Raw genomic sequence first — 53,382 nt, 5'->3', positions numbered from 1 at the left:
TCGCCGTGGGCGCGCTGATCAATCTCGCGGGCTGGCCCGCGTGGCTCGGCCCCTACGCCTCCGCGACCGTGTCGGCCGGCGCGAGCCAGATCGCGATCATCGACGCGCTGACGCAAGGCGCGCCTGCCATCATCGCCATCGTCACGGCGCTCGTCATCAACGCCCGCCTGGCCCTCTACTCTGCCTCGCTCGCTCCCGTGTTCGCGGCCTTTCCCACCCGCTGGAAGCTGCTGTTGGCCTACCTCATGACGGACCAGTCCGCGGCGGTCTCCGTGATCACGGCGGACAAGTGGCCCGACCCGGTGCGCCGGCGCTGGTTCATCTTCGGGGTCTCGGGCCCCTTCACCGGCGTGTGGATACTCGGCACCGCCGCGGGCGCGATCCTGGGGCCGGTGATCCCGTCCGAGTGGCAGATCGGCTTCATCGTGCCCCTGATGTTTATCGCCGTGCTCGTTCCCGCGCTGCGCACCCTGCCCGCCGTCGCGGCGACCGGCATCTCGGTCGCGGTCGTGCTGCTCCTCAAGGACCTGCCGTACGGGCTGAACGTCCTCGCGGGAGCCTTGGCAGGCATCGGCCTCGCCTCCTTCATCCCGGACAGGGCCGATGCCGGGGCCGGCACAGCTCCCGGCTCTCCCGAGGAGGTGGCCGAGTGATCACCGCCTTCGTCGTCTTCACCATCGCCGCGATTGGCACCTATGCGATCCGCCTGTCCGGCGTGTTCCTGCTGGGCGGCGACCGCGAGCTACCGCCACGCGTGCGCAAGGCGCTGTCCCTGGTAGCGCCCGCCGCCATGGCGGCGATTGTCGCGAATTCACTGCTACTGAACGAGGGCGAGTGGCGCGCGTTTGGCGCGTGGCATCTGGCCGCGCTCGTCGCGGTCGGGGTCGCGCTGTGGAAGCGGTCGATGGGCTGGACCCTCGCGGCCGGCGTGGTCGCATTCGCGGCGTTGCTGCTCGCAGGGCTCTGAGGCACGCCCAAGAGACGCCATCCCACGCTTACGTGTCAACCTGTTGACATACCGACGAGTCAACCGGTTAACTCGTCGGTATGTCGGACAAGATCACCTTCACCCTCCACGAGCTCGTCGCCGAGGTCGACGCCCACGCCGACCGCATCTTGCGCGAGCGCTATGGCATTACGGGCAGCCAGTTCGTCGCCCTCGCCGTGCTGGCCGACGTGGAGCCCACCGACATCACTCGGCTCGCCTTCTGTCTGGGCGTGAGCAAGGCCGCGGTGTCCAAGCGTGTGCCGGGACTCGTCGAGGCTGGCTGGGTCACCACCCGCTCCGAGCCGGGCCAGGGGCGCCGGGTCATCCTCGAACTCACCCCCACCGCCCGCGACCTCGTCGCGACGGCCGGACCCGAGCTCGACGCCCGCTTCGCCGAACTCATCGACCACCCGGAAGCCGCGGGCATCGACCTCGCCGTGCTCAACGACCAGCTCGCCACCCTTACCCGCATCCTCCGAGGAAACGGTCCCACCGCATGACCCGCATCGCCGTGATTGTCGGCCACCCCATCGCCGGCAGCCTCAACCACCACCTCGCGGACTCCTACACCGAGGCCGCTCGCGCCGCCGGAGCCGAGGTGCGCGTGATCGACCTCGCCGAGCCCACCGAAGCCACCGCGCACCCCACCGAGCGCGCCCAACTACGCCACCCGCAAGCCGGCGGCCAGGAGCTCAACCCGGCTACGGCATCGGCCATCGACACCGTCGACTGGGCCGATCACCTCGTCTTCGTCTACCCCGAGTGGTGGGGGTCAGCGCCCGCGGTCCTCAAGGCCTTCATCGACCGCGTTTTCCTGTCCGGCTTCGCGTTCCGGTACCGCGGTGACGGACGCGGCTGGGACAAACTCCTGACCGGCCGCACCGCGCGCATCATCCACACGATGGACTCGCCGCGCTGGTGGAACCGCTGGGTCTACCGCGACTCGTCGCTGTGGTGGCTGCGCCGCGCGACGCTCTGGTACACCGGCGTGCGCATGGTCGGCACCTCGGTCTTCACCCCGGTGCGCGGCTCGAGCGCGGCGGCCCGCGAGCGCTGGATCGCCAAGGCCTCCGCCTTGGGGACGGCCGATGCCGCACGCACCTCCCGTATCGATCGCACCCCGAGGGCGAGTTCCGAGCGCGTGGCGGCCTGAGTCAGTGCAAAGAGGCGTCGGCCGCACCGCGACTCACGCCGGTGAACGTCACCGTCAGGTCGCCGTGCGTGGGTGAGCAGCAGAAGGGGCCGGCGCCCGCGGCGGCACCCTCAGGGAACGGTGCCACGCGAACCAGGCGCCACGGCTCGGCGTCGACGCGCGCGCGGATGGTGACGGCGTCGCCCGCACGCGACGCACGGGCCGTGACCTCGCGCCCCACCCACTCGGGCACCGGGGCCACGGACCAGTCGGACTTGCCCAGGGTGACGACGGCGCCCACCTGCGCGACGCCGTCCGAGACCTCGACGCCCGCCTTGATCCACGTCTCCTCGTCGGCACGGATCATGAGTCCGGCTTGGTCGAACTGCTCGGCGTAGTCGAGCACAAACGACACCTCGATAGCCTCGCCAACGGCCAAGGGCGCGAGAAGAGCGTGGGCATCGTCATGCACGAAGCCATACGACGTGTGGCGCCAGGCGTCCGATTCGGCGCGGGGCGTGACGGTCATGCGCGTGCCCTCGACGTGCCACGCCGCGGGCTCGACGGTCCATTCACCCTCGTACATCATGTCGCCACGCTATCGCGCGCGCCGAAGAGGCGGCGGACGTAGCCTGAGCCGCACAGGCCCTAGCCCCGGAGGCGACCATGCCCGAGTACCTGCTGTCCGTGCTGCACGACTACGCCCACCTCGAGATGCCCGAAGGTGAGGCGCTCCAGGCCATGTACGACAGCGTGAGCGCGTTCAATGACGAGCTACGCGAGGCTGGCGCCTGGGTGTTCGCGGGCGGCCTCGAGTGGCCCGAGTCCGCCGCCGTCGTCGACCCGACGGGCGACGAGCCCCGCACGATCGAGGGCCCCGCCAACGATTCCGCGCCCACGATGGGCGGCATGTGGATCATCACCGCCGCCGGCCGCGACGCCGCATTGCGGTGGGCCACACGGGGTGCGGTGGCCTGCGGCGCCCAGGTCGAGGTGCGGCCCTTCAAGGCCGAGTGAACGGTGCGCTTCCTCGTCACCGTCCACGACAGGGTCGGCGCGCCCGCGCCGTCACCTGCCCGCATGGCGGACTTCGCGGCGCGCTTGCACCAGGTCACGGGTGAACTGGAGGCGGCGGGCGTGCTCGAATCGGCGACCGGGCTCGCCCAAGGCGACGAAGCGGAGGTCATCGATCCCGAGGGCCGCGTCACCCCGGGCGCCGGGGTCAACGCGACCCACGAGCCGCGGGGCCTGTGGCTGTTGTCCGTGGAGGACGAGTCACACGCGCGGCATTGGGCGACGCGGCTCGCGTGGGCATGCGGGGCGTCGGTGGAGTTGCGGCCCGCCCAGACCTAAGGCGGCCGATGCTGTGGCCGGGTACGCGACCCCGCCACAGCATCGGCCACACGTCAGTTCTTGCCCTCCCAGCCGGAGTGGTTCATACCCTGGCTGCGCTGCTGTTTCTGGACCTGCGAGGGGTTCGGGGCCTTCGCGTCGGGGTTCTGGTTGCCACCCTTCGCGATGCGGCCCTCGGCCGACACTGGGTCCTTCGAGGGTGACTGCCAGTTGGGTCCGTCGGCCTGGGCCGGACGGTGGTCGGCGGCGTTGTCGACGTCGACGGGCTTGTCCTGGTCGCGGTGCTCGTGATCGCTCATGATTCTTGGCTCCCTTCCGTGCGTTCCGTCATGGGCGTCAACGGGTTCACCCCCGCCGGGCATTCCGTCCCGGGCCACCCCTATGGCGACTGCTAGCGTCGCGTCCATGAGCGCACACCGGCCCCTGGATACGGGGCCGCCCCAAGCGCACGGCTCGATTGGCGAGGACACGGTGCGGGCCCTGCTGCAGTCGCAGCATCCCGATCTCGCGGAGCTTGAGCTAGGCGAACGCTTCGACGGCTGGGACATGGCCGTGTTCCGGCTGGGCGAGGAACTCACCGTGCGGCTGCCGCGGGTCAAGGCCGCCGTGGGTCCCCTCGAAACCGAGACACGCCTGCTCGCCGAGTTGGGGCCAGGCTGGGACTTCCCGCACCCGTCGGTGGTGCGCTCCGGCGAGCCGGGCGAGGGCTACCCATGGCCGTGGCGCATCGTCGACTGGGTGCCGGGCAACACGACGGACCTGATGCCCCTGGGCGCGGACTCGGGGGCGGCGCTGGGCCGGGCGCTAGCGGACCTGCACCAGCCAGCGCCCGCCGACGCGCCCTACAACCCCGAGCAGTCGCTGCCGATGGCCGAGCGCCAGGCGGACGTCGACTACGCGATCGGGATCCTGGGCGATGCGCCCGGCGCCTTGGGCGACCGGCTCGACCTCGATGCGGTGCGGGCCATGTGGGCCGATGCCGTGGCGGCCCCCGCTCCCGGCCCGCCCGTGTGGTCACATGCCGATTTGCACGGCTCCAATGTGTTGAGCGAGTTTGGGACGTTCGCGGGCATCATCGACTGGGGCAAGATGGCCGCGTGTGACCCGGCCGTCGACCTGGGCTTCCTCTACACCGTGATGCCGCGCGACGGCGTGATCGCTGCACTGAATACGTATGTGGGGATCACCAGGCTGGACGATCCTGGACTTGAGGCGAGGCTGCACGGCGTGGCCCTGCACAAGGCGCTGCTATGGGCGACGCTCGACCGGCGCCTCAATGTCTCGATGGCGTGGCGCGCGCTCGCGGAACTTGGCGTGAGCGTGCCCGCGTAGGATTGCTCGCGGGCCTCTAGCTCAGTTGGTAGAGCAGCGGACTTTTAATCCGTAGGTCGTGGGTTCGAGCCCCACGGGGCCCACTAGTCGGGAAGTGCGCAGAACTGGCGCGATTCTGTTGCGTAACCTCGCGCGATCGCATGTGGGCTGATCGAAACTGGATCCGTGACCAGATTATGCGTCACTCAGAGTCTTGGCCGGGAGTTGTTCTGGCGCGTCAGGAGCCTCGAGGAACGCCCGATAGGGCCCTCGCCTGGTGGCGGGGCCCTTGGGGCTGTCTCTGGAGTTTTGAGCGGCGGCTAGGCGGCTTCTGTGCCGGGCGGTAGACGCCCCGGGATGCGTAGAGGCGCTTCGCCGGGCTCGACGCCGTACTCGGCGAAGCCTGTATGCGTGGGTTTTCGTCCGCGCCTCGGCCGACAAGTATCACTCTTGCGAATATGTAAGTCGCGAGAGATATGCGATTCGACACTCTGGTGAATTCGGCAGTAACGAAATACGATCTGCTCGGAGCGGCGCTTTTGCAACTCCACTCTATGAATGGAGCCAACTAGATGAGTACTCGAATGCGAACATTTGCGATGGCATTTGCGGGCACAGTTGCCCTATTGGCCGGTGGGAGCGTACCTGCTTCGGCTGACGACGGGCCGAACAGTGTCGAAGTGGTCGTGCTTGAAGATCTCGACCAGCGCACTGCAGAGGCGTTCATCCTTATGATCGAAAACGGGCTGGGTACGTTGTCGGATGACGAGCTTTCGGCTATCGACGCCGCAATTGAGCCGGGTGAAACGCTACTCGTCCCTCACGACGACGCGGCTCCGCAGGCCAGCGTGAACACTTTGGGTGGCATGACGGCGCTTGCGGCGATCGTGCCGAACATCCCCAACACGGACTGTGAGGCCAAGCCAGGGTGGCCGTACGAACGTCAAAGCAGCAACTATGAAGCTATTGGGTCGAAGCCGACGACCAAATGCAAGTCGAGCAAGAAGGAGTTGCGGATCAATACCGTGCTTATGAAGGTGCGCTCCGTATGGGGAACTGGAAGTAGCCAAGTGGATCACTGGTCGGGCAAGAACTACGGCGTAGCCGCTTACGGACCCACTAGTTGGAGCAAGAAGTGCACCAATAACAAGAATACAACCTGGCACACGGTCAATCAGCACGTTGTAGTGCGGTGGGACAACTGCGTGTACTCGCTCGTCACCAAGTCCCCGAAGAAGGAATACTCCTGCGGCACGTAATTACTCGGTGGCGGCTGGTCGCCACGGGCTGTCGCCGTCCTCGCGTCGCCAGCCCGTGGCGGCTCCCCGGCCCGTCGGGGAGCCGTTGAGCCACACAGTCGTATCGGCGTCGAAGCCGGCGATCGCGGTAGTGTTCTCCGACGACAGAGGCAGCGGCATCGCGCCGAAGCTCAGATACGACTGCAGCGGGAGATGGACCGCGTCCCACTCCTGTGCGGCTGCCGACCAATCGGGCACCATCCACCGGGATGACATTTCGAACGCGATATCCCAGCACTTCCCGACTCGCCGCGTCCCATCGAGCGGGTAGCGATCGACCAGCCCGAGCCAGTCGTGAGCCGCGCGAATCTCAAGGACCCGAGCGGGACGGTCGTCGATGGAGACGCTCGTCGCTTCGAGTTCGCCTCGATCATCCTCCCTCGAGTAAAGGGCGGCCGGAGTATGGCCTGGCCACAGGCGGGTGGTGCGGGGCAGTTGTGGCGGTACTACCCACCAGGTACCCAGGGACGCCGCCCTGGGCTTGAGGCGGAAGACTCTGCGGCGTGCCCGGGCCGGCGAGCGCCACTCTTCGAGCGCCGCCTGGACGTTCGCGGGGGCATGGGCCTGCGTGTCCTCAGTGCGGAGGATCACCTCAACTGGACCAGGAGAAAGCAGTTCTTGGACAAGTCCTGCACGGGCCAGTCGGTCGGCGTACGTGACAGTGGCCGCCCTCAGGTCCTGAATGGTGCTGGCCTTGTCCTCCACCGAGGCGGGCCCCCAGTACACGGCATGCTGAATCGAGCGGTGCAACGGCACCAAAAGATCGGTGGAGGAGTGCGGTATCGGAGCGTCTGTGAGCGCTCGCGCCACCTCACGCGCATGGTGCGTGACGTCGGTCCGGGGCAAACCCCGATCAATGGCAAGCTCCAGATCGAACAACGTCCGCCAAACGTCGTCGCTCACCGCGGCGGCAAGATCCAGCACAAATCTGCGCCCTCGCACGCCCGTGACGGGGATCTGAGGGCCCGCGGCAGGCGCGGGCGTCTCGATGCTCACCATGGCCCAACTGTAGGCTCACGACCCTAGATTCCGCAGTGAAGCGCTCCACGCACACGCCGATTTGAGGCTGACGAGGTTCGGGTTCTAGGGCCCCGCAACGCTAGCGGCGTGGGAACCTGGCTCCTCGCCCCTCTGATAGATCTCCCGCACGCTGCGCCGCTTCCCGCAAAGCGCGCAGTGCGCCATACCCCAGGTCAGATGGAGCAGATATCAACCAGTAGTAGTCCGTCCGGTGCCGTGGGTCTGCATTCCGCAGAGCTCCATCTCGGTGCTGACCTGGCGGGCCCTGCGAAAAAGAGGCCGGATTTCCAAGTCATCAGAACGGCGGTCACCACTTGGCCGGTAGTAGGGGGAGTTGGCACTAGGACAGGTCCACAGAGGACAGAGTGTCAGGATCAGATTTCCATTTTGAAAGTTGTGAGGGCGTGAGGACAGAGCCCACCATCGACAAGCAACGAGACATAGCAAGCGGGCGGGCACCGTTCGGCACTCCCGAGGACTACGAACACTCGGGCAGTCTTCGGAGACGCCGCAGGCCCGACGTGGTTTGGTGCGTTCGCTATTCGCGTTCGAACGCAGCTCGAAGGGGACGCCGGGGCGTCGTTCGCGGAGGTATGCGCGGCTGCGCTCGCACACGCGGTCGCTCGATCCCGACGGAGCTTTTCCAACAGAAGTCGTACCCTGGCCCACGGTAGGGCCGGCTGTAAAGCCCCCGTCAGTGATCGCGAAGGTGTCTCTACCAGTTGATTTGCTACCGAAATGGACTGGGATCAGGAATTCCATGCGCTGGACTCATAGGATCGGGAGTATCCACCGAGGTAGTTGAGCTACGCGCTCTACCCACTCGGGGGAAGTGCGCAGAACTGACGCGATTCTGATGCGTAACTGCACGATTACTGCTTCCAGCCGTTTGAGTGCCGTCGAGGGTGTGGTCATGCGCGGCTCTGTGCTGGACTGGACGCGTCGCTCGTGCAGTCGTCCGGATATGCGTCAAGCACCTGTAGGGCCCTAGCCTTTCGGCTGGGCCCTACAGGTCTGTAAGTGAGTTTTGGCCTAGACGCTTATGCGGCGCGGGGTTGGGGCTGCCGCCGGATTCGTGACTGCGAGACCCGTCCCACCGCAGCAGGTTCGAGCCGCGCGTTCCGTAGCGGAGAGTCGCGCGCAGCGACCCATGCCTTCGGGGGAAAAGATGCGAGCACTCCGCAGGCCGGCGGTCCGGCACCCTGCCGTTTCTCGGCGCAGAAACGATCGCATGCGCACGACTCAGAAGAAGCGTCTAACTGGGAAGACGCTGGCCGTATGGACTGGGAACAGCCTTTGCATGGACTGGGCCTGGTCGGCCCGGAGTATCCATCGAGGTAGCAGAGTTATGCGCGCTTCCCACCACTACTCGCCCGCGGGAGTGCGCGGCAGCATCCACCACTCGACGAACTTCTTGGCGCGGCCGTCCGGCGCGAACCACACCTCCCACATGTTCGTGTAGTGCTCATGGCCGGGGTAATTCACATCGCCGGTGATGATGCCGAGCTCGCCATTCTCGATGAGCACCCGGAGGTCGTGCTCGGGGACGCTGGGCTCGGGCTCCTGCCAGGACGCAATAATCGCGTCGATTCCCCGCACGGGTTCCTTGTCATTGGGCCGGTACCAGTACTCCGCGTCGTCGGTGAAGAGCGCGCGCACGTCATCGGGCTCCTTGGTCTCCCATGCGCGAACGTACGCGGCCAACCACTCCGAGGTCTTCGTCATGGCATCTGTCTACGCCACGGCGCACCCTGGCGCCACCTGTGGGGCCCGGTTAGCCTCGTGCGACGTCGGCCAGCAGTTCGAGCAGACGGGTGGACGGCGCCTCGACCTTGTCCCACGCCGAGGACACGACGGACACCTGCCACCTGAGTCCCGGCGTCTCGGGCAACGCCAGGATTCGCAGGCGCGTGGCCTCGGGCTTGTTCGCGACGTGGCGGGGCACGATGGCGATGCCCAGTCCCCTGTTGACCAGGTCGATGAGGGTATGCACGTCGTTGACCGTGCAGCGGATGCGTCGGTGCACGCCGTGCGCCGCGAGCGCCTCGTCGTTCAGCGACCGCACTCCCCACGAGGGTGTGAAGTCGATGAAGTCCTCACTCTCGAGCAGGCTCCAGGCCACCTCGGGAGCCACCGCCGGTCCCGCGACCAGCCGGTGCTCCGGCGGGGCGAGCAGCACCAGGTCCTCCTCCCCGAGCGTCTCGTGCGGCAGCGCACCGAGGTGGCGCGTCGCGGCAACGAACGCCACATCGAGGTCTCCCGCGCGAATCATCGCGACAAGGTCCTGCGACCCCGCCTGCGTGAAGTGGGTCTCGACCCGGGGGTGACGCCGGTGGAAGCGTTCCAGCAACGCCGACACGTCGACAAAACCGAGGCACTGCTCGGCGCCGATGCGCAGCGAGCCCGTCACCTCACGGCTCGCCTTCACGACGGCGTCGCGCGCCCCAGCGGCCTGCGCGAGCATCGTCCTGGCATATGGGACGAGCGCCGCGCCGGCCTCGGTGAGCTCGACCCTGCGCGTGGTGCGGTCGAACAAGGCCGTGCCAAGCTCGGTCTCGAGGCTGCGAATCGCCGAGGACAGCCCCGACTGAGAGATGCCGGCCACCTCGGCCGCCCGAGTGAAATGCCGTTCCTCGGCGACCGCGAGCAGGTACTCCATCTGGCGCAGATCCATTCATGTCTCCCATCGATGAATCTGAGAACTGGCAACTGTTGGATTTCTAGGCTAGCCCTTCCTACAGTGAAGGTGGCGGCGCCGCCCGGCGTCGCACTCCCCACCCTCAGGAGGACTGCCACGATGCAGCAGCGCACCATCGGCGGACGCGAGGTCTCGGCCATCGGACTGGGCGGGATGCCCATGTCGATCGAGGGCCGCCCCGACGCCGACCGCTCCATCGCCACCATTCACGCCGCCGTGAACGCGGGCGTCACCTTCATCGACACCGCCGACGCGTACCACCGTGACGCGGCCGAGGTGGGCCACAACGAGGAGCTCATCGCCCGCGCCCTGCGCTCGCACGGCGACGCCGATCATGTCCTCGTCGCGACGAAGGGCGGCCACCTGCGTCCCGGCGACGGCACGTGGACCCAAAACGGCGACCCGACTTACATCAAGGAGGCGGCCAAGGCATCGGCCCAGCGCCTGGGTGTCGACAGCATCGGCCTGTACCAATTCCACCGCCCCGACCCGGCCGTCCCGTACGCCGACTCGGTGGGCGCCGTCCGCGACCTGCTGGACGAGGGTGTCATCCAGATGGCGGGAATCTCGAACGCGAACGTCGAGCAGATCGACCAGGCGCAGGAGATCCTCGGCGGGCGGCTCGTGTCCGTCCAGAACCAGTTCTCCCCCGCGTTCCGCTCGAGCCAGGGCGAGCTCGAGCACTGCGCGGAGCTCGGCATCGCGTTCCTGCCGTGGAGCCCGCTGGGCGGCATCGCCAACGCGAAGGACCTGTCCGGTCGTCACGGAGCCTTCCAAGAGGTGGCCGATGCCGTGGGCGCCTCGGTCTACCAGGTCACCCTCGCGTGGGAGCTCGCGCTCGCGCCGACCGTCATCCCGATTCCTGGCGCCTCGCGCCCCGAGTCGATCCGCGACTCCGCCGGCGCCGCCGAGCTCACGCTCACCGCCGAGCAGGTCGCCTGGCTCTCCGCCTAAGCCCCCGTACTGAAGAGAGAACAATGAAGACCTTCGCCCTGCCCGGCACCGACATCGAGGCCCCCAATGTGGTCCTCGGCCTCATGCGTATTGTCGACAAGTCCGACAACGAGGTGCGCGACCTCATGACCGCCGCGCGCGATGCCGGCATCACCTTCATCGACCACGCCGACCTCTACGGCCCGCCGTACCACGGCTGCGAGCGCCGCTTCGCGGAGGCGATGCAGCTGAGCTCCTCTGAGCGCGAGGCGCTCACCATCCAGACCAAGTGCGGCATCCGCCAGCCGGGGCCGTACTTCGACTTCTCGTACGAGCACATCATCGAGTCTGCGGAGTCGTCGCTCGAGGCGCTCGGCACCGACTACCTGGACATCCTGCTGCTGCACCGACCCGACGCCCTCATGGAGCCCGACGAGGTCGCCCGCGCGTTCGACGAGCTCGAGGCCTCGGGCAAGGTGCGCCACTTCGGCGTCTCCAATCACACGCCCGGCCAGATCGAACTGCTCAAGCGCTCCGTCAAGCAGCCCATCGTCGCCAACCAGATGCAGCTGTCCATCACGCACGCCCCGATGATCGCTCAGGGCATCGCGGCCAACATGCAGAACCTGGACCAGTCCATCCAGCGCGACAACGGCATCGTCGACTACTGCCGCCTGAACGACATCACCATCCAGGCATGGTCGCCGTTCCAGGCCGGCTTCTTCGACGGCCCGTTCCTGGGCTCGGAGCGCTACCCCGAGCTCAACGCCGTCATCGACCGCCTCGCGGACAAGTACGACGTACCGGCCGAGGCGATCGCGGTGGCATGGATCACCCGCCACCCCGCACGGATGCAGGTGGTGCTCGGCACCACTACGCCCGCGCGCGTGACCGCCGCCGCCCAAGGTTCGGACGTGCCGCTGACGCGCTCCGAGTGGTACGAGCTGGTGCGCGCCGCGGGCTACACCGTCCCGTAAACCCCCACCCGCTCCGCAGCGGGACATGAGGGTCGAAGAACGCGATTCTGCGCCCCTCATGTCCCGGCAGGAGACCGGGCCTCACGACATAGGATGGCCGCTCCCGATCAACAAGGAGCACCCATGATTGCCGTCGACGGCGTCGACCTCACATGGCCGATGCTCCTGGTCGCCTTGGGCGCCGCGGTCGCGGTGGGCCTGGTGACCGGCCGGCGCACCCGTACGGCAGGGCTGTGGCTGTCGCTCGCGCTGAGTCTCGCGCTCATCGCGGCCCTCACCCTCGGGTTCCTCCTGGGAGGCACGTCCGGGCAGGCGGGAGGCGTCAACCTGGTGCCGTTCCAGGAGATTCAGCGCGGCCTCGACAACCGCGGCTCAAGCCCGTGGCGCAACCTCGTGGGCAACGTGGTGCTCTTCATGCCGTTCGGCGCGGCCGTCGCCGGGCTGATCAGGGGACGCTTCTGGCGACGCGTCGTCACGGCGACCGTCCTCGGCGCCGTGTTGTCGGCGTCCATCGAGGTCGCGCAGCACTGGGGTGGGCGGGTCGCCGACATCGACGACATCATCCTCAACACCGCCGGTGCGCTCGTGGGCTCAGTAGTGGCGGCCACGCTGGCGGCATCGACGGGCACCACTCGGCGACCCGGGCGTACCCTCGAAGGGTGACAACCCCGGTGGAATGGATCGATCCGCGCGAGCAGATCGAGTTCAGCGTGCGCATGGCGAACGGTCGCCTGGCGCCGCGAGCCTTCGCCGATGAGGCCGAGGCTCGCGCGTGGGCGCGTCCAGACGAAGGCGACGAGGTGGTGTCCTTCAACTATGTGTGCGCCTGCGACCGCTGAGCGCCACGGCCGTCTCCTACGAGTCGTCTAGTGCCCGGTTGTCGCGCACACCGCGCACTCAGCGACTCCTAGCACGCAGGGACCGGCTTACGGCGACTCGATCTCGGACCGGTTGTTGATCTTGGCACGGATGACCCAAAACGCGATGGTGCCGACAAACACGACCAGGCCGATGAAGGCGAGCCACAGCGCCGCCTTGATGATGAAGCCGAGGACTCCGAGCAGGACGGCGGCAACTAGCAGGGCAATCAAGAGATATTTCATGGCTTGATGGTACGTCCCCCATCCTCGCCAGGTCACCTCGGTCGTGTGCGCTCATACTGGAACCGCCACGCCCCACCAGCGAAGGAGAAACCCATGGCTCACGGCGACATCACCCACATCGACATCCCCGTGTCCGACATGGCACGCGCCAAGCACTTCTACGGCCTGCTGTTTGGCTGGGAAATTGCCGCTCCTCCCGGCTTCGAGGACTACCCCATGTGGCAGGCACCCAACAAGATCAGCGGCGGCGGGCTCGCGCCGCGCAGCGAGGACTTCGCACAGCCGCGCTCCTATGTGGAGGTCGACTCGATCGACGCCACGCTGTCGCTCGCGAAGTCCCAAGGAGCCACGGTGCTCATGGAGAAGGACGAGATCACGCCGACCAGTTGGTGGGCCGTCATCGAGGACCCCGACGGCAACGTCATCGGCCTGTACGAGGGCGTCACCGAGGTGGACGGCGAGCCGGTCCAGCAGTAAGTCCCCCACCCGGCGCCACTTGTGTGCCGATTCTCAGCGCACTCCCAGGTTGGTGCGGTGTGATGAAGACATGAACATCACCCGGCCGCTCAGGATCATCGCCCTCGTCGCGGCGATCGGCCTGGTCGCGGTGGTGGCTCCTACCGGGGCGACGGCCGACGCGGACGTGACCACCGCGCAGGCCCTGGGCACCTCCTCCCTACCCACCCCGGACGGCTGGCTGCCGCAGCACGCGACCGTCTCCCTCGCCTCCCCCTCCCCCGTGAGCGAGACGGACGTGCCTCAGCGCGTGCGCGCCTAGCCCCTGGCGGCGGCCGGACCCGGATGGTGCGGGCCCGGCCGCCGCCAGCACCCCGTCCTCACGGCAGCACGGTCCCGACCACCCTCCTCACGCCGATACGCTGGCCTGACCGCGTACGCCCCGGAGGCCCCCATGCCCGATTCCCCAGCGCCCGCGGTCGCAACGACGGGACCGGCGAAGGCGTCCCGCCGCGCCTGGATCGCGATGGGCATCGCGGCCTTCGTGTACTTCATGGCGGTGGTGCACCGCACGAGCTTCGGCATCGCTGGTATCGAGGCCTCCGAACGCTTCGGCATCGAGGCGACGACGCTGTCCGTCCTCGCCATGGTGCAGATCGCCGTCTACGCGTCCATGCAGCTGCCGGCCGGTTCGCTCATCGACCGCTTCGGTTCGCGCGCGGTCCTCATCGGTGGCTCCCTCATCATGGCCGCGGGCCAACTCCTGCTCGCGACCACCCCGGCCCTCGCGGGCGCCGTGATCGCGCGCGTCCTCATCGGCCTGGGCGACGCCCCCATCTTCATCGCCGGCAACCAGATCGCCGCCAAGTACTTCCCCGCGCGCCAGGTGCCGGTCATCGTGCAGTCGCTGGGACTCATCGGCCAGCTGGGCCAGGTCGCCTCGGCCATCCCGGTCGCCTTCCTGCTGCACCAGCAGGGCTGGTCGGCGACGTTCGCGACACTCGCCGCGCTGGGCTTGGCGGCGGCCGCATCGGTCATCGTCGGCATCCGCCGTCCCCCGACGGCCGATGCTGCGGCTGCCTCTGTTTCCGCCGTACCGACCGCTCGGGTCACCTTGCGCGAGGCGATCCGCCCCGCGGGCGTGAAGCTGGGTTTCTGGACGCACTGGCTGGGACTCATCGGACCCAACACGATCGCCCTGCTGTGGGGCGTGCCTTTCCTCGTGCAGGCGCAGGGCCTCGAGGCGACCACGGCCAGCGGGCTGCTGACCGTGATGGTCGTTGCCAACGTGTGTGCGGGCCCGGTCCTCGGAGTCCTGACGGGCCGTCACCCGCTGCGCCGTTCGTGGCTGGTTCTCGCGATCAGCGTCGTGGCCGCCGCCACGTGGGCGTCGGTCCTCATCCCGTCCACGCCGAGGCCGCTGTGGCAGCTGGTGTTGTGGCTTGCGGTCACCGGAGTGAGCGGCCCCGCGTCGCTCATCGGCCTCGACTTTGCGCGCACCCACGGCATCGCGGGTCGCGGCGGAGCGGCGACGGGCTTCGCGAACATCGGCGGATTCGCCGCGACCGTCGTCGCCGTGCTCCTGGTGGGCGTGGCCCTCCAGGCCGTCTCCCCCGCGGGGGTCAGCGAGTACACGCTCGACGAGTACCGCATCGGCCTCTCGACGACGGCCCTGCCCTGGGCGGTCGGCATCGTGGGAGTGCTGTGGGCCCGCAGGCGCACCCGCGCCGAGATGGCCGCCGCGGGCGTCATCGTGCCGCCCATCCGTGAGGTCCTCGCGCGGCGTCGCGCCGCACGACGGCGCTAGCCCACGCCACCGGTCATCAGGGCGGGCCGAGCGCGTGACTCCGCCACGGCATCGGGCGTAGGTTGGCGGTATGGCTATCCCGACCCGCACCCTCAATGACGGCTTCGAGATCCCCGCGCTGGGCTTTGGCACCTACCCCATGAAGGGCGACGAGTGCGTCGCGGGCGTGCGCTCCGCCCTCGATAAGGGCTACCGGCTGATCGACTCGGCGGTGAACTACGGCAACGAGGTCGAGGTGGGCCAGGGCATCCGCGACTTCATGTCAGCCACCGGCACCGCGCGCGACGAGATTACCGTGCAGACCAAGCTGCCCGGGCGCCACCACGACACCGACGCGGCCGTGAACTCGATCGAGGAGTCGTTCGACAAGCTGCAGTTGGGCACCATCGACGTGGTGTTGATCCACTGGCCCAACCCCATCACCGGCAAGTATCGCGACGCGTGGCAGGGGCTCATCGAGGCGCGACAGCGCGGCTACGTGCGCAGCATCGGGGTGTCCAACTTCACCGCCCAGCACCTCGCGGATGTGATCGCCGACACCGACATCACGCCCGCCATCAACCAGATCGAGCTACACCCGTACTTCAACCAGGAGGCGATGCGCACGGTGCACGCGGAGCGCGGCATCCTCACGCAGTCGTGGAGCCCGTTGGGTAAGCGCCAGGCGCCCTACGGCGAGGCGGCGGTGGTGTCGGCGGCTGAGGCGCACGGCGTGACGCCCGCCCAGGTGATCCTGCGCTGGCAGGTCCAACTGGGCAGCGTGCCGCTGCCCAAGTCAGCGACCCCGTCGCGCCAGGTGGACAACCTCGACGTGTTCGGTTTCGAGCTCACGCCTGAAGAGATGACGGCGATCTCCGCGCTCACCAAGGCCGACGGGCGACTCTTCGGTGGCGATCCCAACACGCACGAAGAGATGTAGTTCCGCTTACCCGAACGTGAACGAGTAGGCCTCCACACCTTCGGACACCTCGACATCGAGGGTGTGTTGACCTTCGGCCACATCCTCGGCGACCGCATACGACCGTGGGGTGCCGTCGACGTCGATGGTGCGCGACTGACCGTTGTCCAGCGTGACGGTGACCTCACCGGACCCCGCGAGCACCATGCGCACGTCGGAGGCGTGGAAACGCAGACGCATGGACGCAGGCCCGTCGGTGGGCGTGGCGTACTGGGTCTTGAGCGTCCACTTCCCCTCCAGCGCGAACGAGTCGTCAGGCTGGGCGTCCGGCAGCGTATACGAGCCGTCGCCGGGCGCGTAACGATCGTCGCCGCCGTAGTTCACGTCCTTGGAAGTGCCCAGGAAGGTCTCCTGCGTGGTGGAGCCCACCTCGGGCGTGACATCGTCGATGTTCGTCTCGCCTGGAAGATCGACATCGGGGTTGGCGTCGACCAGGAGCTCGCGGATCATGTCCTCGGTCGCCTCGTAGTTGCCCTCACCGAAGGAAATGTGGCGCACGGTGCCGTCGGCGTCGATCAGGTAATGCGCGGGCCAGTAGCGGTTGCGGTAGTTGGTCCAGGTGGCGAGGTTGTTGTCGAGCGCGACGGGATAGGTGATGCCGAAGTCCTCGGCTCCCGCCCGCACGTTGTCCTCGTCCTTCTCGAAGGCGTACTCCGGTGAGTGGACGCCGATGACGTTGAGGCCCAGATCGCCGTAGGTGTCGTCCCACGCCACCGAGTGCGGGATGGAACGCTGGCAGTTGATGCATGAGTAGGCCCAGAAGTCGATGAGGACCACCTCGCCGCGGAGCTCGTCGAGGCTGAGGGGCTGGTCGCCAGGGGTGTTGAACCACGCCTCGATGCCCTTGATGGACGGCGCGGTGCCGCAGCTCTCCAACTCCTCGGCCCCATTGGTGCACTGGTCGAGCTCGCGGTTTTCGTCGTTGACGAGACCTCCCAACGCCAGCGCATCCTGCGCGGCGTCGCTATCGGTGAGGTCCTCCTGGATCTGCGCGGTGTAGTCGGGGAGCGCGCGCTGGAGGGCGGCGGGAAGATCGAAGGCGAGACCGACCGCGAGCGCAATCATCGCGATGCCGGCGGCGATGCGCAGTCCGCGCTCGCGGCGGCGGAACGCCTTCACCCGCTCGGCGAGGCCGCGGCCCGCTAGCGCGAAGAACAGCAACGGGACGGCCACGCCGATCGCGAAGGACACGGTGAGCGCGACGGTGCCCGCGCCGATCTGGCCCGTCGACCCGGCCACGATGATGGCGGCCAGCACCGGGCCGGCACAGGGAACGAAGACGGCACCCAGGGCAAGACCCACGCCAAAGCCGTTGCCCTTACTGTCCACGCGACGCTTCGGCATGAACGCGAAGGGGCGCTCCAAAACGTGCTCGAAGCGCGGAACGATCAGCCCGATGCCGATGAGGATGAGCACCGCCATCGCCACCCACCGGATGACGTCTTGGGGCAGGCTCAGGGCGCTCAGGATGAGCGAGCCGACAAGCGTGACCAGGGTGAAGCTGGTGACGAGGCCCGCGATCACGAGGAAGGGTCGCCACCTCGACACCTCCGCGGCCGGCTCGGCAGTGGTCGTGTCCCTGGTAGCGGTCGCGACGGCGCCGCCCGGCGAACCTACCGCCGCGGTGGTTCCCACTCCGCCCATCGTTCCCAGCGCGTCGTAGCGCTGGATCCTCGCCGATTGCGCGCCGCCCGTCAGGAAGATGACGGGGAGCACCGGGAGGATGCAGGGTGAGATCCCCGTGATGAGGCCGCCCAGCAGCCCAATGATGACCAGTTCCATGCCCGTGCCTCCGTAGTCGTTAGGAGACGTTCGCTGACGACGGCGGCGCGGATGGGATGGCCGTCCCTTCCGAGATTTCTTTTCTTTTTTCCCATCCGCTCGCCGCCGGGGACCGAACCCCCGGTGACGCCGCATCGGCGGCAGGCACCCCGCGAGGGGTGCCCTACCAGGGCATATCAACGCCCAGAGACTGGAGGAACCATGCTCAAGGGAACGAAGAAGTACTCGGCGGGAGTGGCGCTTGCGGTGGCGGGCGTGTTCACGCTGGCGGCGTGCAGCACCGATGCCGGCGAGGAGGAGATGGAGTCCACGACTCCCGCCATGACCGAAGAGGCCATGCCCGAGGAGTCCATGTCGGACGACTCGATGATGGAAGACGACGCGATGGAGGACGAGTCCATGGAGGACGACTCGATGGCGATGGATCCGGCCGCCAACCTGGTGGGCCCCGCGTGCGCGGCGTACGCCGAAGAGGTCCCCGACGGCCCCGGTTCCATTCAGGGCATGTCCCAGGACCCGGTTGCCGTGGCCGCGTCGAACAACCCCATGCTCACCACGCTCGTCGCTGCCGTCAGCGGTGAGTTGAACCCCGACGTCAACTTGGTCGACACCCTCAACGGCGACGAGTTCACCGTGTTCGCGCCGGTCGACGACGCGTTCGCCGAGATCGACCAGGAGACCATCGACACCCTGTCGACCGACGCCGACCTGCTGACGCAGATCCTCACCTACCACGTCGTTCCCGGCCAGATCGAGCCCGCCGACATCCCTGGCACCCACACCACGGTGGAGGGCACCGACGTCGAGGTCACCGGCGAGGGTGACGAGCTCATGGTCAACGACTCGATGGTGCTGTGCGGCGGCGTGCAGACCGCCAATGCGACCGTCTACCTCATCGACGGTGTGCTGATGCCGTAACGGCCCACCCCACGGACCGCGGAGGCCGCCGTCGCAGTTGCAACCCTGCGGCGGTGGCCTTCGCTATGCGTCGGGCGCGGAGCGCATCATCTCCCACATGCGCACCACGAGGTCCTCGTCGATCTCCGCCGGAGCACCCGCGTCGTCATCATGGTGGTCGCCGTGCACCTCGCGGTGCAGCTCCTCCATGCGGTGGTCGAGGCTTTCGGCGATGGCGGCGGCGTCCGAGAGGCTCTCGGCCAGGTGGTCGGGAACCTCGCCGTCGAACTTGTAGTGGATCTTGTGCTCGAGTGACGCCCAGAAGTCCATCGCAATGGTGCGGATCTGGACCTCGACGGTCACGGGCACCGCGCCCGTCGACAGGAACACCGGCAGCTGGATGATGGCATGGATGGACTTGTAGCCGTTGGGCTTGGGCGAGGCGATGTAGTCCTTGACCTCGATCACGGTGACGTCATCCTGGCTCACGAGCGCCTCGAGCACCCGGTACGTGTCTTCGATGAAGCTGCAGGTAATGCGCACGCCACCAATATCCGTGATGGCGGCGCGGATCGATTCCGTGTCCGGCGCCACGCCCTTGCGCGCCATCTTGGCCAGCAGGCTCTCGGGGCTCTTCACCCGGCTCGCCACGTGCTCGATGGGGTTGTACCGGCGCAGGTGCAGGAACTCCTCGCGCAGGATCGTGACCTTGGTCAGCACCTCGTCGACGCCGAACTGGTGCTCCATCAGGAGGCGGGAGAGATCCGCGCGCATCTGACGTGCGAACTCCATGACTGCGGGGTCGGGGTGAGCGTGACCTGCGGGCGCCGGGGCCCTGTCATCGGTCAGCGGCAGATCATCGTGAACGGGCACATCATGGCAACGGATGCGGCGACGGGGCGGTTCCGGTGCCGCGCCGATTGACATTACCTAGCAGTTCTATGCATCATGCTGCTAGGTCTTGCGTGGACGAGGCCGGACGGAGTGACGCATGGACATCCCCAAGGACCTGGTCGCCGCGAGCGCGGCGCCCATGGTGCTGAGCATCCTCGCCGAGGGCGACTCGTACGGCTACGCGATCCTGGGCCGCGTCCGCGAACTGTCCGACGGCGAGCTGGATTGGACCGAGGGCCTGCTGTACCCGCTGCTGCACCGCCTGGATCGCATCGGCCATATCGAGAGCCGCTGGGGCCAGTCCGAGACGGGCCGGCGGCGCAAGTACTACGCCCTCACCGCCGAGGGGCGTAGCGCGCTCGCGACCCACGTGAGCCAATGGCGCACGGTCGCCGCAGCGCTCGAAACCGCGTGGGGGCGCATGGACTTCGGTGGGCAGGTGAGCCTCGCGTGACCGGCCCGTTGGAGTCGCAGATCGACCTGTGGCGCGCCCACCTGGAGGCGCAGCCCGGCGTCGCGCCTGCCGATGTCGACGAGCTCGAGGACCACCTGCGCGGACACATCGAGACACTGTTCGCCGCGGGCCTCAACGACGACGAGGCCTTCCTGGTCGCCGTCAAGCGCCTGGGCAGCCAGCGCGACATCGCGCGCGAGTTCGCACGCGAGAACTCCCGCCGGCTGTGGAAGCAGTTGGTACTGGGCGAGGACGGCGTGTCGTCGCGCGGGCGCGACGGCCAGCGCGCCTCGGTGTGGGCGGCCCTGGCATTCGCGATCGTCGGCGGGCTGCTCATGCGGCTGCCCCTGTGGCTATCTCCCGCCGGCGTGGACACCGCCTACGCGCTCTACCTGGGTCCGCTCCTCCTGACCGCCGTCGGGGGCTACCTCCTGTGGCGCCACCGTCCCGGCGTGACCGTCAGCGCCACCGCGAGCGTCGGCATGATCGCGGTCGCGGCCCTCGCCTCGGTCTATCGCCCCGGAGCGAACGATGACGCCCTCGTCACGACGGCACTGCACGTGCCGGTGCTCGCGTGGCTCCTCGTCATGCTCGCCTACGCCGGCACCCGCTGGCGCGAGACCGACGGCCTCATGGACTCCGTGCGCTTCACGGGCGAGTGGGTCATCTACATGGTCCTGCTCGGCCTCGGCGGCGGGGTCCTCATGGGCATCGTCGCGCTGGCCTGCGAGGCGGCGGGACGCGATGCTTCGGCCTTCGTGCTCGAGTGGATGCTGCCGCTGGGCGCAGGCGGCGCCGCCGTCGTGGCCGCGTGGCTGGTCGAGGCAAAGCAGTCCGTGATCGAGAACATGGCACCGGTGCTGGCGCGCGTGTTCACGCCGTTGTTCGCCGTCGCGTTTGCGCTTCTGCTGATCGTGGTGCTCGCCTCGGGCAACGTCGCGGGGCTGTCGAGGGACCTTCTGCTGGTGTGCAACGTCATCCTGATCATCGCGATCGGGCTGGTGCTCTACAGCCTGACCGCGCGCGACAACGACGGTGGGCCCACGTGGTTCGACCGTGTGCAGCTCGCGCTCGTGACCGGAGCCCTGGCGCTCGACGCGGTGGCGCTCGTCAATGTCCTCATCCGCATCGGCGACGGCGGCTGGACCCTCAACCGCGTCGTGATCCTGGGGCTTAACGCCCTGCTCCTCGTGAACCTCGTCGTCACCGCGTGGCTGCTCGTTCGGCTGAACCGCGCCGCGCCCGGGGCCGCCCACCGGCTCGAGCGGTGGCAGACGGGCATGCTGCCCGCCTACGGCGCATGGGCGCTCGTGGTGGTCGCGGTGCTGCCGGCGGTGTTCGCCGGCTAGGCGTCCTGCTCGGCCTCCATCTGCGCCACGAACTCGCGCTTGGAAGACTGCCAGCCGTCCTCGTTCATGCCGGTGCGCCAGTAGCCGGAGATCGACACGTGCTCGCGCGGCACGCCCATGACGTTGAAGAGGTGGTGACGCAGCGGTTTGATCATGTCGGCGTTGCCGTGCACGAAGGCCTCGAGGTCGCCCTCGGGCAGCGTCGCCGTCTCGACGGCGTAGGTGAGCGCCTCGCCGTAGCCCATGCCGTGCTCGTCGCGGTGGATCCAGTGGACGGTGGTGTTGCTGGTCTCACGCAGGGGCTGGCGCTCCGCGGCCGTGGCAACCTCGAGGAACACCTCGACGCGAGCATCCGCCGGGAGGGCGTCGAGCGCGGCGGCGATCGCGGGCAGGGCAGACTCGTCGCCCACCAGAAGGTGGACGTCGGCGTCGGGTCGCGGAGCCCAGCCGCCACCGGGGCCCATGAAGGCGATCTCGTCGCCCGCGGTCGCCCGCGCGGCCCACGGTCCAGCGAGGCCCTCGTCGCCGTGGATCACGAAGTCGAGCGCCATCTCGCCGGCGGCACGGTCGTGCCAGCGCACCGTATAGGTGCGGGTCACGTCACCGAACTTGATCTTGATGTAGTGGTCCGTGAGCTCGAAGGGTCCCAGGTCCTTCAGCGCATCGGAGCCCACCACGACCCGCACCATCGCGGGGGTGAGCTGCTCGGTACGCCTCACGGTAGCGGTGTGGACGGGGCGCGGGGGACGGTTCTGAGGCTTCATCGCCGCTCAGTATATGCACACGTACGTGTTGCGTAATTCACGGCGGCCGATGCCGTGGCCGACTATCCGCCCACCGTCGCCATCACGGCGAACACCAGCGCTCCGCCGATGAGGGCGCCCAGGCCGACCACCCGCGACAACAGGGGACCGCCCGGCTGGTCCGCGCCGAGCCTCGCCATCGCGATGCCGACGACGCCAATGAGCGCAAACGCTAGCGCGCCGATCCACAGCGCCGCCATCATGATCGCCTTGGGCTCTTCCACGACGGCGAGCGACGTCGCAAACGTCAACGGAATCGCGTGCAGGACGGTAATGACGGTGAGGCGCCAGCGGCCGGCCGCGAGCGCGCCGCGAAGATCGACGGCGGGACCACTCGCCCCAGCACCCGCACGACGACGGGACATGAAGCCCACCACGGCAAGACCCGCATGAATCACCGCGCTGACGGCGATGATGACCGCGACCACCGCGGCGAGTTCCTGATCCGTCACGACGCTCCCCCGCTTGGCGCCACCAGTGCCTCGACCCTGACCGCGAGGGTCGCGTGGCGTGGGCCCAACGCTTCGAGCGCCTCGCCAGAGACGTGATGGGCGTTGGGACCCATGGCGAGCACGTCTCGAGCGGCATCCGCCGTCAACGAGAGCGGAGTCACCACGTCGCGAGACACCACCCGCTCCCACCCGGGGAACTGGGCGGCCAGCCGCTCGGACTTCCCCTCGTGGACGTGCACCCCGTCGACGGCGGCGACCAGCTCGGCGAGGTGTGCGGGCAGCGGAGTCACGACGACCAGGGCACCCCCCGGGCGCAGCACACGGGCGATTTCCGCCGGCACGCGCGGGCCGAAGACCGACAAGACGAGGTCCACCGCGCGGTCGCCCATGGGCAGCACCTTGAGGGCGTCGGCCCCCACCGCGACTGCCCGCTCATGAGCGCGCGCCGCGCGCTTGAGGGCCGGCGTCGACAGGTCCATCACCATGCCGCCCCAACCGGGCAACGCCTCGAGCGCCGCGGCCGCGTAATAGCCCGTGCCTCCCGCGAGGTCGAGCAGCAGACCCGTCCCGGAGGCCCCGACCGAGGCGACCTCGGCTACGGCGCTCGCCACGGCATCGGCCACCGGCAGGTACCAACCACCGGACTGGAGGCGCTCGCGCGCCATGACCATGTCGACGGTGTCGGCGTTGAGGGAGCGGCCGTGGCCCGCGCGGAGGGTCACATAGCCCTGGCGGGCGGCATCGAAACGGTGGCCGGTGGAGCACGTGAGGCCCGCCTCAGCCCGGGTCAGGACCTCGCCGCAGACGGGACAACGCAACGCGCTCACCACGTGGTCGGGCCAGGTCTCCATGGTCGCGAGCCTACGGTGCGAGGCGGGCCGGCGAGCGCGCGCCAGTCCGCTCGCGCGTCAGGAGGGGAGGAGGGCGTCCGCGGGCGCGGCCCTCGGCGTCCACCGAGTTCACCGCCCCGCTGGGCCGCCCGGTCCCCCAGCCGACGCCGACGTTCCCGTTCCACTACGACTCGACCGTGGCGGACCTGTCCGCGAGCGCGGGCGGACGCCTCGTCGAGAAGGCCCTCATGTCGCAGGTAGTGAAGGCGTTCGGATCGGACCCCAAGGCGACCGACGAGACCAAGCAGATGATGGAGGCGTTCATGCGCAATATGCCGCTGCGCGCCATCGCGATGACGTCCGAGGGCAAGTTGTCGCTCGCGAACCTTGACCGCCTCATTGCGGTGCTCAACGCCACCGCCCTCAAGGCGAAACGGGGGTAAGCGCGCCGCGGTAGGGGAATACCTGAGGCGATGCTCGCGTCGCATGAGGCATGGCCGGCAACTACCGTGAAGGATCGCTGACGCTCCGCGGCGCCGTCGCGATGGGCACGGGCGTGATGGTCGGTGCGGGCATCTTCGCCCTCACCGGCCAGGTCGCCGACCTCGCCGGTCCGCTCTTCCCCCTCGCGCTGCTGGCGGCCGCCGCGGTCGCCGGGCTCGGCTCGTATTCGTACATCAAGGTCACCCGCAAGCATCCGTCCTCGGGTGGCATCGCGATGATCCTCACGCAGGCCTACGGCCGCACCACCATCGCCGCGGGCTCGGCGATGCTCATGGCGCTGTCCATGGTGCTGAACCAGGCGCTCGTCGCCCGCACGTTCGGCACGTACCTCGTCGAGCCGCTCGGGCTACCCGGCTGGCTGGTCCCCGTGCTCGCGGTGGCGGCCGTCGTCGCCGCCGTCGCCGTCAACCTCGCGCGCAACGAGAACATCGGCTGGCTGCAGACCGGCGGCGCGATCATCAAGGTCGGTGGCCTGGGACTGCTTGCCGTCGCCGCGATCGTCGCCTCCGGCGGCTCCTACGAGGCCGGCTCCGAGGGCCTCACGGCCGGCGCGAGCATCGGCGGTTTCATCGCCGCCACCGGCCTCGGCGTGCTGGCATATAAGGGCTTCACGACCATCACCAATGACGGTTCCGAGCTGAAAGATCCCGGCCGCAACGTGGGCCGCGCCATCGTGATCTCGCTCGTGATCGTCGCGGCCGTCTACGCGGTCGTCGCCTTCGCTGCGGGGTCGTCCCTCAGCGTCGACGAGATCGTCAAGGCGCAGGACTACGCGCTCGCCGAAGCCGCCAAGCCCGCACTGGGATCGTGGGGCGTGGGAGCCACCGTCGTCGTCGCGGTCGTCGCGTGCCTCACGGGCCTCATCTCCTCGATGTTCGCCGTGTCGCGCATGCTCGAGATGGTGACCGACATGCGCATGATCCCCCACCGCCACTTCGGCCTTCCCGGCGAGGTGCGCCACCACCTGCTGGTCTACCTGGGCGTCGTCGCCGCCGTCCTCGCGGTCACCCTCGGGATGGCCCAGATCGCGGCCGTCGGCATCATCTTCTACCTCGTCATGGACATGGTCATCCATTGGGGCGTGCTGACGCGCCTGCGCGACGAGGTGGGGGCACGTGCCTGGGTGCTCGTCACGGCGTTGGCGGCCGATGCCGTGGTCCTCGTCGCGTTCGTCCTCGTCCGGGGCGGCCAATCACCCTGGCAGATCGTGGGCGCCTGTGCCGCCGTGGCGGCGGTGTTCGCGTGGCAGCGCTGGTACCTCGCGCGCCACCCAGACGAGGACGCGGCGTGAGAAACCTGGCGCGCCGCCTGGGCGCGCAAGGCACTGAGGACGACCATCGCGTCACCACGCTCGAGCTGCTCTTCGATGTGGTCTACGTGTTTGCCTTCGTCCAGGTCACCACGTGGATCGCCGAGGAGCACACGTGGCGCGCCACCGGCGAGGGCCTCTTGGTCCTCGCCGTGCTGTGGTGGGTCTGGGTGGTGTGGGGCTGGCTCGGCAACGTGGTGCGCGCCGACCGCGGGCTGCCGCTGTTTGGTTTCATCGTCGCGCTCGTGTCGGTGTTCGGCATCGCCATGACCATCGATGGGATTTGGGGGGCCGAGGGCGGAGCGATTGAGCCCCTCGCCTTTTCCCTGCTCTACCTGGTGGTCCGCGTGGTACACGCCGCCGTCTACCTGTGGGCGGCACGCGGCGACGCACGGCTCACCCGGCAGATCTGGCTGTCGACCGCCGCGTGGATCCCGGCGGCCGTGTTACTCGTTGCCGGCGCCATCCTCCCGCCCGAGCAGCGCCTGTGGTGGTGGGCCGGAACGGTCGCGCTCGAGGCCCTCGCGACGTGGGTGCTGTCCGTGAAGGGACCGGGCTGGCGGGTCCAGTCGGGCTCGCACTTCTCCGAACGCTTCGACCTGGTCGTCATCCTTGCCCTGGGCGAGTCCGTCCTGGCCCTGGGCATCACCATCGCCGACATCGACCTCACCGGGGAGTTCCTCGCTGTCGGCCTCCTTGGAGTCCTGGCGTCCATCGCGCTGTGGTGGCCCTACTTCAAGGGCATCGGCCCCACCGTCGAGCGCGCGCTCCACGACGCGGACGACGAGCACAAGGCGGACATCGCGCGCGACTCCTACACCTACATCCACCTGCCGCTGATTGCCGGGATCATCCTGGTCGCCGCCGGGCTCGAGGAGGGGGTCATGGCGCGCGCCGACGAGGACGTCTCGGGCGAATCGGCCGTGCTCATCGCGGGCGGCGCCGCACTCTTCGCGCTCGCTGGAGCGATCATCATGAGGCTCGTGGGTGGCGCGTGGGGCTGGCTCGCGGGCTCGGCGGCGTTCTTCGCCGTCGCGGCGTGGTGGCTGCCCCTGCTCGATGCGACGGTCGCGATCCTCGTCGTCATCGTGGTGCTGGCTGTCGTCGCGTGGCGCACGCCTGCCGCCCGCTTCACCGACACCGTCGTGGTGGAAGCCAACGGCGGGTGACCACGGCATCGGCCCTGCAAGCGACGGAAATGTCCCCATCCACTAGGTTGAGAACCAGCGAAGGAGGAACGTGCCTCGGCCCCATCCCCGAGGCACCGACGGCATGACAACTGAGTCCGCACATCATTCCGCAAGCGAGCTCGAGCAACGCGAGCCGATGTCCCGCAAAGCCCTCGCGACCTGGGTGTTCTACCCATCGGCGATCTTGATCCTCGGCTTCGTGCTATTCGCGATGATCTGGCCCGAGGCGGCCGAGAGCCTCTTCGACCAGATCCAGTCGACCATCATCAACGCCTTCGGCTGGTACTACGTGCTGATCGCCGCGGTGTTCGTCGCGTTTGCGCTGGTCATGGGTTTCTCCCGCTTTGGCAACATCAAGCTAGGCAAGGACTCGGATAAGCCACAGTTCTCGATGTTCTCCTGGTTCGCGCTGCTGTTCGCGGCCGGCATGGGCATTGGCCTGGTGTTCTACGGCGTCTCCGAGCCCCTCGCGCACTTCGCGACGCCGCGGCCCGGCGTGGGCGGCACCCCCGAGCAGCTCGCGCAGCAGGCCATGAGCCAGACGTTCCTGCACTGGGGCATCCACGCGTGGGCCATCTACATCGTGGTGGGGCTCGGCATCGCGTATGCCGTCCACCGCCGCGGGCGCCCCGTATCGATCCGCTACGCCCTCGAGCCGCTGCTCGGCAAGCACATCAAGGGCGGGTGGGGCAACGTCATCGACGTCACCGCAGTCGTCGGCACGTTGTTTGGTGTCGCGACGTCGCTGGGACTGGGCGTGCTGCAGATCTCCTCCGGCCTCGAGTCGGTCGGGATCGCCGAGCCCTCGACGACCACCCAGATCGTGCTGATCATCGTCATCACGATCGTCACCATCTTCTCCCTCGTCACGGGCCTCCAGCGCGGCATGAAGTGGCTGTCGAACACCAACCTCGCGCTCGCGTTGTTCCTGCTGCTGTTCGTGCTGTTCGCCGGGCCCACCGAGTTCCTGATGCGCGAGTTCGTGCAGGACCTCGGCTCCTACATCCAGAACTTCATTGGACTGAGCTTCAACGTCTCCGCCTTCCAGGGCGAGGCAGGCGAGGAGTGGCAGGCCGCGTGGACCACGTTCTACTGGGGCTGGTGGATCTCCTGGGCGCCGTTCGTGGGCGTGTTTATCGCTCGCGTGTCCAAGGGACGCACCGTCCGCGAGTTCATCTGGGGCGTGCTGCTCGTACCCTCGGTCGTGACCTTCTTCTGGTTCGCCGTCATGGGCGGCACCGCCATCTACGAGGAGCTCTACGAGGGCGGCGGGCTCGTGGGACCCAATGGTGAGGTCGACTACAACGGCTCGCTGTTCGCGATGCTCGACACCCTGCCGGGATCGACGGTGCTGACGATCGGGGCCATGATCCTCATCGCGGTGTTCTTCGTGACGTCCTCGGACTCGGGTTCGCTGGTGCTGTCGATGCTCACCACCGGCGGCGACGAGAGCCCCAAGCGTTGGGTGCGCGTGTTCTGGGCATGCACCACGGCGCTGGTCGCGATCGCGCTGCTGCTGTCCGGAGGGCTCTCGGCACTGCAGACCGCCGCGATCATTACGGCGCTACCGTTCTCGATCGTCATGATCGGCATCATGCTGTCCACGGTGAAGGCGTTCAGGCGCGAGCATGCGCTCTACCTCGCCGCCAACCGGGCCGACTTCATGGACCACATCCGCGACACCATCTCCGGCGAGTACGGGCTGGAGCCCACCGATGCAGATGTGGACCCCGAGGCCGCGCGCACGCACCTCCCATCCGTACGACGGTGGACGCTGGGCGCCCCGATCCCGCGGCGCCACAAGAAGGGTGGCGCGGGACCCACGAGCTCGGATGCCGTGGTTACGGGGACGGCGGTTGCCGCGACCGGCATGGTCGTCACCGCGACGGACGATGCCGTGGCGAAGGCCGCGGCGGCCCCTCCCGGCGCCGAGGATCACCTTGCGGAGTCCGTGGTGCCGGGATCGGAATCGGCGCCTGCTGCCGTCTCGATGGCAGGCTCGACGCCTCCCGAAGCCGAGGGGGCGGACGGCGCGGACGTTCCCGGCCGGGCCGGCGGCACCGATGCCGACACCACTCCGGCCGATGGGAACGGGGGCGACACCACCGATGTCCCCGCCGATGAGGCGCCGTCGTTCGAGAAGCACCCGACCGATCAGATCATCATGCCGATCGATCATCTGCCCGAGGATCACGACAAGCAGTAACCATCGCGTCCTCCTGGCGGGACATGAGGGTCGTTTTCGGCGCGAGATCGACCCTCATGTCCCGCTGGGAGCGGAAGGCACGGTGCGGGCGAGGCTATCGCGAGGCGACCAGCCGCACTTGTTGGCCCGGTCGCACCTGGGCGGCCGCCGTGCGCGACGCACTGTCGAGCACCCCGATCACCGGGTAGCCCCCGGTGGTCGGGTGGTCCGCCAGGAAAATCACGGGCTCGCCCGATGGCGGCACCTGCACCGCACCCACCACGAGCCCCTCGCTGCGTAGTTCCTCGTCGCGCGAGCGAGCCACCGTCGCGCCGGTGAGGCGCACACCCACGCGGTTGGACCGTTCGGACGCGACAAAGGGCAGATGGGGAAGGCTCTCGAGGCTCGCCGGCGCGACCCAGTCCGCACGAGGGCCGGGCAGCATGCGCAGGGTCACGGCCTCCTCGGGGCCCGACAGAGGGTGCTCGGGGACGGCCGTGGTGAAGAGGTCCTGGGGCGCGGCGACACTCTCCCCGACGTCCACCCGGTCGCCGGCAACGAGGGGTGCCGGCCCGAGCCCGGACAGCGTGTCCGCCGAGCGGGATCCCAGTACGGGAGGTACCGCGATGCCTCCGCGCACCGCGATGTAGGTCCGCGCGCCGGCGGTGGCGGCGCCCACGTCGAGCACCTGCGCGGGAGCGAGCCTCACCGGGCGACCCACGGTCGCGGGCACGTCGCCCACGAAGACGGGTGCGCTCGCTCCGGCGACCGCCACGATCAAGGACACCCTGGCGCGCAGGACCGCGCCGGTGAGCGTGGCCTCGAACGCCGCGGCGCCCGGCGCGTTCCCGACGAGGGCGTTGGCTCGGCGCAGCGAGCGCACATCGGCGGCGCCCGAGCGCGGCACCCCCAGGTGGGCGTGCCCCGGCCGGCCCAGATCCTGAATCGTGAGGAGAGTTCCCGCGTCGATGACCTCGATCACGGCAGGAACCTCACACGCGTGCCGGGAGTGAGTAGCGCGGGCGGCGTGCGATCGGTGTCCCACAGCGGCTGGCCCAACGCCGTACCGACGAGTTGCCAGCCGCCCGGCGAGGAGCGCGGGTAGACCCCCGCATACGGTCCGGCGAGACCGACGGCGCCCGCAGGCACGGCGGTGCGAGGCTCGGCCCTGCGTGCCACCGCCCGATGCTCGGGCAAGCCCGTCAGGTAGGCGAAGCCAGGCGCAAAGCCACAGAAGGCGACGGTGAACTCGGTGGCGGCGATCTCGGCGACCGCCTGATCGGGGGTGACGGCCCACGCGGCGGCGACGTCGCCGAGATCGGGTCCGTCGAAGGCGACGGGCACCTCGATGAGACCGCCGAGATGAGTCTCGACATCGTCCGGCTCCCACGCCGCCACGATGTCGGCCAGCACCGCGGTGTCGACGCGCGACAGCCCATCGACCAGCACGGTGGTGGCCGCCGGCACCACGTCACGCGCGGCGATCTCGCCCGCCTCGCAGGCCGCGAAGATGGCCGCGGCGAGCGCCGGCACGAGGTCGGCGTCATCGAGCTCGATGAGCGTCGCCGCGTGTCCCATGGGGAGGAGCCTGACCCCGGCTGTCCGAGGGGTGGCGCTCATGACTGTGCCCAGGAGCGGACCTCGACGCCCTCCTCGACAAGCGCGTCGCGCACTCGACGAGCGAGCGCCACCGCTCCTGGGGTGTCGCCGTGCAGGCATAAAGACCGTGCACGCAGGTCGAGCGATCCTCCGTCGACTGCCTCCACCGGGCTGCCGGTGGCGACGGCGACCGCGCGGGCGACCACCGCATCGGCCGCCGTCACGACGGCCCCGGGTTCGCTCCGCGGGACGAGCGTGCCGCTGGACGTGTAGGCGCGGTCCGCGAACGCCTCCTCGATGGCCTCAAGCCCCGCCGCGCGCGCCGCGGCCAACAGTGCCGAGCCAGGCAGTCCCAGCACCGGCAGGCCGCCCGCGAGCATGACACCGTCGACGACCGCGCGGGCCTGCTCCTCGTCGTGGACCGCACGGTTGTACAGCGCGCCGTGGGGCTTCACGTAGGCGACGGTCGTGCCCGCCGCCTTCGCGAAGACCTCGAGGGCCCCCACCTGATACGCGACTTCGGCGGACAGTTCATCGGCGGGCACGTCCATGGCGCGCCTGCCGAAACCGGCGAGGTCGCGGTAGGCCACCTGCGCGCCGATGACGACGCCACGCTCGGCCGCAAGCGCGCACACGCGACGCATGGTCGCGGGATCTCCCGCATGAAATCCGCAGGCCACGTTCGCGCTCGTGACGACGTCGAGGAGCCCCGCGTCGTCCGTCAGCGCCCAGCGCCCGAACCCCTCCCCCAGGTCCGCGTTGAGGTCGATGCTTGCCATGGCACCAACCTAGTGGGCCGTGGGGACGATGGTCCCTGGCGATCGCCGTGTCCGTTTCGTACGGTTAACGGAGGCTGGAGCGCCATCCGAGACGCCCGCCGATCCACACCACAAGGGGCGCGCCATGACCATCAGTTCACCCGAACGCCGACGGGTTCATCCGTCCGAGCGCGCACTTCCGACGTCGTACACGTTCAGCCGCGACCTCCTCTTCGCCGAGCAGAGCGTGGCACACCACCTGGACGGCGAGGCACAGCTCCTGGAGATCTCCGCGGATGCCCGTATCGACCCGCGGGTGCGTGCCGAGGCCGCACGGTTCGCCGCCGAGCTCGAGCCCGAAACGGCGGCGCTCGTCGCCTGGTTGCAGTCGCGCGGCTACGACTCCGTGACCGACCGCGAGGGGTCGCTGTGCTCGCTGCACTCCGTCGGCACCCTCAAGGGAAAGGAACTCACGCTCGGGATCCTGGACCTGTGGGACATGAACCTCATGGCCGGCGTGACGCGATGCCTCAACCTGCTGCTGTTCCAGCGCACGTCCGAGGTGGGACAGATCGCTCGCCGCCTGGTCGCGAAGAAGGAGGCCTGCCTCGAGCGGGTCAGGGAGTTGCGCGAGGAGATCGCTGACTGACGGCGGCTGCCCGCCGTACCGGTCGCATCGTCTCAGTCACGCACGAGCAGGCACACCTCGACGGGTCCGTGAGGGCCGTCCTCGCCGTAGGTGGGAGCGACGGGGTACCACTCGTACCAGGCCTCCCACGTGTCGCCGTCACCGCGCGCGCCGTCCGTGCCGACCTCCAACGCGTAGGCCACGCCTTGCTCGTCGCCCCATGCCATGGTGCGCTCGGTCAGCTGGCCGAGGTTCGCGTACGGCCCGTCCTGACGACCCACCACGTAAGTGCCGGCAGGGACGCGGTCGGCACTATAGGGATGGTCGATCCACGGCTGGCCCTCGACCGCGAAGCCGATCTGCATTGTGAAGGGCGCGGTCATCATGATGCGGCCGTACCGCATCACCGACGGCCCGGTGGTGGCAATGCCACGCTCGTCGAGGTAGCGCGCCAGGTCATCGAAGGCCGGCGCGACGCGCTCGGGAATGGTGTCCATGGTGACATCGACCGCCAGGCCCACATAGGTGAGCGCGGCCCGGTGCTCAATGCTGAACTCGGCCATAGGTCTCATCCTCACCCACGCGGGGTCGACCGCGCGAGGCGAGTGGCGCATCGGCCCTCCGCCATGACCTCCCTCATCGCCGGTACTCCGGATTGGGGTGGTCGAACGTGGCCCCCTCACTCCACTCCTCGGACGAGTTGCCGCCGGTCGGGAAGCCTCCGCCGGCCTTGAGCCACGCGGCGGTGTGCATCAGGTTCCACGCCATGAAGGCGGTGTTGCGGCGGGTGAACTCCGTCTCGGGGCCGCCCGAGCCCTCGTCGAGGTAGGACGGACCGGGACCCACCGGACCCACCCAGCCGGCGTCGGCGTTGGGCGGGATCACATAGCCCAGGTGCTGGAGCGAGTAGAGGACGTTCATCGAGATGTGCTTGATGCCGTCCTCATTGCCAGTGATCATGACGCCGGCGGTACGCCCGTAGTAGAGGAACTGGCCGCGGTCGTTGAGCTCGCCGCTCAGGCCGTACAGGCGCTCGATCAGGCGCGTCGCGGCCGAGGACTTCTCACCCAGCCAGATCGGCGTGCCGATCACGAGGATGTCCGCCTCGAGGATCCGGCGAGACAGTTCCGGCCAGTCGTCCTGAGGCCGGTTGCCGCCCGGGACGTCCTCGGTCATGTCGGGGTAGACACCCTCGGGCACGTCGTAGTCGGCAAGGCGGAATGCATCCACACTCACGCCGTGGGACTCCATGATCGCGATGGCGTTGTCCATGAGACCTTGCGTGTTGCTGGTCGCGGGGCTGGGCTTGAGCGTGCAGTTGACGAAGACGGCCTTGAGGGCGCTGAAGTCTGCTGTCGAATCGGTCATCGGTGACACCTCCATAGGGGTGTCACGCGTGGGCCGTGCGATCTATTCCATGGCGCGAGCCGACGCGATTCAGACGCCGACGACGCGGGGGCTGCTCGCGATACTGGCCTCCCACGCCTCCTTCTCGCGGCTGAGCATCATGAAGGTGAGGCTCCACAGGCCGATGTCGTCCGCGTAGCCGACGATAGGCAGGATGAGCTCGGGGATGAGGTCGAGGGGCGAGATCGTATAGATCAGCGACGCCGCGGTCATGAACCAGGTCATGGGCCCCAGCTTGTGCTCGCCGCGACGCACCGCCTGGAAAAACTTCCACCACGACATGTCTGCCTCCCTGATGTCTGCGAACGGCCGATGCCGTGGCCGGCTCGCGCTTTCACGGTAACGCCGACAGGGGGCCGGGCACTTCCCGGCCCCGTGCCGGAGCCGGCTACACGACCTCGCGCAGCAGCCCGGTGTGGACGTCGAAGACGAAGCCGCGGACCTGCTCGGTCTCGACGAGGAACGGCGAGCGGCGCAGGCGCTCCATGGACTGGCGGAGATCCGCGTCGAGGTCCTTGAAGGACTCGGGGCTCCAGGCGGGCTTCAGTCCGGTCTCGTCGAGCAACTGATTGCGCAGCTCGTCGTCCGTGAAGGTCAGCGCGCCGCAGTCGGTGTGGTGGATGAGGATGATCTCGCGCGTGCCGAGCTTGCGCTGCGAGATGACCAGCGAGCGGATCATGTCGTCGGTGATGACGCCACCGGCGTTACGCATGACGTGGGCGTCACCGACCTCGAGGCCCAGCAGGGCGAACGTGTCGAGGCGGGAATCCATGCAGGCGACGACGGCGACCTTGCGGCGCGGGGGCAGCGGGCGGTCGGCCACGTAGGTCTTGGCGTATTCCGCGTTGTTGGCGATGAGCTCGTCGGCGATGGGCATGTGAACCTCCAGGGGGACAAAGGGACCAATGCGATCACTGTAGTAGCGAGGTAGCGTTACCCCTGGCCGAGGCCGCGCTGCTCTGGGCGATGTGTGCCGTACCGGTGTCGCGCGGCCTCGGTCCTCGCATGGGGGAGCCGGGTACGGAGCCCGGCCACGGCATCGGCCGTCTGAAAAGACAACGGCCGCCCACCCCCCGAGGGGTAGACGGCCGTCGTAGCGGAACGAGGCGCTTAGCGCGCGCCCGCCCGGCGCTTGTTCCAGACGTCGAAGGCGACCGCGAGCAGCAGCACGAGGCCCTTGACGATATTCTGGATGGACTGCTCGTAGCCCAGCAGCTGCATGCCGTTGGTCATGATCGCCATGATCAGACCACCGACGATGGCGCCGGTCACGCGACCGACACCACCGGTGACGGCGGCGCCACCGATGAACGATGCGGCAATGGCGTCGAGCTCGAACATCTCACCGGCCGAGGGCTGCGCTCCGTTGGAGCGGGCCGAGTAGACCACACCGGCCACACCGGCCAGCAGGCCCATGTTCAGCATGATGCCGAAGTTGACCCACTTGACCTTCACACCCGACAGGGTCGCGGCGGTGAGGTTGCCACCGATCGCGTAGACGTGGCGACCGAAGACCGTGCGCGTGGTGACGACCGTGTAGACCAGCACCAGCACCGCCAGGATGATCAGCACGTTGGGCAGGCCGCGGTAGTTGGCGAGCTGCCAGGCGAACCACATCACCACAGCGGCGACGATCACAAGCTTGGTGATGAACAGCGGGGTCGCCCCCACGGTCTGCTTGTAGGCGATCGCGGCGCGACGCTTGCGGATCTCCGAGAACACGTATCCGGCGACCGCGATGGCGAAGATCACCAGCGTGAAGACGTCGTAGCCGTTGCCACCGAAGAGGCCGTTCTGGAAGCCCGTCGCGATGTTCGCGTACTCCGCCGGCACCGGCGACAGCGAGATGTTGTCCAGCACGCGGAACGTCAGACCACGGAACAGGAGCATGCCCGCCAGGGTCGTGATGAACGCGGGGATGCCGACGAAGGCGACCCAGAAGCCCTGCCAGGCTCCGGCGAGCAGACCCACCGCGAGGGCGGCGAGCACGCCCACCCACCACGGCTGACCCTGCTTGATCATCACCACGGCCGCGGTGGCACCCGCAAGGGCGACCACCGATCCGACCGACAGGTCGATATGCCCGCCGATGATGACGATGACCATACCGATGGCCAACACCAGAATGTAGGAGTACTGCAGGACGATGTTCGTCAGGTTGGTGGGGCCCAGCAGCTTGCCATCGGTGAGGATGGCGAAGAGGGCCACAATCGCGACGAAGGCGATGTAGATTCCGCTCTGGCGGAGGTTGCGCGTCAGCAGTTCGCGCACGTTGGCGATGCCGGTCATCAGTGGGTCTCCTCAGCGTCCGCGCCCTCGCGGGACGCTGCGTTTCGTTCTTGGGTCATGAGTGTCATCAGGGACTCCGGGGTCGCCTCGGCCACGTCAAGGCAGCCGGTGATCCGGCCGAAGGCCAGGGTGTAGATGCGGTCGCAGGTACCCATTAGCTCGGGCAGCTCCGACGAGATGATGACGACCGCCTTGCCCTGTGCGGCAAGCTTGTTGACGATCGTGTAGATCTCGTACTTCGCACCCACGTCGATGCCGCGAGTGGGCTCGTCGAGGATCAGGACGTCCGCGTCGGTGTACATCCACTTGGACAGCACGACCTTCTGCTGGTTACCACCGGACAGGTTGCCGGCAAGCTGCAGGACGGACGGCGTCTTGATGTTCATCGAGGAGCGGTACTCCTCCGCGACCTTCAACTCCTCGTTGCCGTTGACGAAGCCCGACTTGGTGAGCTTGAACAGCGCGGCGGCCGAGATGTTGCGGCGGATGTCCTCGATGAGGTTGAGGCCGTACTTCTTGCGGTCCTCGGTGGCGTACGCGATGCCGTGGTGAATCGCCTCGGAGACGGAGCGAGTCTTGATTTCCTCGCCACGCTTGAAGACCTTGCCCGAGATCCCGCGGCCATACGTGCCGCCGAAGATGCTCATGGCGAGCTCGGTGCGACCGGCACCCATCAGGCCGGCAATACCAACCACCTCGCCGGCGCGCACGTTGAAGCTCGCGCCGTCCACGACCACGCGGTCGGGCTGCGTGGGGTGGTGCACGGTCCAGTCCTCGACGCGGAAGAGTTCCTCGCCAATGCTGTGGTCGATCCGCTCGGGGTAGCGGTGCTCGAGGTCGCGGCCCACCATGCCGCGGATGATGCGGTCCTGGGTCGACTCGGGCTCCGACATGTCGATGGTCTCGATCGACTCACCATCACGAATGATCGTGGTGCGGTCCGCGATCTCCTCGATCTCGTTGAGCTTGTGGGAGATCATGATCGACGTGATGCCGCGCTCCTTCAGCGTGCGCAGCAGACCCAGCAGGTGCTCCGAGTCGGAGTCATTCAGCGCGGCCGTGGGCTCGTCGAGGATCAGCAGCTTGACGTCCTTCGACAGCGCCTTCGCGATCTCGATGAGCTGCTGCTTGCCGACTCCCAGTTGGCCGACGGGCGTGACGGGGTTCTCGTGCAACCCGACCTGCTCCATGAGGTCCAGGGCGCGCTTGTTCGCCTCGTTCCAGTCGATGAGTCCCAGGCGTCCCTTGGTCTCGTTACCGAGGAAGATGTTCTCCGCAACCGTGAGGTGCGGAACGAGCGCGAGCTCCTGGTGAATGATGACGATGCCGGCCTCTTCCGAGTCGTTGATCGACCCGAACTTGGCCTCTTCGCCACCGTAGTGAATCTCGCCGGTATAGGTGCCGTGGGGGTACACACCCGAGAGCACCTTCATCAGCGTGGACTTGCCTGCGCCGTTTTCGCCGCAGATGGCGTGGATCTCGCCGTCACGGACGTGGAGTTCCACGTCCGAGAGCGCCTTCACGCCGGGGAATTCTTTAGAGATGCCGCGCATCTCCAGGATGTTGCTAGCCATCGGTCCTCTCCAAACCATGACGCGCGGTGCTCTGCGGTGCCGACCCCGGCGTGGGGCCGGCACCGCAGAGCATGAATGCGGGGAGTCGAACCGAATTACTCGGCGACGCCCGAGGCGACCTCCTCGGCCGTCCAGTAACCCGAGTCGACGAGGAGCGACTCGATGTTGTCCGCGTACACGATGTCGGACTCGAGCAGGAAGGACGGAACGACCTTCACACCGTTGTCGTAGTCGGTGGTGTTGTTCGCCTCAGGCTCGGTGCCCTCGAGGTAGGCCTCGGTGGCGGTGATGGCCTGAGCGGCGAGCTTGCGGGTGTCCTTGAAGATCGTCGCGAACTGGACGTCGTCGGCGATCAGCTTGACGGAGGCGATCTCAGCGTCCTGGCCAGACACGGCGGGGAAGCCGTCGGTGACGGTGCCCTCGTAGCCGTTGTTCTGCAGGGCGGTGATGATGCCGCGCGACAGGCCGTCGTAGGGCGACAGCACGCCGTCGACGGTCATGTCGGTGCCCACGTAGGTACCCGTGAGGAGGTCCTCCATGCGCTTCTGCGCGGTCTCCTGCTGCCAGCGCAGGATGGCGGCCTGCTCGAAGTCGGTCTGACCCGAGGGAACGACCAGCGTGCCCGCGTCGAGGTAGGGCTGGAGCGTGTCGATCGCGCCGTTCCAGAAGAACGTGGCGTTGTTGTCGTCGGGCGAACCGGCGAACAGCTCGACGTTGAAGGGGCCGGTCTCGCCGGTCTCGTTGCCGTCCTTGTCCAGGACACCGAGACCCACGAGGAGCGAGGTGGCCTGCTGGACACCCACCTGGTAGTTGTCGAACGTCACGTAGAAGTCGACGTTCTCCGAGTCACGGATCAGGCGGTCGTAGGAGATGACGGGAATGCCCGCGGCGGCAGCCGCGTCCAGCTGCGAGGCGAGGGCGGTGCCGTCGATCGCCGCGATGATCAGGGCCTCAGCACCGTTGGTGATCATCTGGTCGACCTGCTGGCCCTGGGTGGGGATGTCGTCGTTGGCGAACTGGAGGTCCACCTCGTAGCCGGCCTCTTCGAGACCAGCCTTGACTGCGTCGCCGTCGGCGATCCAGCGCTCGGAGGTCTGGGTCGGCATCGCAACGCCGACCAGGCCGCCCTCGCTGGGAGCGCTCGACTCGGTCGACTCGGTACCGGTGGTGGCGCCAGTGGTCGACTCCTCCTCGGAGCCCGCACCCTCACCGGAGCACGCTGCGAGCGAGATGGCCAGAGCGGCACCCGCGGCAGCGGCAAAGTACTTCTTCGCCTTCATGTGTGTTTCTCCTCCTTGAGATTCCGCCGCGCGACTTCGCGCGGCTGTCATGCAGGAGCCAGTATGTTCACGTTCACACCGGCGCGTCAATTTCCGTCAGGTCACGATTCCGTGATGTTTGCCGAACGTTCGAAACGATCAGGATTCCGACCAGTAACAGGGAATTTGTGATCTGTCTGGGCTGAGACCGATCTCAGGCGGCCGATGCCGCGGTCGCCCCACGCTCTCGGTGTCCTGATGTCGAGGTCGCGCCTCACTCCTGGCGGCCCGATTTCCGCCACGAACCCGCGCTTCGCGGCGCAAATGTCCCCATTTGCGCCACCGGCGCGGAGGTGGGGGCAGGCCCGCTTATGACCGCGGCGGGGCCGTCGTGTAGCGAACGATCAACTCGGGCGCGAGCACCTGGGTCGACGGCAAGGGGTCTCGTGCGAGCATCGCGACCACAATGTCCACCGCGAGGCGGCCCACGCCGGCGAAGTCCTGACGCACCGTCGTCAGTGGCGGCACGGTGTGGCGGGCCTCGGCGTTGTCGTCAAAGCCCACGATCGATAGATCGCGCGGCACCACCGCCCCACTTTCCGTGAGGTAGTGCAGCGCACCGAGCGCCATCTGATCGTTGGCGAAGAACACGGCCGAGGCAGAGGGGTCCAGAGAGGCGGCGGCCTCGAACCCGGAGTCCGCTGTCCAGTCGCCTGCCAACAGGGGAAGTGGCTCGAGCCCGCGCTCGCGCATGACGAGTTCATAGGCGTCGCGGCGCAGCAGCGCCTCCTGATAGGTCTGCGGCCCCATCACGTGCTGGATGCGCGTGTGACCCAGGTCCAGCAGATGCTCCATGGCGAGGCGCACGCCGGCATTCTGGTCGATCGCGGCCGCCGCTCCGACAGGCTGTCCGCCGGTGAGCAGGTGCACGACCGGGATACCAGGATTGACGGCCTCGACCGCGTCCATGATCTCCTGATGTTGCGCCGCGACTGCGAGGGCGTCGATCCCGCGCCCCAGCAGGAACTCGAACGCCTCCGTGACCTGGGCGGCCGTCGCCTCCGTGCTCGTCATGATGGTGTGCAGGCCTGCGGCCCGGGCGGACCGCTCCAGGGCGTGCAGCGTCGACAGCGGACCAATATCCGTGACGACCGGGCCGATCATGCCGATGGTCTGCGTCCGCCCCGTCACCAAAGCGCGTGCCGCCAGGTTGCGCCGGTACCCCAGCTGTTCGATGGCGGCCACGACCCGTTCGCGGGTCTCGGGCCGAATGCCCTCGAAGTCGTTCAGGACACGGGAGACGGTCTGGTGCGAGACGCCGGCACGTGCGGCGACGTCATGCATGCTCGGACCACGTCCGTCCCGTGCCACTGCTGCCTCCTTGCGCGCCTGAGACCGCCCCGATGCGTCTCACGCGTGAACGTTAACCTACCCGGTCCCGGACTTCGCTTCCCGCCACACCGCACGTACGGAGGGCGAGAGTCCCCATCGGCCATCGTCGACCCCGTCCCGCTATACTGAGACCGGTCCCAGCCGGGGGTTGCGTCGGTCCCCAGGAATCTCCCTGACCGCACCCGCAACGTCCTCCCTCGCAGTGCCCGCGCCGTGGAAGGATAGGGGCCAGCAGGCGCGGCGCATGCCGGCGCCCCCGCACACCGTGCACACAGAACTGGAGTCATCGATGACCGACATTCGCGAGGCCTTCGAGGCCGCCTACGGACACGCAGCCGACGGCGTGTGGTCGTCCCCTGGCCGCGTCAACCTCATCGGCGAGCACACCGACTACAACAACGGCTTTGTGCTGCCGTTCGGCATCGACTACCGCACCTCAGCCGCCGTCGCGGTGCGCGAGGATCGCGAGATTCACCTGCGCTCGACCTTTGCCGAGGGCGAGGTCGTGGGCAACCTCGACGCCCTCACGCTCGAGTCGATGTCCGGCTGGTCCGCCTATGTTCTGGGCGTCGCCTGGGCGATGGCCGATGCCGGGGTCGACCTGGCGGCCGCGCGCGGCCTCGACATCCTCATCGACTCGGACGTGCCGGTGGGCGCGGGGCTGAGCTCCTCCGCCGCGCTCGAGTGCGCGGCCGGCGCCGCCTTCAACGAGCTCTGGGGCCTGGGCCTCGACAAGCTCGCGATCGCGCGGTTCGGCCGCGTGGCCGAGAACAAGGCCGTCGGCGCCCCCACCGGCCTGTTGGACCAGGCAGCCTCCATGCTCGCCGAGGACGACCACGTGGTGTTCCTCGACTGCGACACCGAGGAGGCGCGCCCCGTCGCGCTGCACCTGAAGGACAAAGGCCTGGGCATCCTCGTCACCAACTCGAATGTCGAGCACGAGCACGCCACGGGCGGCTACGGGGACCGCTTCGCCTCTTGCGCGAAGGGCGCCGAGGCCCTCGGCGTCACGACCCTGCGCGAGATCGGCGCCGACGACCTGCCGCGCGCCCAGGAGCTGCTCGACGACGAGACGTACCGCCGCGTGCGCCACGTCGTCACCGAGAACCAGCGCGTCCTCGACACCGTCGCCGTCCTTGCCGCCGAGGGCCCCACCGCCATCGGCGACCTGCTGAACGCTTCCCAGGCATCGATGCGCGACGACTTCGAGATCACGGTTCCCGAGATCGACCTCGCGTGCGACACCGCTGTCGCCGCGGGCGCCATCGGCGCCCGCATGACCGGCGGCGGCTTCGGCGGCTCGTCGATCGCCCTGGTGCCGCTCGACAAGGCCGACGCCATCGCATCGGCCATCCGCACCGCACTCAGCGACGCCGGCATGCGCGAGGCGACCATCTTCACCGTGACGCCCTCCCAGGGCGCCCGCCGCGACCACTGAGCACACCCGACCGCTAAGCGCACGCAAGGAGTCAAGAACATGAGCTGGATGGTGACCGGCGGAGCCGGCTACATCGGATCCCACGTGGTGCGGGCCCTCACCGACGGCGGCATCGACGCCGTGGTCCTCGACGACCTCTCGAGCGGCTTCGAGCAGTTCATCCCCGCGGGTGTGCCGTTCGTGAAGGCCTCGATCCTCGAGACCGACAAGGTCCGCGAGGCGCTCGTGGAGCACAGCGTGCAGGGCGTCATCCACTGCGCCGGGTACAAGTACGCCGGGGAGTCCGTGCGCCTGCCCATCCACACGTACCGCCAGAACGTCGAGGGCACCGCGTGCCTGCTCGAGGCGATGGCGGATGCCGGGGTCACCCAGCTCGTCTTCTCGTCCTCGGCGGGGGTCTACGGGACGCCCGACGTGGAGATCGTCAACGAGACCACGCCCACCACGCCCGAGTCGCCCTACGGCGAGTCCAAGCTCATCGGGGAGTGGCTGATCCGCGACCAGGTCAAGGCCACCGCCGAGTCCGACGCTCCCCTGCGCGCGACCTCGCTGAGGTACTTCAACGTGGTCGGCTCGGGGACCCCCGAGGTCTACGACGCGTCCCCGCACAACCTGTTCCCCAAGGTCATTCGCGCGATCAAGGCCGGCCAGGCGCCGCTGATCTTCGGCGACGACTACGACACCGAGGACGGCACCTGCGTGCGCGACTACGTGCACGTGCAGGACCTCGCCCACTCCCACGTGGCCGCGGCCCGCATGCTCGACGCCGGCCGCCCCCTCGCCCCCGTCTACAACCTGGGCTCGGGCGACGGCACGTCCGTCAAGGAGATCGTGGGCTCGCTGCTCGAGGCCGCAGGCTCCGACCTTGAGCCCGTCGTGAAGGACCGCCGCCCCGGCGACCCCGCCCGCATCGTGGCCCGCGGCGAGCTCGCGGCGGACGACATCGAGTGGAAGATGGCGCACACCATCGAGGAGATGGCCTCGTCGGCCTGGGAGGCTGCGCCCGACGAGATCTGAAGCCTTAGGGCTGCTCGATCACGGCATCGGCCTGAATCTCGACCAGATAGTGCTTGTCGGCAAGGGCCGAGACCTCGACGATAGTCGCCGCCGGGCGGATGTCCTGGAACACCTCCCGGTGCGCGGCTGCCACCTTCTCCATGTCGCGCATGTCCGTGACATAGGTGACGGTGCGCACCACGTCGCCCAGTTGGGCGCCGGCCTCCGCGAGGGCGCGGCCGATGGTGTGCAGCGCATCGAGCGCCTGCGCATATGCGTCCGGCACCACCGCATCGTCCCTGGCACACGTGCCGGACACCATGACGTGGTTGCCGACCCGCACCGCGCGCGAGTAGCCATACATGTCCTCGAAGGGGCCGCCGGAGCCGAAGGTCTGCCTCATGGCCTCACGCTACGCCAGCTACCCCCATCCGAGCGCGTGGAGCCGCTCGTCGTCGATGCCGAAGTGGTGCGCGATCTCATGCACCACGGTGATCGCCACCTCCTCGCGCACGTGATCGGCGTCGTCGCAGAACCGCAGCGTGGGCCCGCGATAGATGAAGACGCGGTCGGGCAGGTCGGCCATCCCCCAGTCCGCGCCGCGCTCGGTCAGCGCGACGCCGTCGTAGAGGCCCAGGAGGTCCTTGTCTGGGCCCTCGGGCTCGTCCTCGATGAGGATCACGACGTTGTCGACGAGGTTCAGCAGGTCCTCGGGGATCGCATCGATCGCGTCGTCGACGGCGGACTCGAACTCCTCGTGGGACATCTGCACCATGGCGCCATTGTCGCGCAGGTTCACAGCACGTCCCGCGAGCCTCTATGATTGTCAGGTCCTCGTGGTCGCCTTGGCGGCCGGGAGACGGCGCCCTCATCGTCTAGCGGCCTAGGACGCCGCCCTTTCACGGCGGTAGCACGGGTTCGAATCCCGTTGGGGGTACAACGTAGGCCTGAAAATGGTCTACACTATTCCTCGGCCCTCCTTGCGGAGAGTCGATTTGCAAGGCCCTGTAGCGCAGTTGGTTAGCGCGCCGCCCTGTCACGGCGGAGGTCGCGGGTTCAAGTCCCGTCAGGGTCGCGGTGCGACAAGCCCCTTCATTCGGAGGGGCTTTCGCGCAAGCGGGGCTCCACCCCTGCGATTGGCTCTGTAGCTCAGTTGGTAGAGCGTTCGACTGAAAATCGAAAGGTCACCGGATCGACGCCGGTCGGAGCCACAGCAAGAAAGGCCCTCGGGAATCCCGGGGGCCTTTCGCTTTGTCTCCAGGGGGCCGATGCCGTGGCTCGCTAGCGCACGACGAGCCCATTCGTTTGCGCTCGCCCCGTACCAGGCGGTTGACTGGGCACAACGCAAACTTTGAGGAGACCAGCCATGGCCAGCTTCGGCAAGACCCTGCTCAACACCCTGCTCGGCGCGATCGCCGGTCAGTGGATCGCCACGATCAAGGCCGAGTCCGAGGTGATCAAGCTCGAACTCAAGGTCAAGGGCCGCCAGCTTGGCATCGGCATCGGCCTCATCGCCGCAGCCGCGGCGCTCGGCTTCTTCTTGTTCTTCGTGCTGATCGTCGCTGCGATCGCTGGACTGTCGGTGGTGTGGCCCGTGTGGCTCGCCGCGCTCGTGGTCGCCGGCGCCATGCTGCTGATCATGCTGATTCTCGCCGGCATCGGCGCGGGCAAGATCAAGCGCTACAAGGACATCTACCCGGCCGCCTCGATCCAGCGCATCAAGGACTCGGTCTTCTAAGCCGCGGAGCCCTTCAGCTCCGGCATCGTCTCCGGCCGGGGCTTGGGCTTGCGCTGTGCGAGCCACACGCCGGCGAACACCACCACGGCTCCGGCGACCTCGTACCAGACCAGTTCCTCGCCCAGCACGACGATGCCGAGGAAGGTCGCGACGACGGGCACCACGTAGGTGACGGACGATGCCGTGGTCGCCCCGGCGACCTTCACCACCTTCCAGAACCACACGTACGCAAACGACGTGCCGGTCACGCCCAGCGCCACGATCGCCCACAGCGACACCGAGTCCGGCGCGATGGCGCCGGGCGCGGGCGTGGGCGCCGCGAGGGCGAACGGCGCGAGCATGAGCGCGGACACCGTGATCTGCATCGACGACAGTGCCGCCGGGGAGTCCTGGACGCGGCTGAGAAGCACGCGCGACAGCGTGGAGCCGATGCCGTAGCAGGCCGTCGCGGACAACATCAGCGCCGCTCCCAGCACCGGGAAGTCGGCTACCCGCCACGCGCCCAGCAGGATCGCGATGCCGACCGCGCCGATCACGAGTCCCGTGAGCTGCGCGCGCGTCACCCGCTCCGCGGGGATCAGCAGGGCGACGAACAGCGCCGTCCACAGCGGCGTGGTCGCGTTCAACAGGCTCGCGAGGATCGACGAGATGTGCTGCTGCGCGGCGGGGATCAGGACGAGCGGGATCCCCGACATGAACGCCGCGACGACGGCAACGGCGCCCACCTTGCGCCACGTGAGGCGCGGGACGTTGCGGGTGATGACGACGAGCGCGATCAGGGTCATCGCGCCGAACAGCACTCGGCCGAACGCCACCTGCGTGGGCGCGAAGGCACGCAGCCCGATGGAGATGAACAGGAAGCTCGCGCCCCACGCCGCCGAGACGCCCAGGAAGTACGGCAGCCACGCACGCAACGGGGCATCGGCCGGCGTCACGCGGTGCGCTCCACGAGGCGGGCGGCGGGCGTCGCGGAGGACACCTCCACCCCCTCGAGCCTCAGCAGCGCGGCCTTGTTCTCCATGCCACCAAACCCATACGACCCCAGCCGCCCGCCGGCCTGCACCACGCGGTGGCACGGCACGAAGGCTGCGATGGTGTTGCCCGCGCAGGCGGTGCCTACGGCTCGCGCCGCGCGAGGCCTACCGGCCATCTCGGCCAACTCTCCGTACGACACGGTTCTGCCCGCAGGGACGGTACGCATCTGGGCCCACACCTCCTGGGTGAACGCGCCGCCCTCCTGGGCGACAGCGAGCGTCATCAGCGCGGTGTCGTCGCCGGCGATCCAGCCGGCCACGGCATCGGCCACCTGGGGTTGGGCACCCTCAGCCCAGCCCAGCGCCATCACGGCACGCGGGAACCGCAGCACCGCCTCCTCCCACGGCAGGAAACTGGCAGCGCGGACCACGCCGTCTGCGGCCGTGAGCGCGACGGTCAGCGGGCCGACGGGAGTGGGATGTGACGAGACGAGGACGGGGGCGGGCACAGGCGTCAGCGTACGCCCGCCACCCGGCCCGTCAGGCGCCCTGTTCCTGCGCCTTTGCCAGCAGCTCATTGACCTCCGCGGCGCGGAAGCGGCGGTGACCGCCAAGAGTGCGAATCGAAGAGAGTTTGCCGACCTTCGCCCAACGGGTCACCGTCTTGGGGTCGACGCGGAAGATCGCGGCCACCTCACTCGGCGTCAGCAGCTTCTCCGGTTCCTTGACAACATCGGTCATCATCCGTGATTCCCCTCAGAATTCATGGCGTGTACGGCCCCGGCGTTGGGACCTCGTGAACAGTGAGACCGTTCACATTCTCGATTATGACGTCGTTTTGGGAGAGAAGTTCCGGTTTTTTGATGCAAGTGCTTTGCGTGTCGCGGCGCTCCGGGCCACGCAGGGAGTCGCGATCACGCCCCCGCACGTTGTAAAGTTCTACTCAGCACTCATCACGCAGGGCCCGCGAAATACGCGCGCCCGCGACGAGCGGAAGGGGCGGCGACATGGGGCGCGGCCGTCAGAAGGCTAAGGACGCGAAGATCGCGCGTCAGCTCAAGTACTCGAACCACGGCAGCGACATTCGCGACCTCGAGCGCGAGTTGATCGGCCATTCTGCCGAGGAGCCCGATGAGGCCGACGACAAGTACGACCGCTGGGCGGACGACGACGAGCGCTAAGCTCTTTCGCTCCACCTGAGCGCGCCGGCCTCGCGGCTGGCGCGCTTTCGGCGTGCCCGGGTGGTGTGCACGGACCGGCGCAGCCCCCGGAGTCTCCTAGGAGCCACTCAGCGCCCGGTTTCGCGCGAAAGCGGGCAGCCAGCGGCTCCTCGGACGCATCAGGGCGACACGCGACGCGACGGGACTACGCCCGGTACGCGCCGCTGAGGTAGACCGCTCCCCCGTCGACGCCCTTGGCGCCGCGGATGGTGTCGGGCGACGGGATGCGGCCGTCGTCCGTGACGATCTCGCCCAGGGTCCAGGCCTCGACGCCCGCGGCGCGCGAGGTGGACATGAGCCCCTCCGCGTCCTCCGGCGCCACGACCGCCACCATGCCCACGCCCATGTTGAGGGTGGACTCCAGGTCGTTCCAGGGCACGGAGCCCGCGGCCTGAACGACGGAGAACACGGCGGGCAGGTCCCACGCGCCACGTGACACGGTCGCGGCCAGGCCCTGCGGCAGCACGCGGGCGACATTCGCTCCCAGCCCACCGCCGGTCACGTGCGAGAAGGCGCGCAGGCCCGGCACGGACGCCGCGAGCGAGACACACAGCTGCGAGTAGATCCGGGTGGGCTCGAGGAGCTCCTCGCCCACGGTGCGACCGAGGTCGTCCAGGTGCGTGTCGAGATGCCAGCCCGCGTGGGAGACCACGCGACGCACCAGCGAGTAGCCGTTCGAGTGCAAGCCCGACGAGGCCATCGCCACGACCACGTCGCCCTCACGCACACGCTCGGCCCCGAGGACCGCGGAGGCCTCGACCACGCCCACCGCCGCGCCCGCCACGTCGTAGTCGTCGGGCTCCATGACGCCGGGGTGCTCGGCGGTCTCGCCGCCCACGAGCGCCACGCCGGCCATCTCACAGCCCTCGGCGATGCCGCGCACGATGTCCGCGATGCGCTCAGGCACGACCTTGCCGCACGCGATGTAGTCGGTCATGACCAGCGGCTTCGCGCCGCACACCACGATGTCGTCGACGACCATTGCCACGAGGTCCTGGCCGATGGTGTCATGCACGTCGAGCGCGCGGGCGATCACGATCTTGGTGCCCACGCCGTCGGTCGAGGACGCCAGCAACGGACGGTCGTACGCCTTCAACGCCGAGGCGTCGAAGAGACCCGCGAAGGCGCCCACGCCGCCGAGGACCTCGGGTCCGTGGGTGCGCGAGACGGCAGACTTCATCAGCTCGACGGCCTTATCGCCCGCCTCGGTGTCGACGCCGGCGTCGGCATAGGTGATGGGCTCGGTCACGAGGAGACCTCCACGGGCTGGTTGAGAAGCAGGTGGCGCGCGCTCACGGGCGGCTCGATGGGGTACTCGCCGGTGAAGCAGGCGGTGCAGAGCTTGGAGCGGGGCTGCTCGGTCGCGGCGATCATGCCGTCCACCGAGATGTAGCCCAGCGAGTCAGCACCCAGGTGCCGGCGCACGTCGTCGACGGAGTGCTCGACGGCGATGAGCTCGTCGCGCGTCGCGAAGTCGATGCCGTAGAAGCACGGCCACTGGATGGGCGGCGAGGAGATACGCAGGTGCACCTCGGCCGCGCCGGCCTCGCGCAGCATGGCGACCACGGCGCGCTGGGTGTTGCCGCGCACGATCGAGTCGTCCACAACCACCAGGCGCTTGCCCTCGATCTGCTCGCGCAGCGGGTTGAGCTTCAGGCGGATGCCCAGCTGGCGCAGCGTCTGCGAGGGCTGAATGAAGGTACGGCCCACGTAGGAGTTCTTGACGAGCCCATGGCCAAACGGGATGCCGGACTCCTGGGCGTACCCCACGGCGGCGGGGGTGCCGGATTCGGGGGTCGGCATGACCATGTCCGCCTCGACGGGGTACTCACGCGCCAGCTGGCGGCCCATCTCGACACGGGAGGCGTGCACGGAGCGGCCGGCGATCTTGGTGTCGGGGCGGGCGAGGTAGACGTACTCGAAAACGCAGCCCTTGGGCGCGGCCTCGGCGAAGCGCTGCGAGTGCACGCCGTCGGCGTTGATGGTGAGGAACTCGCCGGGCTCGACCTCGCGCTCCTGCACGGCGCCCACAATATCCAGCGCGGCCGTCTCGGAGGCGACGACCCAGCCACCCGACGCGAGGCGACCCAGCACCAGCGGGCGCACCCCCTGCGGGTCACGCGCCGCGTACAGCGTGTCCTCGTCCATAAAGACCAGGGAGAACGCGCCCTCGACATGGGGCAGCAGCTCGAGCGCGGTCTCGGTGACGGTGTCGTAGCGATCCCAGCCCAACAAGGCGGTGAGGATAGCGGTGTCGGTCACGCCGCCGCTGAACATCTCATCGCGGCGCTCCTCACCGAGGCGCTCGGCAACCAGCTCGAGCAGCCGGTGCGTGTTGGTGAGGTTGCCGTTGTGACCCAGCGCGACCGTGCCGTTCTTGGTGGGCCCCAGCGTGGGCTGCGCGTTGGCCCACACGGACGCGCCGGTGGTCGAGTAGCGCGCGTGGCCCACGGCCATGTGGCCCGTCAGCGCCTCAAGCGCGGCCTCGTCGAACACCTGCGAGACCAGGCCCATGTCCTTGTAGACCAGGATCTTCTGGCCGTCCGAGGTTGCGATGCCCGCGGACTCCTGGCCGCGGTGCTGCAGGGCGTAGAGGCCGAAGTAGCTGAGCTTCGAGACCTCCTCGCCGGGGCCGTAGACGCCAAAGACGCCGCAGGCATCCTGCGGCCCCTTCTCGCCGGGAAGCAGGTCGTGGGTAAGCAGGCCATCGCCGCGGGCCATCAGCAGTCCTCCTGGGGGCGGGAGATCACCGGACAAGTGTCCCACACGGCCGACGCTCCCCGGGGCTCGGCCGTCAGGCCTGGGTTTCGTCGGGACCGGCGTCGCGCTGCTCGGCCTCGGCCTCCGCCTGCTTCATCGCCTTGAGCTCACGCGGGGTACCGCGGTCGAGCAAGACCGCGACCACGCCGCCCACGACGACGCCGAGCACGATGAACCCCGAGGCCACTAGCAGCGCCACCGTGCCGCGGCCCACGCCGGTCGAGTTGGGCAGGACCAGTCCCAAGATGAGACCCAGCACGCCGCCCACGATCACGCCGGTCGCGATGAAGGCCGCGAACTTGGGCGCGCGGCGCACGGACGCGGGCAGCACCTCGCGGTCGGCCGCGTCGAAGTCGGCGGGCTCGGGGGAAGGCTGCTGCTCACTCACGGCGCCCAGTCTAGGCGCCAGCATGGCCGATGCCGTGGCGGGGCTTCGCAAGGAAGCCCGCCACGGCATCGGCCGTCTGCTATCCCTTGGTCGAGCCGGCCAGGAGGCCGCGAACGAAGTAGCGCTGCAGCGAGAAGAACACGATGAGTGGGATGATCATCGAGATGAACGCCGCCGGCGGGACCAGGTACGCGTACTGGCCATAATCACCGGCGAGGTTCGAGATGGGGTACGTCAGCGGGTACGTGTTCGCGGAGCCGAACACAGCCGAGACGAGCAGGTCGTTCCACACCCACAGGAACTGGAAGATCGCGAGGGACGCGACCGCCGGCAGCGACAGCGGGATGATGATGCGGAAGAACATCTGCGTGTGGCTCGCGCCGTCCACGCGGGCCGCCTCGAGCACTTCGCGCGGGATATGCGACACGAAGTTGTGCAACAGGAACACCGACAGTGGCAACGCGAAGATGGTGTGGGCGATCCACACACCGCCGAACTCGCCCGCAAGCCCCAGGTTGTCGGGGCCCAGGATGCGCAGCAGCGGGATGAGGGCGAGCTGCAGCGGCACCACCTGGAGGGCGAAGATCAGCACGAACAGGAAGTTCGAGCCCCTGAAGGGGATCCACGCGAACGCGTAGGCCGCCATGAGCCCCAAGACGACGGGGAACACGACGGACGGCACGGTGACGACGATCGAGTTGAACACGTACTCGAGCAGCGGAGGCGCCGTCGAGTTGTCGCCGAACGAGTCGAACAGCACCTGGTTGAAGTTGTCGAACGTGAGTCCGCCGTCGGCGAGCACCGTCCACCACGCGTCGGTGCGGTAGCGGTCCCCGGGGATCAGCGAGGTCATGAACAGCGCCACGGTGGGGATGGTCCACACCAGCGCGATGATGATCGCCGCGGCGGTGGCCCACGGGCTGGTGAGGGTGTTCTTCGCCTTGGCAGCCTTGGTGAGGCTCTTGCCCTGAGTCGGCTTGGGGTCCTCGACGGGGTGCTGGGGAGGCATGGTGACGCTCATCAGTGAGTCTCCTTCACCTTGTTGAGGGATCGCACGTTGTAGACGACCACCGGGATCACGAAGATGAACAGGATCACGGCCAGCGCCGCACCGAGCGCCTCGCGGCCCTCGACGAAGCTCAGCACGTACATCCTGTTGGCGACGATGTCGGTGTTGTCGCGACCCTGGGTGACCGTGCGGACGATGTCGTAGACCTTGAGGGCCATGATCGTGATCGTCGTGAGCACCACCACGATCGTCGAGCGAATCGACGGCACCGTGATGCGCCAGAAGCGCTGCCAGGCACTCGCACCGTCAAGCGAGGCGGCCTCGTTCATCTCTGCCGGCACGCCCTTGATGGCGGCGGACAGGATGACCATGGCAAAACCGGTCTGAATCCACACCAGGATGACGATGAGCCAGAAGGTGTTCCAGGGACTATCGCGCAGGAAGTTATAGGGGTCCAGTCCCACCAGCTCGCGCAGGGCATTCAGCATGCCCGTCTGCTCGCCCACCTGGTTGTAGTCGTACATGATGTTGCCCCAGATGACCGAGGCGCCCACGAGCGAGATGGCCATCGGCATGAACACCAGCGACTTCAGCACCTTCTCGCCCTTCGCGCGGTCGATGAAGACGGCGTAGGCGAGACCGAAGCCCGTCGACAGCAGCGGCACCAGGATCATCCACACGAAAGTGTTGAGGATGGTGCGCAGCGTCGACGGGTCGGAGAAGGCGAAGCGGTAGTTGTCGAGCCCGATGAACTGCATCGTGGTGGTGTAGATGCCGGTGTCGGGGTCGGGCGCTTGGGTGATCTCATTAAACGACAGCCACGCGGTGTCGACGGCGGGGTAGATCAGGCCCACGCCCAAAAGAAGAAGGACGGGCGCGACGAGCACGACGAGTTGCACCTTGTCGCGTGCGCCACCCTTGATGAGGTCGGCGCCAAACATGATGAGCGCGACGATCGCGATGAACGCGACGATCGCGACCCCGGCAAACAGCAGGTTTTGGCCCTGAGAGGCCCAGAAGTCGGCGCCCAGATCGCCGGCGGCGATCACCGAGCGCCCGGACAATGCAGTCGACCCCATCGTCGACTCCTTTCGTGGTGGGAGACGAGCCCGGTGGGGCCCCGCTCAGCGCGAGGCCCCACCGGGGTCATCAGCGTGCGATCAGGGCCAGGCGTTTTCGATGTTGGTCAGCACGGTGTTCAGGTCCGTGCCGCCGACGTAATCGTTCATGCCCGTCCAGAAGGCGGAGGCACCCACCTCGGCAGGCATGAGGTCGGAGGCGTCGAAACGGAACACCGTGTCCTCTCCCTGCAGGATCTCGATGGAGGCCTGGCCGATGGGGCTCGAGGCGTTGGCCGGGTCGAGACCCTTGTTGGCCGAGATGACTCCACCGATCGAGACGCGCTCGTTGGCCCAGGTGTCCGAGGACAGGAAGGCCTGGAGGGCCTGGGTGGGCTCCTCCTCGTTGAACGCGGCCACGAACTCGCCACCGCCGGTCACCGCCGCGGGGTCATCCGCGTTGATGTTGGGCGTGAGGAAGGCCCAGATGTCGCCGTCTTCTGCGACCGTGGTGCCCTCGGGCCACTGAGCCTCGTAGAACGAGGCCTGGTGGTGCAGCGAGCAGTTGCCCTCGAGGATCTGGAGGCCGGCCTCCTGGAACGAGGTCTCCACGATGGACGACGGGTCACCCAGACCACCATTGACGTAGTCCGGGTTCGTGGCGATCGCGCCGAAGGACTCGAAGGATTCCGTGATCTCGGGCGAGGTGAAGTCGAGGTCACCGGCCACCCACTGGTCGTAGGCGTCGGCGCCGTGCTGGCGAAGGACCAGGTCCTCGATCCAGTCCGTGCCCGGCCAGCCGGTCGCGGTGCCAGACTCGAAGCCGATGCACCACGGCTTGTAGCTGTCGCTACCTCCATCGGCCGCCATCGTCTCGGTGAGAGTCATGAGCTCGTCCCACGTAGTGGGGACCTCGTAGCCCTTCTCGGAGAACTCAGAGGGCGAGTACCAGACCCAGCCCTTGACGGAGGCCATCAGCGGAGCGGCGTAGAACGTGGTGCCGACCGTGCCGTAGTTCTTCCAGTCCTCGGACCAGAACTCGTCGACGTTGGCCGAGACGGCCTCGGGAGCGGGAACCACCGCGCCCGTGCCAACCACGCGCTGCAGCAGACCGGGCTGCGGGATGATGGCAAGGTCGGGAGCGTTGCCGCCCTCGACGCGGACGTTGATCTCGGTCTCGAACTCGTCCGAGCCGTTGTACGTCACGTCGATGCCCGTGCACTCCTCGAACGTCATGATCGACTCCGTGAGTTGCTCGGCCTCGACGCCAGAGATGGTGCCGTAGAGCTCGACCTCAGCGCCGTCAAACGTGCCGTAGTCGGCGTAGTCCTCGCAGCCGGCCATCATCTCGCCGCCGTCGCCACCGTCGGTGCCACCCGTTGCCGTGGTGTCGGTGGTCTCTTCTGGGTCGCTGTCGGACGAACAGCCCGCCAGCACGAGCCCCGCTGCCGCGAGCGCGGCCATGGGGGCGATGAAACGTCGCTTCATGTGAAGCACCCTCCTCCTCGTTGAGTGGGCTTCGGCGAGCCGTCGCGGTGCCGAAGCGGCGAGAGCTCCGCCGCTGCTTCGCGGCTTCGCAAACGCTTACATGTCACAGTAGGCGGGCAGTGGGCGCTTGCCAAGTCTTGTCACCAAAGTCACCGAATCGTGACTTTCCTCACGGCCGATGCCGCGGTTGCGAAACGCTTCGACCCTGGTCTCCGTAGGGGCCGGGCGGGCGCTCAGTCGAGCGGCAACAACGCGGAGAGGTCGGAGCGCTCACCCGAGGCGTCGACCTGGCCGGCTGCCACAGCATCGGCCCACGACACTCGCCCCGTCGCCAAGGCGAGCCACACCTCGGGCTTCATCTCCACGACCGCGGGCGGGGTGCCGCGGCGGTGCGTGGGACCCTCGATGCACTGCGTCGCCCCGAAGGGCGGTACCCGCACCTCAAGCGCATTGCCGGGTGCGCGAGACGCCAGCTCCTCGAGCGTGAAGCGCACCGCGGTCGCGAGGGTGGGGCGGTCGATGGCGGGCTGAGCGTCGGGCGCCGTGGCGGCCTGGGGTGCGTGGAGGTCGGCCTCGCGAGTGGAGCCGCGCCACGCGTGCACGGCGGCGCGGCCGGCCTCGATGTCGATGCGGCGGCGGGTGGTCCTCGGGGCGGGCATGCCCTCTAGCGTGTCACACCCGCGGCGACGACCCGCGGCGCATCTGCGAAGGGTTAGGCGAAGTG

General features: G+C 68.3%; 63 protein-coding genes and 4 tRNA genes (2 of these 67 cut by a window edge). 32 read left to right on the top strand and 35 right to left on the bottom strand.

All coding sequences use genetic code 11. The annotated features are described in order from the left end of the window. The 4 genes from B7K24_RS03515 to B7K24_RS03500 all read left to right on the top strand — a co-directional run. Positions 1 to 653, top strand: the 3' portion of a protein-coding gene (locus B7K24_RS03515; RefSeq protein WP_084128743.1) for an AzlC family ABC transporter permease. 169 nt of this gene lie to the left of the window's left edge; only the last 653 of its 822 coding nucleotides appear in the window; its start codon lies off the left edge, out of view; its stop codon occupies positions 651 to 653. Further along, entirely contained in the window at positions 650 to 967 is a 318-nt protein-coding gene (locus tag B7K24_RS13380) for an AzlD domain-containing protein (RefSeq protein WP_159449130.1), read from the top strand. Before B7K24_RS03515 ends, B7K24_RS13380 begins: the two co-directional genes overlap by 4 nt. Before the next feature lie 80 nt (positions 968 to 1,047). After that, entirely contained in the window at positions 1,048 to 1,488 is a 441-nt protein-coding gene (locus B7K24_RS03505) for a MarR family winged helix-turn-helix transcriptional regulator (RefSeq protein WP_084128741.1), read from the top strand. Then, a complete protein-coding gene (locus B7K24_RS03500; protein ID WP_084128740.1) occupies positions 1,485 to 2,141 on the top strand; it encodes an NAD(P)H-dependent oxidoreductase in 657 nt (218 codons plus the stop codon). The genes B7K24_RS03505 and B7K24_RS03500 overlap by 4 nt, the downstream gene beginning before the upstream one ends. A 1-nt stretch (position 2,142) precedes the next feature. Here the strand turns inward: B7K24_RS03500 and B7K24_RS03495 are convergent, their stop codons facing one another. Continuing rightward, on the bottom strand, positions 2,143 to 2,709 hold the full coding sequence (locus B7K24_RS03495) for a DUF1349 domain-containing protein (protein WP_084128739.1): 567 nt from the start codon (positions 2,707 to 2,709) through the stop codon (positions 2,143 to 2,145). A 77-nt stretch (positions 2,710 to 2,786) separates the two neighbouring features. Here B7K24_RS03495 and B7K24_RS03490 point away from each other — a divergent pair, with 77 nt between their 5' ends. Both B7K24_RS03490 and B7K24_RS03485 read left to right on the top strand, forming a co-directional pair. Continuing rightward, positions 2,787 to 3,137 (top strand): YciI family protein, encoded by a 351-nt coding sequence (locus B7K24_RS03490; RefSeq protein WP_084128737.1) that lies wholly within the window; start codon positions 2,787 to 2,789, stop codon positions 3,135 to 3,137. A gap of 63 nt (positions 3,138 to 3,200) precedes the next feature. Next, entirely contained in the window at positions 3,201 to 3,473 is a 273-nt protein-coding gene (locus tag B7K24_RS03485) for a hypothetical protein (protein WP_144268097.1), read from the top strand. A gap of 53 nt (positions 3,474 to 3,526) precedes the next feature. Here the strand turns inward: B7K24_RS03485 and B7K24_RS03480 are convergent, their stop codons facing one another. Further along, positions 3,527 to 3,772, bottom strand: coding sequence for a hypothetical protein (locus B7K24_RS03480; RefSeq protein ID WP_084128734.1), 246 nt, complete (start codon positions 3,770 to 3,772; stop codon positions 3,527 to 3,529). A gap of 106 nt (positions 3,773 to 3,878) precedes the next feature. Between B7K24_RS03480 and B7K24_RS03475 the strand changes: the two genes are divergently transcribed. From B7K24_RS03475 to B7K24_RS03465, 3 genes are all read left to right on the top strand, one after another. After that, positions 3,879 to 4,805: a phosphotransferase gene (locus B7K24_RS03475; RefSeq protein WP_159449129.1), complete on the top strand. Its 927-nt coding sequence runs from the start codon at positions 3,879 to 3,881 to the stop codon at positions 4,803 to 4,805. A gap of 10 nt (positions 4,806 to 4,815) precedes the next feature. Further along, positions 4,816 to 4,888: transfer RNA gene (locus B7K24_RS03470), tRNA-Lys, on the top strand. Between the two features lie 468 nt (positions 4,889 to 5,356). Then, positions 5,357 to 6,043, top strand: coding sequence for a hypothetical protein (locus B7K24_RS03465; protein ID WP_144268096.1), 687 nt, complete (start codon positions 5,357 to 5,359; stop codon positions 6,041 to 6,043). Here the strand turns inward: B7K24_RS03465 and B7K24_RS03460 are convergent, their stop codons facing one another. The 3 genes from B7K24_RS03460 to B7K24_RS03450 form a co-directional block, all read right to left on the bottom strand. Beyond that, complete coding sequence (locus B7K24_RS03460; protein WP_084128730.1) at positions 6,044 to 7,081, bottom strand: hypothetical protein; 1,038 nt, start codon at positions 7,079 to 7,081, stop codon at positions 6,044 to 6,046. It abuts the gene before it with no gap. 1,386 nt (positions 7,082 to 8,467) lie between these two features. Next, the gene (locus B7K24_RS03455) at positions 8,468 to 8,827 is read right to left on the bottom strand and encodes a nuclear transport factor 2 family protein (RefSeq protein WP_084128728.1); all 360 of its coding nucleotides are present in this window, start codon (positions 8,825 to 8,827) and stop codon (positions 8,468 to 8,470) included. A gap of 49 nt (positions 8,828 to 8,876) precedes the next feature. Further along, positions 8,877 to 9,776 (bottom strand): LysR family transcriptional regulator, encoded by a 900-nt coding sequence (locus B7K24_RS03450; RefSeq protein ID WP_234986534.1) that lies wholly within the window; start codon positions 9,774 to 9,776, stop codon positions 8,877 to 8,879. 123 nt (positions 9,777 to 9,899) lie between these two features. Between B7K24_RS03450 and B7K24_RS03445 the strand changes: the two genes are divergently transcribed. The 4 genes from B7K24_RS03445 to B7K24_RS03430 all read left to right on the top strand — a co-directional run bounded on the left by B7K24_RS03445 (position 9,900) and on the right by B7K24_RS03430 (position 12,549). Next, complete coding sequence (locus B7K24_RS03445) at positions 9,900 to 10,754, top strand: aldo/keto reductase (RefSeq protein ID WP_084128725.1); 855 nt, start codon at positions 9,900 to 9,902, stop codon at positions 10,752 to 10,754. A 23-nt stretch (positions 10,755 to 10,777) separates the two neighbouring features. Further along, positions 10,778 to 11,710, top strand: a complete 933-nt coding sequence (locus tag B7K24_RS03440) for an aldo/keto reductase family oxidoreductase (RefSeq protein ID WP_084128724.1) — start codon at positions 10,778 to 10,780, stop codon at positions 11,708 to 11,710. A gap of 123 nt (positions 11,711 to 11,833) precedes the next feature. Further along, on the top strand, positions 11,834 to 12,373 hold the full coding sequence (locus B7K24_RS03435; protein WP_159449128.1) for a VanZ family protein: 540 nt from the start codon (positions 11,834 to 11,836) through the stop codon (positions 12,371 to 12,373). Next, positions 12,370 to 12,549, top strand: a complete 180-nt coding sequence (locus tag B7K24_RS03430) for a hypothetical protein (protein ID WP_084128721.1) — start codon at positions 12,370 to 12,372, stop codon at positions 12,547 to 12,549. The genes B7K24_RS03435 and B7K24_RS03430 overlap by 4 nt, the downstream gene beginning before the upstream one ends. An 87-nt stretch (positions 12,550 to 12,636) precedes the next feature. Here the strand turns inward: B7K24_RS03430 and B7K24_RS13520 are convergent, their stop codons facing one another. Further along, positions 12,637 to 12,813 (bottom strand): hypothetical protein, encoded by a 177-nt coding sequence (locus tag B7K24_RS13520; RefSeq protein WP_200808265.1) that lies wholly within the window; start codon positions 12,811 to 12,813, stop codon positions 12,637 to 12,639. A gap of 93 nt (positions 12,814 to 12,906) precedes the next feature. Here B7K24_RS13520 and B7K24_RS03425 point away from each other — a divergent pair, with 93 nt between their 5' ends. From B7K24_RS03425 to B7K24_RS03410, 4 genes are all read left to right on the top strand, one after another. Further along, positions 12,907 to 13,290 (top strand): VOC family protein, encoded by a 384-nt coding sequence (locus tag B7K24_RS03425; RefSeq protein ID WP_084128719.1) that lies wholly within the window; start codon positions 12,907 to 12,909, stop codon positions 13,288 to 13,290. Positions 13,291 to 13,360: 70 nt separating this feature from the next. Then, positions 13,361 to 13,591 (top strand): hypothetical protein, encoded by a 231-nt coding sequence (locus tag B7K24_RS03420; protein WP_084128718.1) that lies wholly within the window; start codon positions 13,361 to 13,363, stop codon positions 13,589 to 13,591. A gap of 132 nt (positions 13,592 to 13,723) precedes the next feature. Then, entirely contained in the window at positions 13,724 to 15,076 is a 1,353-nt protein-coding gene (locus tag B7K24_RS03415; protein ID WP_084128716.1) for a nitrate/nitrite transporter, read from the top strand. A 70-nt stretch (positions 15,077 to 15,146) separates the two neighbouring features. Beyond that, positions 15,147 to 15,995 (top strand): aldo/keto reductase, encoded by an 849-nt coding sequence (locus tag B7K24_RS03410; protein ID WP_084128715.1) that lies wholly within the window; start codon positions 15,147 to 15,149, stop codon positions 15,993 to 15,995. Positions 15,996 to 16,001: 6 nt separating this feature from the next. Here B7K24_RS03410 and B7K24_RS03405 read toward each other — a convergent pair whose 3' ends face one another. Continuing rightward, positions 16,002 to 17,816, bottom strand: a complete 1,815-nt coding sequence (locus B7K24_RS03405; RefSeq protein WP_084128713.1) for a cytochrome c biogenesis protein DipZ — start codon at positions 17,814 to 17,816, stop codon at positions 16,002 to 16,004. A 201-nt stretch (positions 17,817 to 18,017) separates the two neighbouring features. On the opposite strand from B7K24_RS03405, the gene B7K24_RS03400 reads away from it, so the two are divergent. Further along, positions 18,018 to 18,734, top strand: coding sequence for a fasciclin domain-containing protein (locus B7K24_RS03400; protein ID WP_084128712.1), 717 nt, complete (start codon positions 18,018 to 18,020; stop codon positions 18,732 to 18,734). Positions 18,735 to 18,797: 63 nt separating this feature from the next. On the opposite strand, the gene B7K24_RS03395 is transcribed toward B7K24_RS03400, so the two are convergent. Then, positions 18,798 to 19,505, bottom strand: a complete 708-nt coding sequence (locus B7K24_RS03395; RefSeq protein WP_084128711.1) for a GTP pyrophosphokinase family protein — start codon at positions 19,503 to 19,505, stop codon at positions 18,798 to 18,800. 199 nt (positions 19,506 to 19,704) lie between these two features. On the opposite strand from B7K24_RS03395, the gene B7K24_RS03390 reads away from it, so the two are divergent. Further along, positions 19,705 to 20,061: a PadR family transcriptional regulator gene (locus B7K24_RS03390; protein WP_084128710.1), complete on the top strand. Its 357-nt coding sequence runs from the start codon at positions 19,705 to 19,707 to the stop codon at positions 20,059 to 20,061. Further along, positions 20,058 to 21,410 (top strand): permease prefix domain 1-containing protein, encoded by a 1,353-nt coding sequence (locus B7K24_RS03385; protein WP_084128709.1) that lies wholly within the window; start codon positions 20,058 to 20,060, stop codon positions 21,408 to 21,410. Before B7K24_RS03390 ends, B7K24_RS03385 begins: the two co-directional genes overlap by 4 nt. Here the strand turns inward: B7K24_RS03385 and B7K24_RS03380 are convergent. The 3 genes from B7K24_RS03380 to B7K24_RS03370 all read right to left on the bottom strand — a co-directional run bounded on the left by B7K24_RS03380 (position 21,407) and on the right by B7K24_RS03370 (position 23,516). Further along, entirely contained in the window at positions 21,407 to 22,174 is a 768-nt protein-coding gene (locus B7K24_RS03380) for a siderophore-interacting protein (protein ID WP_084128707.1), read from the bottom strand. The two genes, B7K24_RS03385 and B7K24_RS03380, sit on opposite strands and share 4 nt — an antisense overlap. A gap of 62 nt (positions 22,175 to 22,236) precedes the next feature. After that, the gene (locus B7K24_RS03375; protein ID WP_084128706.1) at positions 22,237 to 22,665 is read right to left on the bottom strand and encodes a hypothetical protein; all 429 of its coding nucleotides are present in this window, start codon (positions 22,663 to 22,665) and stop codon (positions 22,237 to 22,239) included. Next, positions 22,662 to 23,516: a putative RNA methyltransferase gene (locus tag B7K24_RS03370; RefSeq protein ID WP_084128704.1), complete on the bottom strand. Its 855-nt coding sequence runs from the start codon at positions 23,514 to 23,516 to the stop codon at positions 22,662 to 22,664. The genes B7K24_RS03375 and B7K24_RS03370 overlap by 4 nt, the downstream gene beginning before the upstream one ends. A gap of 176 nt (positions 23,517 to 23,692) precedes the next feature. On the opposite strand from B7K24_RS03370, the gene B7K24_RS03365 reads away from it, so the two are divergent. From B7K24_RS03365 to B7K24_RS03350, 4 genes are all read left to right on the top strand, one after another. Beyond that, positions 23,693 to 23,938 carry a hypothetical protein gene (locus B7K24_RS03365; RefSeq protein WP_084128703.1) on the top strand — a complete coding sequence of 82 codons (246 nt, stop codon included), beginning with the start codon at positions 23,693 to 23,695 and terminating at the stop codon, positions 23,936 to 23,938. 50 nt (positions 23,939 to 23,988) lie between these two features. Next, positions 23,989 to 25,290, top strand: a complete 1,302-nt coding sequence (locus tag B7K24_RS03360; protein ID WP_084128702.1) for an APC family permease — start codon at positions 23,989 to 23,991, stop codon at positions 25,288 to 25,290. After that, positions 25,287 to 26,477 (top strand): low temperature requirement protein A, encoded by a 1,191-nt coding sequence (locus B7K24_RS03355; RefSeq protein WP_159449127.1) that lies wholly within the window; start codon positions 25,287 to 25,289, stop codon positions 26,475 to 26,477. Before B7K24_RS03360 ends, B7K24_RS03355 begins: the two co-directional genes overlap by 4 nt. Positions 26,478 to 26,634: 157 nt before the next feature. After that, positions 26,635 to 28,704, top strand: coding sequence for a BCCT family transporter (locus tag B7K24_RS03350; RefSeq protein ID WP_307181767.1), 2,070 nt, complete (start codon positions 26,635 to 26,637; stop codon positions 28,702 to 28,704). Between the two features lie 94 nt (positions 28,705 to 28,798). On the opposite strand, the gene B7K24_RS03345 is transcribed toward B7K24_RS03350, so the two are convergent. From B7K24_RS03345 to B7K24_RS03335, 3 genes are read right to left on the bottom strand one after another with little or no spacing between them, the layout of a single operon-like run. Then, positions 28,799 to 29,665 (bottom strand): biotin-dependent carboxyltransferase family protein, encoded by an 867-nt coding sequence (locus tag B7K24_RS03345; protein WP_084128697.1) that lies wholly within the window; start codon positions 29,663 to 29,665, stop codon positions 28,799 to 28,801. Next, positions 29,662 to 30,261, bottom strand: a complete 600-nt coding sequence (locus B7K24_RS03340) for an allophanate hydrolase subunit 1 (protein ID WP_234986533.1) — start codon at positions 30,259 to 30,261, stop codon at positions 29,662 to 29,664. Before B7K24_RS03340 ends, B7K24_RS03345 begins: the two co-directional genes overlap by 4 nt. Positions 30,262 to 30,299: 38 nt before the next feature. Next, positions 30,300 to 31,061 carry a LamB/YcsF family protein gene (locus B7K24_RS03335; RefSeq protein WP_084128694.1) on the bottom strand — a complete coding sequence of 254 codons (762 nt, stop codon included), beginning with the start codon at positions 31,059 to 31,061 and terminating at the stop codon, positions 30,300 to 30,302. A 124-nt stretch (positions 31,062 to 31,185) separates the two neighbouring features. Between B7K24_RS03335 and B7K24_RS03330 the strand changes: the two genes are divergently transcribed. Continuing rightward, positions 31,186 to 31,689 (top strand): hypothetical protein, encoded by a 504-nt coding sequence (locus B7K24_RS03330; RefSeq protein ID WP_084128693.1) that lies wholly within the window; start codon positions 31,186 to 31,188, stop codon positions 31,687 to 31,689. Between the two features lie 32 nt (positions 31,690 to 31,721). On the opposite strand, the gene B7K24_RS03325 is transcribed toward B7K24_RS03330, so the two are convergent. From B7K24_RS03325 to B7K24_RS03290, 8 genes are all read right to left on the bottom strand, one after another. Beyond that, a complete protein-coding gene (locus B7K24_RS03325) occupies positions 31,722 to 32,231 on the bottom strand; it encodes a GyrI-like domain-containing protein (RefSeq protein WP_084128691.1) in 510 nt (169 codons plus the stop codon). Between the two features lie 73 nt (positions 32,232 to 32,304). Further along, complete coding sequence (locus tag B7K24_RS03320; protein WP_084129230.1) at positions 32,305 to 33,036, bottom strand: flavodoxin family protein; 732 nt, start codon at positions 33,034 to 33,036, stop codon at positions 32,305 to 32,307. A 69-nt stretch (positions 33,037 to 33,105) separates the two neighbouring features. Beyond that, positions 33,106 to 33,357 carry a YkvA family protein gene (locus B7K24_RS03315; RefSeq protein WP_084128690.1) on the bottom strand — a complete coding sequence of 84 codons (252 nt, stop codon included), beginning with the start codon at positions 33,355 to 33,357 and terminating at the stop codon, positions 33,106 to 33,108. 106 nt (positions 33,358 to 33,463) lie between these two features. Beyond that, positions 33,464 to 33,952 carry a carbonic anhydrase gene (locus B7K24_RS03310; protein ID WP_084128688.1) on the bottom strand — a complete coding sequence of 163 codons (489 nt, stop codon included), beginning with the start codon at positions 33,950 to 33,952 and terminating at the stop codon, positions 33,464 to 33,466. A gap of 233 nt (positions 33,953 to 34,185) precedes the next feature. Then, positions 34,186 to 35,364 (bottom strand): multiple monosaccharide ABC transporter permease, encoded by a 1,179-nt coding sequence (gene mmsB / locus B7K24_RS03305; RefSeq protein WP_084128687.1) that lies wholly within the window; start codon positions 35,362 to 35,364, stop codon positions 34,186 to 34,188. Next, a complete protein-coding gene (gene mmsA / locus B7K24_RS03300; RefSeq protein WP_084128686.1) occupies positions 35,364 to 36,938 on the bottom strand; it encodes a multiple monosaccharide ABC transporter ATP-binding protein in 1,575 nt (524 codons plus the stop codon). The genes mmsB and mmsA overlap by 1 nt, the downstream gene beginning before the upstream one ends. A gap of 95 nt (positions 36,939 to 37,033) precedes the next feature. Then, positions 37,034 to 38,218, bottom strand: a complete 1,185-nt coding sequence (gene chvE / locus B7K24_RS03295) for a multiple monosaccharide ABC transporter substrate-binding protein (RefSeq protein WP_084128684.1) — start codon at positions 38,216 to 38,218, stop codon at positions 37,034 to 37,036. Between the two features lie 348 nt (positions 38,219 to 38,566). Further along, positions 38,567 to 39,541, bottom strand: a complete 975-nt coding sequence (locus tag B7K24_RS03290; protein WP_084128683.1) for a LacI family DNA-binding transcriptional regulator — start codon at positions 39,539 to 39,541, stop codon at positions 38,567 to 38,569. Between the two features lie 337 nt (positions 39,542 to 39,878). Here B7K24_RS03290 and galK point away from each other — a divergent pair, with 337 nt between their 5' ends. Beyond that, a complete protein-coding gene (galK, locus tag B7K24_RS03285) occupies positions 39,879 to 41,027 on the top strand; it encodes a galactokinase (protein ID WP_144268094.1) in 1,149 nt (382 codons plus the stop codon). 39 nt (positions 41,028 to 41,066) lie between these two features. Further along, positions 41,067 to 42,044: a UDP-glucose 4-epimerase GalE gene (galE, locus tag B7K24_RS03280; protein WP_084128680.1), complete on the top strand. Its 978-nt coding sequence runs from the start codon at positions 41,067 to 41,069 to the stop codon at positions 42,042 to 42,044. A gap of 4 nt (positions 42,045 to 42,048) precedes the next feature. Here galE and B7K24_RS03275 read toward each other — a convergent pair whose 3' ends face one another. Together B7K24_RS03275 and B7K24_RS03270 are read right to left on the bottom strand one after the other, a co-directional pair. After that, positions 42,049 to 42,426, bottom strand: a complete 378-nt coding sequence (locus B7K24_RS03275; RefSeq protein ID WP_084128678.1) for a RidA family protein — start codon at positions 42,424 to 42,426, stop codon at positions 42,049 to 42,051. An 18-nt stretch (positions 42,427 to 42,444) separates the two neighbouring features. Further along, a complete protein-coding gene (locus B7K24_RS03270; RefSeq protein ID WP_084129229.1) occupies positions 42,445 to 42,798 on the bottom strand; it encodes a metallopeptidase family protein in 354 nt (117 codons plus the stop codon). Between the two features lie 89 nt (positions 42,799 to 42,887). Between B7K24_RS03270 and B7K24_RS03265 the strand changes: the two genes are divergently transcribed. The 4 genes from B7K24_RS03265 to B7K24_RS03250 all read left to right on the top strand — a co-directional run bounded on the left by B7K24_RS03265 (position 42,888) and on the right by B7K24_RS03250 (position 43,761). After that, positions 42,888 to 42,960 (top strand) — tRNA-Glu (locus B7K24_RS03265). A 64-nt stretch (positions 42,961 to 43,024) separates the two neighbouring features. Continuing rightward, a tRNA-Asp gene (locus B7K24_RS03260) sits at positions 43,025 to 43,098 on the top strand. 63 nt (positions 43,099 to 43,161) lie between these two features. Continuing rightward, positions 43,162 to 43,234: transfer RNA gene (locus B7K24_RS03255), tRNA-Phe, on the top strand. 155 nt (positions 43,235 to 43,389) lie between these two features. Continuing rightward, positions 43,390 to 43,761, top strand: a complete 372-nt coding sequence (locus B7K24_RS03250) for a phage holin family protein (protein WP_084128677.1) — start codon at positions 43,390 to 43,392, stop codon at positions 43,759 to 43,761. Here B7K24_RS03250 and B7K24_RS03245 read toward each other — a convergent pair. From B7K24_RS03245 to B7K24_RS03235, 3 genes are read right to left on the bottom strand one after another with little or no spacing between them, the layout of a single operon-like run. After that, positions 43,758 to 44,696, bottom strand: coding sequence for a DMT family transporter (locus B7K24_RS03245; protein WP_159449126.1), 939 nt, complete (start codon positions 44,694 to 44,696; stop codon positions 43,758 to 43,760). The two genes, B7K24_RS03250 and B7K24_RS03245, sit on opposite strands and share 4 nt — an antisense overlap. Further along, positions 44,693 to 45,244 carry a methylated-DNA--[protein]-cysteine S-methyltransferase gene (locus B7K24_RS03240; protein WP_234986532.1) on the bottom strand — a complete coding sequence of 184 codons (552 nt, stop codon included), beginning with the start codon at positions 45,242 to 45,244 and terminating at the stop codon, positions 44,693 to 44,695. The genes B7K24_RS03245 and B7K24_RS03240 overlap by 4 nt, the downstream gene beginning before the upstream one ends. A 31-nt stretch (positions 45,245 to 45,275) precedes the next feature. Beyond that, positions 45,276 to 45,476 (bottom strand): BldC family transcriptional regulator, encoded by a 201-nt coding sequence (locus B7K24_RS03235; RefSeq protein ID WP_084129228.1) that lies wholly within the window; start codon positions 45,474 to 45,476, stop codon positions 45,276 to 45,278. 266 nt (positions 45,477 to 45,742) lie between these two features. On the opposite strand from B7K24_RS03235, the gene B7K24_RS03230 reads away from it, so the two are divergent. Further along, positions 45,743 to 45,916, top strand: coding sequence for a DUF3073 family protein (locus tag B7K24_RS03230; RefSeq protein WP_084102418.1), 174 nt, complete (start codon positions 45,743 to 45,745; stop codon positions 45,914 to 45,916). A 184-nt stretch (positions 45,917 to 46,100) separates the two neighbouring features. On the opposite strand, the gene purM is transcribed toward B7K24_RS03230, so the two are convergent. The 8 genes from purM to purL form a co-directional block, all read right to left on the bottom strand. Next, entirely contained in the window at positions 46,101 to 47,204 is a 1,104-nt protein-coding gene (gene purM, locus B7K24_RS03225; RefSeq protein WP_084128673.1) for a phosphoribosylformylglycinamidine cyclo-ligase, read from the bottom strand. Next, on the bottom strand, positions 47,201 to 48,676 hold the full coding sequence (gene purF, locus B7K24_RS03220) for an amidophosphoribosyltransferase (RefSeq protein WP_084128671.1): 1,476 nt from the start codon (positions 48,674 to 48,676) through the stop codon (positions 47,201 to 47,203). Before purF ends, purM begins: the two co-directional genes overlap by 4 nt. Positions 48,677 to 48,749: 73 nt before the next feature. After that, positions 48,750 to 49,103: a hypothetical protein gene (locus tag B7K24_RS03215; protein WP_144268093.1), complete on the bottom strand. Its 354-nt coding sequence runs from the start codon at positions 49,101 to 49,103 to the stop codon at positions 48,750 to 48,752. A 79-nt stretch (positions 49,104 to 49,182) separates the two neighbouring features. Beyond that, a complete protein-coding gene (locus B7K24_RS03210) occupies positions 49,183 to 50,124 on the bottom strand; it encodes a carbohydrate ABC transporter permease (RefSeq protein ID WP_084128668.1) in 942 nt (313 codons plus the stop codon). Continuing rightward, on the bottom strand, positions 50,124 to 51,191 hold the full coding sequence (locus B7K24_RS03205) for a carbohydrate ABC transporter permease (RefSeq protein ID WP_084128667.1): 1,068 nt from the start codon (positions 51,189 to 51,191) through the stop codon (positions 50,124 to 50,126). Before B7K24_RS03205 ends, B7K24_RS03210 begins: the two co-directional genes overlap by 1 nt. An 81-nt stretch (positions 51,192 to 51,272) precedes the next feature. Next, positions 51,273 to 52,658, bottom strand: coding sequence for an ABC transporter substrate-binding protein (locus tag B7K24_RS03200; protein WP_084128666.1), 1,386 nt, complete (start codon positions 52,656 to 52,658; stop codon positions 51,273 to 51,275). A 233-nt stretch (positions 52,659 to 52,891) separates the two neighbouring features. Further along, entirely contained in the window at positions 52,892 to 53,317 is a 426-nt protein-coding gene (locus B7K24_RS03195) for a sterol carrier family protein (RefSeq protein WP_084128665.1), read from the bottom strand. 53 nt (positions 53,318 to 53,370) lie between these two features. Beyond that, positions 53,371 to 53,382, bottom strand: the end of a protein-coding gene (gene purL / locus B7K24_RS03190; protein ID WP_084128663.1) for a phosphoribosylformylglycinamidine synthase subunit PurL. The gene runs 2,289 nt beyond the window's last position; the window shows 12 of its 2,301 coding nt (coding positions 2,290-2,301); its start codon lies off the right edge, out of view; it ends in the stop codon at positions 53,371 to 53,373.

Origin of the sequence: Demequina sp. NBRC 110055 (assembly GCF_002090135.1) — a bacterium.
In the GTDB taxonomy this organism is placed as follows: domain Bacteria; phylum Actinomycetota; class Actinomycetes; order Actinomycetales; family Demequinaceae; genus Demequina.
Note: the sequence above shows the minus strand (reverse complement) of the source record. Positions and strands in the feature narration are given on the sequence as shown.

Bases quoted from the DNA above. Each gene is read 5' to 3' on its own strand.
- B7K24_RS03460 (WP_084128730.1), bottom strand. From the start codon at position 7,081: ATGGTGAGCATCGAGACGCCCGCGCCTGCCGCGGGCCCTCAGATCCCC.
- B7K24_RS03275 (WP_084128678.1), bottom strand. From the start codon at position 42,426: ATGAGGCAGACCTTCGGCTCCGGCGGCCCCTTCGAGGACATGTATGGC.
- B7K24_RS03475 (WP_159449129.1), top strand. From the start codon at position 3,879: ATGAGCGCACACCGGCCCCTGGATACGGGGCCGCCCCAAGCGCACGGC.
- B7K24_RS03415 (WP_084128716.1), top strand. From the start codon at position 13,724: ATGCCCGATTCCCCAGCGCCCGCGGTCGCAACGACGGGACCGGCGAAG.
- B7K24_RS03450 (WP_234986534.1), bottom strand. From the start codon at position 9,776: ATGGATCTGCGCCAGATGGAGTACCTGCTCGCGGTCGCCGAGGAACGG.
- B7K24_RS03440 (WP_084128724.1), top strand. From the start codon at position 10,778: ATGAAGACCTTCGCCCTGCCCGGCACCGACATCGAGGCCCCCAATGTG.
- B7K24_RS03250 (WP_084128677.1), top strand. From the start codon at position 43,390: ATGGCCAGCTTCGGCAAGACCCTGCTCAACACCCTGCTCGGCGCGATC.
- B7K24_RS03330 (WP_084128693.1), top strand. From the start codon at position 31,186: ATGACCATCAGTTCACCCGAACGCCGACGGGTTCATCCGTCCGAGCGC.
- B7K24_RS03290 (WP_084128683.1), bottom strand. From the start codon at position 39,541: ATGCATGACGTCGCCGCACGTGCCGGCGTCTCGCACCAGACCGTCTCC.
- B7K24_RS03400 (WP_084128712.1), top strand. From the start codon at position 18,018: ATGCTCAAGGGAACGAAGAAGTACTCGGCGGGAGTGGCGCTTGCGGTG.
- chvE (WP_084128684.1), bottom strand. From the start codon at position 38,218: ATGAAGGCGAAGAAGTACTTTGCCGCTGCCGCGGGTGCCGCTCTGGCC.
- B7K24_RS03335 (WP_084128694.1), bottom strand. From the start codon at position 31,061: ATGGCAAGCATCGACCTCAACGCGGACCTGGGGGAGGGGTTCGGGCGC.
- B7K24_RS03405 (WP_084128713.1), bottom strand. From the start codon at position 17,816: ATGGAACTGGTCATCATTGGGCTGCTGGGCGGCCTCATCACGGGGATC.
- B7K24_RS03420 (WP_084128718.1), top strand. From the start codon at position 13,361: ATGAACATCACCCGGCCGCTCAGGATCATCGCCCTCGTCGCGGCGATC.
- mmsB (WP_084128687.1), bottom strand. From the start codon at position 35,364: ATGACCGGCATCGCCAACGTGCGCGAACTGCTGACGCGCAACCTCCGC.
- B7K24_RS03340 (WP_234986533.1), bottom strand. From the start codon at position 30,261: ATGGGACACGCGGCGACGCTCATCGAGCTCGATGACGCCGACCTCGTG.
- B7K24_RS03480 (WP_084128734.1), bottom strand. From the start codon at position 3,772: ATGAGCGATCACGAGCACCGCGACCAGGACAAGCCCGTCGACGTCGAC.
- B7K24_RS03320 (WP_084129230.1), bottom strand. From the start codon at position 33,036: ATGACCGATTCGACAGCAGACTTCAGCGCCCTCAAGGCCGTCTTCGTC.
- B7K24_RS03200 (WP_084128666.1), bottom strand. From the start codon at position 52,658: ATGAAGCGACGTTTCATCGCCCCCATGGCCGCGCTCGCGGCAGCGGGG.
- mmsA (WP_084128686.1), bottom strand. From the start codon at position 36,938: ATGGCTAGCAACATCCTGGAGATGCGCGGCATCTCTAAAGAATTCCCC.
- B7K24_RS03210 (WP_084128668.1), bottom strand. From the start codon at position 50,124: ATGAGCGTCACCATGCCTCCCCAGCACCCCGTCGAGGACCCCAAGCCG.
- galE (WP_084128680.1), top strand. From the start codon at position 41,067: ATGAGCTGGATGGTGACCGGCGGAGCCGGCTACATCGGATCCCACGTG.
- B7K24_RS03390 (WP_084128710.1), top strand. From the start codon at position 19,705: ATGGACATCCCCAAGGACCTGGTCGCCGCGAGCGCGGCGCCCATGGTG.
- B7K24_RS03485 (WP_144268097.1), top strand. From the start codon at position 3,201: ATGGCGGACTTCGCGGCGCGCTTGCACCAGGTCACGGGTGAACTGGAG.
- B7K24_RS03315 (WP_084128690.1), bottom strand. From the start codon at position 33,357: ATGTCGTGGTGGAAGTTTTTCCAGGCGGTGCGTCGCGGCGAGCACAAG.
- B7K24_RS13520 (WP_200808265.1), bottom strand. From the start codon at position 12,813: ATGAAATATCTCTTGATTGCCCTGCTAGTTGCCGCCGTCCTGCTCGGA.
- B7K24_RS03325 (WP_084128691.1), bottom strand. From the start codon at position 32,231: ATGGCCGAGTTCAGCATTGAGCACCGGGCCGCGCTCACCTATGTGGGC.
- B7K24_RS03230 (WP_084102418.1), top strand. From the start codon at position 45,743: ATGGGGCGCGGCCGTCAGAAGGCTAAGGACGCGAAGATCGCGCGTCAG.
- B7K24_RS03195 (WP_084128665.1), bottom strand. From the start codon at position 53,317: ATGCCCGCCCCGAGGACCACCCGCCGCCGCATCGACATCGAGGCCGGC.
- B7K24_RS03395 (WP_084128711.1), bottom strand. From the start codon at position 19,505: ATGGAGTTCGCACGTCAGATGCGCGCGGATCTCTCCCGCCTCCTGATG.
- B7K24_RS03435 (WP_159449128.1), top strand. From the start codon at position 11,834: ATGATTGCCGTCGACGGCGTCGACCTCACATGGCCGATGCTCCTGGTC.
- B7K24_RS03205 (WP_084128667.1), bottom strand. From the start codon at position 51,191: ATGGGGTCGACTGCATTGTCCGGGCGCTCGGTGATCGCCGCCGGCGAT.
- B7K24_RS03380 (WP_084128707.1), bottom strand. From the start codon at position 22,174: ATGAAGCCTCAGAACCGTCCCCCGCGCCCCGTCCACACCGCTACCGTG.
- B7K24_RS03445 (WP_084128725.1), top strand. From the start codon at position 9,900: ATGCAGCAGCGCACCATCGGCGGACGCGAGGTCTCGGCCATCGGACTG.
- galK (WP_144268094.1), top strand. From the start codon at position 39,879: ATGACCGACATTCGCGAGGCCTTCGAGGCCGCCTACGGACACGCAGCC.
- B7K24_RS03465 (WP_144268096.1), top strand. From the start codon at position 5,357: ATGAGTACTCGAATGCGAACATTTGCGATGGCATTTGCGGGCACAGTT.
- B7K24_RS03495 (WP_084128739.1), bottom strand. From the start codon at position 2,709: ATGATGTACGAGGGTGAATGGACCGTCGAGCCCGCGGCGTGGCACGTC.
- purF (WP_084128671.1), bottom strand. From the start codon at position 48,676: ATGGCCCGCGGCGATGGCCTGCTTACCCACGACCTGCTTCCCGGCGAG.
- B7K24_RS03310 (WP_084128688.1), bottom strand. From the start codon at position 33,952: ATGCCCATCGCCGACGAGCTCATCGCCAACAACGCGGAATACGCCAAG.
- B7K24_RS03505 (WP_084128741.1), top strand. From the start codon at position 1,048: ATGTCGGACAAGATCACCTTCACCCTCCACGAGCTCGTCGCCGAGGTC.
- B7K24_RS03350 (WP_307181767.1), top strand. From the start codon at position 26,635: ATGTCCCGCAAAGCCCTCGCGACCTGGGTGTTCTACCCATCGGCGATC.
- B7K24_RS03360 (WP_084128702.1), top strand. From the start codon at position 23,989: ATGGCCGGCAACTACCGTGAAGGATCGCTGACGCTCCGCGGCGCCGTC.
- B7K24_RS03455 (WP_084128728.1), bottom strand. From the start codon at position 8,827: ATGACGAAGACCTCGGAGTGGTTGGCCGCGTACGTTCGCGCATGGGAG.
- B7K24_RS03500 (WP_084128740.1), top strand. From the start codon at position 1,485: ATGACCCGCATCGCCGTGATTGTCGGCCACCCCATCGCCGGCAGCCTC.
- B7K24_RS03370 (WP_084128704.1), bottom strand. From the start codon at position 23,516: ATGGAGACCTGGCCCGACCACGTGGTGAGCGCGTTGCGTTGTCCCGTC.
- B7K24_RS03490 (WP_084128737.1), top strand. From the start codon at position 2,787: ATGCCCGAGTACCTGCTGTCCGTGCTGCACGACTACGCCCACCTCGAG.
- B7K24_RS03410 (WP_084128715.1), top strand. From the start codon at position 15,147: ATGGCTATCCCGACCCGCACCCTCAATGACGGCTTCGAGATCCCCGCG.
- B7K24_RS03425 (WP_084128719.1), top strand. From the start codon at position 12,907: ATGGCTCACGGCGACATCACCCACATCGACATCCCCGTGTCCGACATG.
- B7K24_RS03235 (WP_084129228.1), bottom strand. From the start codon at position 45,476: ATGACCGATGTTGTCAAGGAACCGGAGAAGCTGCTGACGCCGAGTGAG.
- B7K24_RS03270 (WP_084129229.1), bottom strand. From the start codon at position 42,798: ATGGTGCAGATGTCCCACGAGGAGTTCGAGTCCGCCGTCGACGACGCG.